A 56,103-nucleotide genomic window follows, 5' to 3' on the forward strand; every position below is an offset into this window, starting at 1 on the left:
GCGGGCTGCGTATATTACGCTTTTCACCCGGAGAGTCAAGCGTTTATTTCGCTTTCTTCTCGCTGACCCGGCGGCTTGTCAGTCGTTGTTCCCGGTCAGTGGAGGCGCATTATAGGGAGTTCTCGGCGGGCCGCAACCCCTATTTTCAATATTTTTTCTGACCGTTGAATGTTTAACCAAAACACCGTTAAAGCGGCAGTTTTTTCAACGATTTAAAGCCATAGCCCTGCAAAACGGGCAATAAAGCGTCAGTATCTTCATTTAACGCCATGCAATACGCCAGATTCTCTTCCTGGCTCGAGACCAGGTTTTCCTGCGTAGAGATGAGCCAGGCGGTGCGACGGGCAATCGCCGCGCCGGAATCCACCAATCGGGTGCCTTCCGGCAACACTTGCATCAGCTCTTCAGCTAATAGAGGGAAATGGGTGCAGCCCAGCACGACGGTATCCGGCGGCTCGCGCATGCTCAGCCACGGATGCAGGATCTTCTTCAGCACCGGTAGCGGCACGGCTTCGCCATGCAGCTTGGCTTCCGCCAGCTCCACCAGTTCTGAAGAGCCCAGCAGTTCAATCTTGCAGTCGGTGGCGAAACGGGAAATCAGTTCGTGGGTGTAGCTGCGCTGTACGGTACCGCGGGTCGCCAACAGGCCGACAATGCCGTTAACGGTAAGACGGGCCGCCGGTTTGATGGCGGGCACCACGCCCACGACAGGGAAACTGAAACGCTCGCGCAGGGCCGGCAAGGAGACCGTGCTGGCGGTGTTGCAGGCGATGACGACAATCGCCAGAGGATGACGCTGCTGCACCGCGCCGACAATCTCCAGCACGCGCTCAACGATAAACTCTTCTGACTTCTCGCCGTAGGGGAACGCCACGTTGTCGAACGCGTATATATAGTGGAGATCCGGCAGCAACTGCCGAATCTCCTGATACACCGACAGCCCGCCGACGCCGGAATCGAAAACCAGCACCGTCGGGCGAGGTGTGGCGGTGCTGTTAGAAGGTATAGCTTCCAGTGAGGTAGTATTCTCTTCCTGGAGTAGCGTAGCCATAGGCCGTCTCATAATCTTTATCAAACAGGTTGGCAATTCTACCACGAACTGTCAGATGAGATGTGACCGGATACGAAACTGCGAGATCCCACAGGCTCACGCCGCCGAGTTTAACGCTCTGTTCCGGATAGGTACTGTAATCCTTGTCATAACGTTGACCCAGATATTGATAAGTCACCGCCCAGTCAAAGTCATACAGCTGCCAGTCCAGCTCATATTTCACCTGCTGCTTGGCGCGCCGCAGCAGCACTTCATTGGTCTTGGCGTTGCGAGGATCGACATAGTCATAACCAATCTGATGCGTCAACGGGCCGGTATCAAATGAGGCCGTAGCTTCAATCCCTTTGATGGTCGCCTTACCCACGTTGTAATAGACGTAGTTGGTTTCCCCCGTGGAATCGATCAAATTGTCGATGTCGTTGCGATAACCGGAGATGCGCCAGGTCACCGGGCCGGTCAGCCCTTCAAAGCCACCTTCCCACTGCTTGCTTTCTTCCGGTTTCAGATCGGTGTTGTTACCGAAGTTGCCGTATAGCTGGCTCATATTCGGTGCTTTGAACGCCGTGCCATACGACGCGATAAAACGGTATCCCTCGACGAATTCCCAGGCCGCGCTGGTTTGCCAGGTGCCATGCCAGCCAAACTCGGAATGATCGTCACCTCGAATCGCGCCTTCCAGCGTTACCGGGCCAACCAGTTGCTGCGCAGTCAGATAGATGCCTGCATCACGTTGGCTTTTTTCACCCTTCACGGTGGTGGAATCCGGTTTGATTTTCTGTTGCTGCCAGTCGACGCCAGAGCTTACGGTACCCTGTCCAACCTGCAGCGTATTGCCCCACTGCAGGTTGTACTGTTCGGAATCCACCAGGCTGGCCGAGCTGTCATGCATGCCGAGGCGAGGATCGTAATCGTAATCCTTGCTATGGCTGTAGCTGCCAATCACTTGTGTTGCGTAAATGCCTTCTTTATAGCGCAATCCGGTATCCCAGGTTTGGCTATACAGTTTGCGCGTATCCAGCAGAGGGCTGGTCGGTGAGGAATAATAACTATCATACGCCGTGCGGTTGTCGTAACCATACCCGCGCACAAAACCGCTGACCGATTCGCTGAACTGGTGCTCAAGCGCACCATACAGCGACTTACTCATAAAGCCATCGCGATCCTGTTGGCTTTGCATGCCGGTGCTGCCGTAGGCCACCACGTCATACCCTTTGGTGTAGGTGTAGTCACCCGCCACCGTCGCCACGGTGCTGTCGCCCAACTGCTGTTGAGTCGACGCGTCATAGGATTGATAGCCGTTGGAGCCGACGCCGGCTGAGAGCGTAGTACCGTTCTTTTCACGCGTGGTAATGATGTTGACCACGCCGCCGATGGCGTCGGAGCCGTACACCGCCGAGCGCGGGCCGCGGATGTATTCGACTTTCTGCACCAACGAAATCGGGATTTGGCTAAGGTCAGAGGAGCCGCTGACGCCCGCCTGATTAAGGCGAATGCCGTCAATTAGCACCAGCACGTGGCTGGAGTTTGTGCCGCGAATAAACAGCGAGCTCTTTTGCCCCAACCCGCCGTTTTGGCCAACGTCCACGCCCGGCAAACGGCGCATCACGTCGGTCAGGCTCTTGGCCTGCCAGCGATCGATATCGTTGCGGGTGACGATGGTGGTCGGCGCCAGCACGGAAGAAACCGGCTGCGGGAAACGGTTGGCGGTAACCACCAGGTTATCGCCATTCGTGGCTGTAGTGTTGTCTTGCGCCCATCCAGAAAAAGCCGTGACGGAAGAGACCACCGCCAGCAGCGTATTTTTTGTAATTGTCATGAGAAAAGCATCCAAACTTAATTGGCGGATGCCGCAGGATCATGGCCGGTAGTTCGCGACGGCCACGGACATTGCGACGTAACACCGGCAGGTCTTCGGGCTTGGGATTTGCGGGCCGCAGGGCGCGACCGGCAACGGGCGATGACTTCCCATCCTGCAGTGGACAGTGTCTGCGTCGAAACGCTATCGCCGTGACTTCCCCTTACCGCTGCGCGTCAGCTCCGGATTCACACCGGATTCCCTTTTCACTCGCTGCTTGAGGCCGGACGGCAATGCTACGATCAATGCAAATAGATGTCTAGACTGCCATTAATGTTACAAATAATAAACGCGACAAAACTGGACTTCACGGGCTGATTCCCTACAATCCCCGCTGATCAAATTTGCCTGACGAGAAGAAACACATGACGCCCGAGAATTTGCCTATTGAACGTTACGATGACCAACTGGCGGAGAAAGTCGCCCGCCTGAAGACGTTGATGTCACCGTTCGCGGCGCCCGAGCCGGAAGTGTTCCGCTCGCCAGTCGACCACTACCGCATGCGCGCCGAATTCCGCATCTGGCACGACGCGGAAGACATGTATCACATCATGTTCGATCAGCAGACCAAGCAGCGTATTCGCGTCGATCAGTTCCCGGCGGCCAGCGAGCTGATCAACCGCCTGATGACCGCCCTGATCGCCGCGCTGAAACCGGAGCCGATCCTGCGCCACAAGCTGTTCCAGATAGATTATCTGTCGACGCGAAGCGGCAAAATCATCGCTTCGCTGCTGTATCACCGCAAGCTGGATGACGTTTGGCAACAGCGCGCCGAGCAGTTGCGCGACGAGCTGCGCGCGCAGGGTTTCGACCTGCAGCTGATCGGCCGAGCGTCGAAGACCAAGATCATGCTCGACCAGGATTATGTTGACGAAGTGCTGCCGGTCGCCGGCCGCGACATGATTTATCGCCAGGTGGAAAACAGTTTCACTCAGCCCAACGCGGCCATGAACGTGCAGATGCTGGAGTGGGCGTTGGCGGTCACCGCCGGTTCCAAAGGCGATTTGCTGGAGCTGTACTGCGGCAACGGCAACTTCTCGCTGGCGCTGGCGCGCAATTTCGAGCGCGTGCTGGCGACCGAGATCGCCAAACCGTCGGTGGCGGCGGCGCAGTACAACATCGCCGCCAACCATATCGACAACGTGCAGATCATCCGCATGGCGGCGGAAGACTTCACTCAGGCGATGAATGGAGTACGCGAATTCAACCGGTTGAAAGGCATCGATCTGAGCGGCTACAACTGCGAGACGATTTTCGTCGATCCGCCGCGCAGCGGGCTGGACGATGAAACGGTGAAGATGGTGCAGGCTTACCCGCGCATTCTGTATATTTCATGCAATCCGGAAACGCTGTGCGCCAACCTGGAAACGCTGCAGGCCACCCACCGGGTCAGCCGTCTGGCGCTGTTCGATCAGTTCCCGTATACCCATCACATGGAGTGCGGCGTGTTGCTGGAAAAGCACCGCTGATATGACAGGGGCGCCATGATGGCGCCCCGTTTCATTACGATTCTTGAGTCGGCGCATCCGGCGCCTTGCGCGCCTTCAGTTTCATGCCGATCCACAGCACCAGCGCCACGCAGATCACCGACGGCAGGAAGTTGGAGCCGATCTGCGGATACTCGGCGCGCACGATGGCGCTGTACAACAGCAGCCCCAGCAGGAAACAGGCCGCCGCCAGCTTCGGCATGCCATCCGGCATGGCGCGGTTCAGGTAACGCTGATGCAGGCAGTACACCGCCAGCACCAACGCGATCAGCGGGAAGATCGAAAACGGCACCACCGAGCTGAACAGCGCGGCAAAGGAACCGTTGATCGAAAGGCCGGCAATCAACGCCAGCAGTAAGGTGCCATTTTCACGGCCTGGTTTTTCCATCATTTTTTACCTTTTTTATACGTGGGACACAGAAGCTTTTTCTTGTTCGCGACGATACCAGTAATACGCCCCTTTGGAGATCATCCGCAGTTGCAGCACCAGCCGTTCTTCCAGCTGCTGCCGCTGCTCGACGTCGATATCCAGCGCTTCCGCGCCGGCGCTGAACACGATGGTGACCATCGCTTCCGCCTGCGCTTCGGTAAAGCTGCGCGGCATGTGATTTTCCAACTCGAGGTAGTCCGCCAGTTCGGCGATGAAATGCTGGATCTCGCGCGCCACCGCCGCACGGAATGCCGCCGACGTGCCGGAGCGCTCGCGCAGCAGCAGGCGGAAGGCGTTCGGGTTGTTGCCGATAAACTCCATAAAGGTGGACACCGAGGTGCGGATCACGCTGCCGCCCTTGGCGATGCGTTGGCGCGCCTGGCGCATCAACTGACGCAGCATCAGGCCGCTTTCATCCACCATGGTCAGCCCCAACTCGTCCACATCGCGGAAATGGCGATAAAACGACGTGGGCGCGATGCCCGCCTCGCGTGAAACTTCCCGCAGGCTCAGACTGGCGAAGCTGCGTTCGGCGCTCAGCTGGCTGAAAGCGGCTTCGATCAGGGAACGACGAGTCCGTTCTTTTTGTTGTGCTCTGACGCCCATATGCATATCCGGATAGGTTCCATTTTCTCAGTCTAACGCCCTAGACTCGGCAATATAGCAAATTTTATTGCAACAGCATTTATACTAACGCGCTCTATCACACTTCCGCCCTGAGCCGATTGTGCTTTGACTCAAAAAGCCTAATGGTGATTGGGTGAGCAGCGCTATGATGTTAAGATACCGTTGTAATCTTGTATAAAAAAACAGGTCTCTCCTACATGCAACAGCACTATCAATTTGATGCCATTGTGATTGGCTCGGGCCCTGGTGGTGAAGGTGCCGCCATGGGGCTGGTGAAACAAGGCGCCCGCGTGGCCGTTATCGAACGGTACAATAACGTAGGCGGCGGATGTACCCATTGGGGCACCATCCCCTCCAAAGCCCTCCGCCACGCCGTCAGCCGCATTATCGAATTCAACCAGAACCCGCTTTACAACAACTCGCGCACGCTCAGCGCGACCTTCCCTGACATTTTACGCCACGCCGATAACGTCATCAGCCAGCAAACCCGAATGCGCCAAGGGTTCTATGAGCGGAACCAGTGCAAACTGTTCGCCGGCGACGCGCGCTTCATCGACGCCAACACCGTCAGCGTCAGCTACATGGACGGCACCCAGGACACCATCCGCGCCGATCACATCGTGATCGCCTGCGGCTCGCGTCCTTACCATCCGGCCAGCGTCGACTTCAACCATCCGCGCATCTACGACAGCGATTCCATTCTCGAGCTGAGCCATGAGCCGCGCCACGTGATCATTTACGGCGCCGGGGTGATCGGCTGCGAGTATGCGTCCATCTTCCGCGGCCTAAACGTCAAGGTCGATCTGATCAACACCCGCGATCGTCTGCTGGCGTTCCTCGATCAGGAGATGTCGGATTCGCTCTCTTACCACTTCTGGAACAACGGCGTGGTGATCCGCCACAACGAAGAATTCGAGAAGATCGAAGGCACCGAAGACGGCGTGATCGTGCACCTGAAGTCCGGCAAGAAGGTGAAAGCGGACTGCCTGCTGTACGCCAACGGCCGTACCGGCAACACCGATTCGCTGGGGTTGGAGAACGTCGGCCTGGAGTCGGACAGCCGCGGGCTGCTGAAAGTGAACAGCATGTATCAAACCGCGCTGTCGCACATTTATGCGGTCGGTGACGTGATCGGCTATCCGAGCCTGGCTTCCGCCGCCTACGATCAGGGCCGCATCGCCGCGCAAGCGATCGCCTCCGGCGAAGCCAGCGGTCACTTAATCGAAGATATCCCGACCGGCATCTACACCATTCCGGAAATCAGCTCCGTCGGCAAAACCGAGCAGGAACTGACCGCGATGAAGGTGCCGTATGAAGTGGGCCGCGCCCAGTTCAAGCATCTGGCGCGCGCGCAGATAGCCGGGATGAACGTCGGCAGCCTGAAGATCCTGTTCCATCGCGACACCCTGCAGATCCTTGGGATCCACTGCTTCGGCGAGCGTGCGGCGGAGATCATCCACATCGGCCAGGCGATCATGGAACAGAAAGGTGAAGGCAATACTATCGAGTATTTCGTTAATACGACCTTCAACTATCCGACCATGGCCGAAGCCTACCGGGTGGCGGCGCTAAACGGCTTAAACCGCCTGTTTTAACGCGCTGTCGATGTAGCCCTGCATGTGTTCGCGGATCGCCTCGGCCAGTTGCTCATAACGGCTGCGCAAAGGGGAGCCGGGGCGGTACACCAGCGCGATGGTGCGCTTCGGCTCCGGCTTGTAGCAATCCAGATAGCAGACGCCGTCGCGTTCGCGCTGCGGCGGTACCGCCAGTGACGGCAGCAGGGTAATGCCGCTGCCGGCCGCGACCATATTGCGCAGCGTTTCCAGACTGGTGGCGCGGAAGTGGGTATCTTCGTCCGCGCCCGCCTGGAAGCAGAAGCCCATCGCCTGATCGCGCAGGCAGTGGCCATCCTCCAGCATCAGCAGTTTCTCACCCGCCAAATCCGGCATCGGCACGCGCTCGCGCTGCGCCCACGGGTGATCGGAGTACACCGCCAGCTTCATCGGTTCATCGAACAAAGGCACTTCGATAAATGCCTCGGTTTCCTTCACCAATGCCAGAATGGCGCAGTCCAGTTTGCCGCTGTCGAGTTGCGCCAGCAGCTGATGGGTTTGCGCTTCGTGCAGGTACATTTCCAGTTTCGGGAACGTTTTGTGCAGCGTCGGGATGATCTGCGGCAGCAGATAAGGCCCCACGGTCGGGATCAGGCCGATGTGCAACGGTCCGGACATGGCTTCGCCCTGCTGGCTGGCCATCTCCTTCAATACTTTCACTTCTCGCAGCACGGTACGCGCCTGCTCCACCAGCAACAGACCCGCCTGGGTGAACAGCACCTTGCGGCTGGTGCGTTCGAGCAGCATGACGCCCAACTCGTCTTCCAGCTTACGGATCTGCCCGCTCAGCGTGGGTTGGCTTACATGGCATGAATCGGCCGCGCGGCGGAAGTGCCGGTGCTCGGCCAAGGCGACCAGATACTCTAAATCACGAATATTCATTGTTTCCCTCCATTCCATGATAGCTCATGGCGATAGATAAGATAGCAATGAGCGATTAGATCTATCAAGCCCCAGCGACAATAATGTGTCCCAACGAAGCGATATCGCGCTAAATGCTAAAAATTACTTTTCCTAATTAAGGGGTTAATCAATGTTTACCAGTCAAGAAGGCAAGAAAGTTCCTCAGGTTACTTTCCACACCCGTCAGGGCGACCAATGGATTGATGTGACCACTGATGACCTGTTCAAAAACAAAACCGTCATTGTTTTCTCGCTGCCGGGCGCGTTCACGCCGACCTGTTCTTCGAGCCACCTGCCGCGCTACAACGAACTGTCCAGCGTATTCAAGCAGCACGGCGTCGACAGCATTCTTTGCGTCTCCGTGAACGACACCTTCGTCATGAACGCCTGGAAAGCCGACCAACATGCGGAAAACATCACCTTCGTACCGGACGGCAACGGTGAATTCACCAAAGGCATGAACATGCTGGTCGAGAAAGCGGATCTGGGCTTTGGCCCTCGCTCATGGCGCTACTCGATGCTGGTACGCAACGGCGTGGTCGAGAAAATGTTTGTCGAGCCGAATAAGCCGGGCGACCCGTTTGAAGTGTCCGACGCCGACACCATGCTGAAATACCTGGCGCCGGAATTCAAAGTGCAGGAATCGGTCTCCCTGTTCACCAAGCCGGGCTGCCCATTCTGCGCCAAAGCCAAGCAGATGCTGCAAGAGCGCGGCATTCAGTATGAAGAGATCGTGCTGGGCAAAGACGCCACCACCGTCAGCCTGCGCGCCGTCAGCGGCCGCGCCACGGTGCCGCAAGTATTCATCGGCGGTCGTCACATCGGCGGCAGCGACGATCTGGAAACCTTCCTGTCAGCTTAATAAGTAATAACAAAGCCAACGTGAACTTTGGCGGGCTACGGCCCGCCCTTTTTTTACCTTTCAGGAGCGGATATGAAACTGTTGAACGTTGATGTCGCGGTCATCGGCGGCGGCACCGCAGGGCTCGGCGCCTATCGTGCGGCCAAACTGTCTACCCCCAGCGTGGTGATGATTGAAGGCGGGTCGTACGGCACCACCTGTGCGCGCGTTGGCTGCATGCCATCCAAATTACTGATCGCCGCCGCCGAAGCGGTGCATCAAATCGAACGTGCGCCGGGCTTTGGCGTGCACCCAACCGGCAAAACGCGTATCGACGGACGCGAGGTGATGGCGCGTGTCAAACGCGAGCGCGACCGTTTCGTCGGCTTCGTGCTGGAAGGCGTGGACGAGATCCCGGCCGCCGACAAAATTCAGGGCTATGCCCGCTTTATCGACGACAACACGCTGCAGGTCGATGACCATACGCGCATCGTGGCGCAGCGCATCGTGATCGCCACCGGCTCTCGCCCCAGTTGGCCGGCGCCGTGGAATGAATTGGGCGATCGCCTGATCGTCAACGACGATCTGTTCAACTGGGATGACTTGCCGCAGTCCGTGGCGGTATTCGGCCCCGGCGTGATCGGGCTGGAGCTGGGGCAAGCGCTGCACCGCCTCGGCGTCGACACCAAGGTCTTCGGCATCGGCGGCGCCGTCGGGCCGCTGACCGACAGCGCCGTGCGCGATTACGCTGCGAAGGCGCTGGGGGAAGAATTCTACCTCGACGCCGACGTGAAAGTGGAGATGATGCAGCGCGAAGGCGACCGCGTATTTATCCGCTATCAGGATCTGCAGGGCCAGTCGCAGGAGATCCTGGTGGACTACGTGCTGGCCGCTACCGGCCGCCGCCCCAACGTCGATCGGCTGGGTCTTGAAAACACCGGCCTGCAGCTCGACGCTCGAGGCGTGCCGCTGGCCGACCGCCTGACGATGCAAACCAGCGTGCCGCATATCTTTATCGCCGGCGACGCCAGCAACCAGCTGCCGCTGTTGCATGAGGCCAGCGATCAGGCACGCATCGCCGGCGCCAATGCCGGCAGCTTCCCGGAGATCAATCCGGGTCTGCGCCGCAGCGCGATTTCGGTGGTGTTCTCCGATCCGCAGATCGCCATGGTCGGCTCGACCTTCCGCGAGCTGAGCGAGAAGTTCAGCGCCTGCGGATGTTTTGAAGTGGGCAAGGTCTCGTTTGAGAATCAGGGCCGCTCGCGAGTGATGCTGCGCAACAAGGGCGTTCTGCACGTTTACGGCGAGCAAGGCACCGGCCGTTTCCTCGGTGCGGAAATGATCGGCCCGGATGCCGAACACATTGCGCACCTGTTAGCCTGGGCGCACCAACAGCAGATGACCGTCGATCAAATGCTGGACATGCCGTTCTATCATCCGGTGATCGAAGAAGGCTTGCGCACTGCGCTGCGCGACCTGCAGGCGAAGCTCAAACTCGGCACGGCCGAAATCGAGCGCTGTCAGCGCTGTCCGGGCGAATAACGCCCCCTTCTCCGTTCACACCTACCGGGCCTTCAGGCCCGGTTTTTTTGCGCAGCGCTTTCCAGATTTTCCTCCCTCCTCTTGCCTCAAGGCTCTCCTGCGCTCATTTTTTATGCTTCGATATTGAAGTGATATCAATAATGATACTAAAATGGAGGCAACATGAACGAGATCAGGGATGACATCGCTGATTTGCAACAGCGGCAGAACAGCATCAAATTCGCCGAGTTAGCGAAAATCTGCGTGCGATGGTTTGGGCCGCCGCGCATAAACGGTAGCAGCCATCACGTTTATCGCATGCCCTGGCCAGGCGATCCGCGCATCAATATCCAACGCGGCAACAACGGCGCGGCCAAGGCATATCAGGTTAAGCAGGTCATCGCCGCACTGGCCAGAATGGAGGAAGAACATGGAAAAGCATGAACACTATACCTATCGCATCACCTGGTCAGCGCAAGACCGTGAATATGTCGGGCTGTGCGCCGAATTCCCCTCGTTGTCCTGGCTGGCCGCCACGCGTACCGGCGCATTGGAGGGTATCGAGAAAGTGGTGAGCGAAACGATCGCCGACATGCTGGCACAAGGCGAAACGCCGCCGCAGGCGTTGGCGGAGAAAAATTTCAGCGGCAAACTGGTGCTGCGCATGACGCCGGAACAGCATCGCCGGCTGGCGATCGGCGCGATGGAAGAAGGCGTGAGCCTGAACCGTTATCTCTGCGCACGCCTGGCGGGGTAAAGGTTCAAGGGCGGCGCCAGGCCGCCCTCGTCGTCAAGCCAAACGCTGTTTCACTGCGGCGATTGCCGCGGCCACCTGCTGCGGCGCGACGCCGCCTTTGGCCGCACGTTTGTCCAGGCAGGATTGCAACGCCAGGATCGGATAGACATCGTCGCCGATCGTCGCGCTGAACTGCTGCAAATCCGCCAGCGGCAGCGCTTCCAGCGGTTTGCCCTGGCGAATGGCTTCTACCACCGCCTCACCGACGATATGGTGCGCTTCGCGGAACGGCACGCCTTTGGCGACCAGGTAGTCCGCCAGCTCGGTGGCATTCGCATAACCCTGCTCCGCCGCTTCCCGGCAGCGCGGGCGCTTCACCTGAATGCCGTCCAGCACCAGCGCCGCCATCTGCAGGCAGTCCATCCAGGTGTCGAGCGCGTCGAACAGCCCTTCTTTGTCTTCCTGCATGTCTTTGTTGTACGCCAGCGGCAGGCCTTTCAGCGTCATCATCATGCCGGTCAGCGCGCCCTGTACGCGGCCACACTTGCCGCGGATCAGCTCCAGCGCGTCCGGGTTTTTCTTCTGCGGCATCAGCGAAGAGCCGGAGGTCACGCGGTCAGACAGCTCGACAAACGCCGCCTCGCCGCTGTTGAAGAAGATCAGATCTTCGGCGAAGCGCGACAGGTGCACCATGCTGATGGCGGCGTTGGACAGCAGCTCCAGCACGTGATCGCGATCGGATACGCTGTCCAGGCTGTTGCGGGTCGCCGAGGCGAAGCCCAGCCAGCCGGCCAGCTGCTCGCGATCGATAGGATACGCGGTGCCGGCCAGCGCGCCGCTGCCCAGCGGGCTGACGTCCAGCCGTTTCAGGGTATCCTGCAGGCGGCTTTCATCGCGCGCCAGCATCTCGACATAGGCCAGGCACCAGTGCGCGAAAGTCACCGGCTGCGCGCGTTGCAGGTGGGTATACCCCGGCATCACCGCATCCTGGTTGGCTTCGGCGGTCTCCATCAGCGCCTGCTGCAGCTGGACGATCGCCTGATGCAGATCGCCGATCTGCTTTTTGCACCACAGCTTCAGATCGGTCGCGACCTGATCGTTGCGGCTGCGGCCGGTGTGCAGCTTCTTGCCCAAATCGCCGACCTTCTCGATCAGCTTCTGCTCCACCCAGCTGTGGATGTCTTCGGCATCGCTTTGGACGATCGCCAAAGGATCGGCCTGGACTTCCGTCAGCAAGGCATTCAGCGCCTGCTCCAGCTGCTGTTGCTCCGTTGCCGTCAACACGTTAACGGTCACCAGCGCCTTCGACCAGGCCACCGAGCCCACGATATCTTGCTCCGCCAGGCGATAATCGAACCGCAGCGAATCGTTGAGTTGCTTGAACCGCTGATCCGCCGCCTGAGTGAACCGTCCGCCCCAAAGTGCCATACCTTTACTCCTGAATTTTTATGCGAAAGGGCGCAGCATGCTGCGCCCTTGCAGAGTCACGCCAATCGGTTATTTATTCTTTTTCTCGTTCAACGCGCGGATGCGTGAAGACAGAGAGAACAGGCGGATAAAGCCGCCCGCGTGGCTGTGATCGTAAACTTCGTCTTCGCCGAAGGTGGCGAACTCTTCGGAGTACAGGCTGTTGGCGGATTTTTTCTGGGTCGCCGTCACCTGGCCTTTGTACAGCTGCAGCACCACTTCACCATTCACCTCTTCAGCCAATGCTTCGGCAGAGGCCTGCAGCGAGCGGCGCAGCGGCGCGAACCAACGGCCGTCGTACACCACATAGGACATCTCCAGGCCCAGCTGCTCGCGCCATTTGAAGCTGTCGCGATCCAGCACCAGCTGCTCGATGGCGCGCAGCGCCGCCACCATGATGGTGCCCCCCGGGGTCTCATAGCAGCCGCGGGATTTGATGCCCACCAGACGGTTTTCCACGATGTCGATACGGCCGACGCCGTGCTTGGCGCCCAGCGCGTTCAGGGTTTCCAGGCACTGGTACGGCGATAGCGCTTTACCGTTAACCGCCACGACGCGGCCTTTCTCGACGGTAACGGTCACCTGCTCAGGCTGGTCCGGCGCTTCCTGCGGATCGACGGTCCATACCCAGCAATCCTTGTTTGGCGCGTTCCACGGGCTTTCCAGCACGCCGCCTTCGGTGGAGATGTGCCAGGCGTTCTCATCGCGGCTGTAGATTTTCTCCAGCGATGCGGTGGTCGGGATATTGCGCTCTTTCAGGTAATCCAGCAGCGCTTCACGGGAACGCAGGTTCCACTCGCGCCACGGCGCTACCACTTTCAGCTGCGGCGCCAGCGCGGTGTAGGTGGTTTCGAAACGCACCTGATCGTTGCCTTTGCCGGTCGCGCCGTGGCACAGCGCGTCTGCGCCCACTTTCAACGCCAGCTCGACCTGCGCCTTGGCGATGATCGGCCGCGCCATCGAGGTGCCCAGCAGATAGCTGCCCTCGTACAGGGCGCCGGTCTGCAGCACCGGATAAACGTAATCACGGATAAATTCTTCACGCAGATCGACCACGTGACATTCAGAGGCACCGGACTGCAGGGCTTTTTGCTCCACGCCTTCCAGATCGCTGCGCTCCTGGCCGATGTCCGCCACGAACGCCACCACTTCACAGCCGCCGTAGTTCTCTTTCAGCCATGGAATGATGGCCGAGGTATCCAGGCCGCCGGAGTACGCCAGAACGATTTTTTTGATGCCTTGGTTTTGCATGATCTATTCCTTTCTAATTCTAAAATTAAGCGAGGATCCGGGTGCCAATCGACACGCCGTTAAACAAAGCAGGAAGCTGATCGGCATGGCGCCAGCTGGCGATATCCACCGGGCGGCCGAGGGTGCGGGCAGCGTCGAGCGCCGCATTCACCTTCACCACCATACCATCGGTGATGATGCCTTGCGCGATCAGTTGTTCCGCTTTTTGCGCCGTCATTTCCGCAATGCGTTGGCCCTTGCCGTCGAGGATGCCGCTGACGTCCGACAGCAGGATAAGGTCCGCCCCCAGCGTCGCCGCCAGCGCCGTCGCCGCCTGATCGGCGTTCACATTCATTAACTGCCCTTCGGCGGTGATGCCGATGGAGCTGACAACCGGCAGGTAGCCAGCTCCCAGCAGGGTATTGAGCAGCGCGGGCGAACCGGGCTGCGCGTTGCCGACGTGGCCCAATGCCGGATCGAGCGGGGTCACTACCGCGCTGCCGCCGTCCGCCAGGCTCAGGCCGACGGCGTTGATTTGGTGTTTAATCGCCCACGCCAGCAGCGTTTTGTTGGCGGTGCCGGCCAGCGCCCCGGTGATGATGTCGATCTGATCGGCCGGCGTGACCCGCAGGCCGTTCTTTTTCACCACCGGCAAAGCGAGCTGCTTCATCAGTTCGTCCACCACGCAGCCGCCGCCGTGCACGATCACCAGCGGGCGCTGGTGCTGCTGCCGATAGCTGTCCAACGCGGTAAACAGACGCTCCAGCGCTTCTTCACTGTCTAATAACACGCCACCTAACTTGATAATTAACGGGTTCATTGCTGTTTACTCACGCTGGTTTAAAGGAGTGATTGGGTTTCCGGGAAGCCGAAACGGATATTCAGGCATTGCACCGCCTGCGCCGCCGCGCCTTTCAGCAGATTGTCTTCCACCGCCACGGCGATCAGATGCTCGCCCTGCACCGCAAAACCGATGTCGCAGAACGGCAGCCCCACCACCGATTTCAGCGCCGGCACGCCCTGGTCGTACAGCCGCACCAGCGGCTTGTCGTCATAGGCAGCATGATAGGCGGCCGCGACGTCCTGCGCGGTCACGCCGGCTTTCAGACGGCAGGTGATGGTTTCAAGGATGCCGCGCGGGAAATTGCCCAGGTGCGGCGTAAAGATGACCGGCACGCCCAGGTGTGCGGCGATCTCCGGCTGGTGCCGATGAGTGAAAATACCGTACGGCTGCAGGCTCACTTCGCAGAAGCTGGTGGTCATGCTGGCCTTGCGCCCGGCGCCGCTAACGCCGCTGGTGGCGTTGATCACCGGCCACTGATCCAGATTCAGCAGCTGTTTTTCGATCAACGGTTTCAGCGCCAGCTGCGCCGCCGTCGGGTAACAGCCCGGCACCGCGATCAGCTGCGCCTGTTTAATCTTGTCGCTCTGCCACTCCGCCAGGCCGTACACCGCCTGCTCCAGCAGAGCGCCATGCTGATGCTCGAAACCGTAGTACTGGCTATAGAAACCGGCGTCCTGCACGCGGAAGGCGCCGGACAGATCGAACACCACGCAGCCCGCCGCCAGGAAAGCCGGTGCGATATCGTGGCTGACTTCATGGGCGGTGGCGAGGAACACCACGTCGATGCCCTGCGCCGCCTTGGCGACGTCAGTCAACGGCTGCAGCGGCAGATCGACGATGCCTTTCAACTGGGGATGGAGATCGGAAAGCAACTTTCCTGCATCTGCACTTTGCGCTGAAACCGCTAAAGCGGTTATGTTCATGTGTGGGTGGCGATTCAGGTAAGCCGTGAGCTCCGCTCCGGCGTAACCGCTGGCACCAACGATCAGCGTATTCAACATGTGGCCTTTCACCTTCTAAACTGACGTGCGGTCGCTTGCGACCCAGGTAACAGGGCTAGCCAGCGTTGTTGCGCCGTTCACCCACGGAGCCAGGCGTTGATGCTTTTATAAACATCCGGGCATCGGGTTCCCTTACGCTTCGGCTTACTGTATTTTTATTCAAAATAAATGCATGAATATTGATACTATCCTAACCTAAGGCTGTCAACAGTGAAGATGAAATTACCTCCATTTATTGAGCTGTACCGGGCGTTGATCGCCACTCCGTCAATCAGCGCCACCGATGCCGGCCTCGATCAGAGCAATGAGGCGTTAATCAACTTGCTGGCCGGATGGTTTGCCGACCTGGGCTTTCGCGTCGACGTACAGCCGGTGCCGGAGTCGCGCCACAAATTCAACCTGCTGGCCAGCATCGGCGAAGGCAGCGGCGGCCTGCTGCTGGCCGGCCACACCGATACGGTGCCTTACGACGAAGGCCGCTGGACGCGCGATCCCTTCACCCTGACCGAGCACGACAACAAGCTCTACGGGCTGGGCACCGCCGACATGAAAGGCTTCTTCGCCTTTATTCTGGATGCGGTGCGCGATATCGACGCGAGCAAGCTGACCAAGCCGTTGTACATTTTAGCCACCGCAGATGAAGAAACGACGATGGCCGGCGCGCGTTACTTCGCCGCCTCTACCGCCATTCGTCCGGATTTCGCCATCATCGGCGAGCCGACCTCGCTGCAGCCGGTGCGCGCGCACAAGGGCCACATGGCCAACGCCATTCGCATCGTCGGCCAGTCCGGCCACTCCAGCGATCCGGCGCGCGGCGTCAACGCCATCGATCTGATGCACGAGTCCATCGGCCGCCTGATGGAGCTGCGCAAAACCCTGCAGGAGCGCTACAACAATCCGGCGTTCGCCGTGCCTTATCCCACCATGAACTTCGGCCATATCAGCGGCGGCGACGCGGCCAACCGCATCTGCGCCTGTTGCGAACTGCACCTGGATATCCGCCCGCTGCCCGGCATGACGCTCGACAACATCAACGAACTGATGCATCAGGCGCTGGAGCCGGTAAGCCAACGCTGGCCGGGCCGCCTGACCATCGAAGAGCTGCACGCGTCGGTGCCGGGCTACGAGTGCCCGACCGACCACCGCATGGTGGCGGTGATCGAGGAGCTGCTGGGCACCCGCACGCAGGTGGTCAACTACTGCACCGAAGCGCCGTTCGTGCAACAGGTCTGCCCGACCCTGGTGCTCGGCCCCGGTTCCATCGATCAGGCCCACCAACCGGACGAATACATCGACACCGCGTTTATCGAACCGACGCGCAAACTGTTGGGCCAGCTGGTCAATCACTTTTGCCGGCAATAAACCCGACATTTAGCAGGGGAAATGCTTTATGCTTCCCCTAACTCAAAATAAGTAGAAAGCAGCGAAATAAGCCACGCTGATAACCCACGCGGCGTAATTAAATTTCAGAAAATGCGCCGATTTTGATGTTTTTTTGCTAAAAATAGTGTCAATTGACGATTGGACAGGAACGCGATGGGATCAGGCAGGCGGTCTGCGCCTGACGCGTGAAATTTATTTACAAGATAAAAATCATACATACAGAACTGGGTCAGGGGTTATATGAACGAACAATATTCGGCAATGCGCAGTAATGTCAGTATGCTCGGCAAATTGCTCGGCGATACCATCAAAGAAGCGCTGGGCGAGCATATTCTCGATCGCGTTGAGACCATCCGTAAGCTTTCCAAATCCTCACGCGCCGGCAACGAAGCGCATCGCCAGGAGCTGCTCTCCACCCTGCAGAACCTGTCCAACGACGAGCTGCTGCCGGTGGCGCGCGCCTTCAGCCAGTTCCTCAACCTGACCAACGTCGCCGAGCAGTACCACAGCATTTCGCCCAACGGCGAAGCCGCCAGCAACCCGGAAGCGCTGGCCCAACTGTTCAGCCGTCTCAAAGACAAAAAGCTCAGCGACAAAGAGCTGCAGCACGCGGTGTCGCAACTCTCCATCGAGCTGGTGCTGACGGCGCACCCGACGGAGATCACCCGCCGCACCCTGATCCACAAGCTGGTGGAGGTCAACACCTGCCTCAGCCAGCTCGATCACAACGATCTGGCCGACTACGAGCGCAACAAGATCATGCGCCGCCTGCGTCAGCTGGTAGCCCAGTCGTGGCACACCGACGAAATTCGCAAACACCGCCCTTCTCCGATCGACGAAGCCAAATGGGGTTTTGCCGTCGTGGAAAACAGCCTGTGGGAAGGCGTGCCGGCGTTCCTGCGCGAATTCAACGAACAGCTGGAAAACTCCATCGATTACAGCCTGCCGGTGGAAGCGGTGCCGGTGCGCTTCACCTCCTGGATGGGCGGCGACCGCGACGGCAACCCGAACGTCACCGCCGAAATTACCCGCCATGTGCTGCTGCTCAGCCGCTGGAAAGCCTGCGACCTGTTTACCCGCGACATCCAGGTGCTGGTCTCCGAGCTGTCGATGACCGAGTGCACCCCGGAGCTGCGCGCCCGCGCCGGCGGCGATGAGGTGCAGGAGCCTTACCGCGAAATCATGAAGCAGCTGCGCAGCCAGCTGATGAGTTCCCAGGCTTATCTTGAAGGTCGCCTGAAGGGCGAGCGCGTGCTGAAACCACACGACCTGCTGGTGAACAACGAGCAGCTGTGGGAGCCGCTGTATGCCTGCTACCAGTCGCTGCAGGCCTGCGGCATGGGCATCATCGCCAATGGTCAACTGCTGGATACCCTGCGCCGCGTGCGCTGCTTCGGCGTGCCGCTGGTGCGCATCGACGTGCGTCAGGAGAGCACCCGCCATACCGAAGCCATCGCCGAGCTGACCCGCTATCTGGGGCTGGGCGACTATGAAAGCTGGTCGGAAGCCGATAAACAGGCGTTCCTGATCCGCGAACTGAACTCCAAACGCCCGCTGGTGCCGCTGAAATGGCAACCGAGTGCCGACACGCAGGAAGTGCTGGAAACCTGCCGGGTGATCGCCGAAGCGCCGCAGGGCTCGATCGCCGCCTATGTGATTTCGATGGCGCGTACGCCTTCCGACGTGCTGGCGGTGCACCTGCTGCTGAAAGAGGCCGGCTGCCCGTTCGCGCTGCCGGTCGCCCCGCTGTTCGAAACCCTCGACGACCTGAACAACGCCGACGACGTAATGACCCAGTTGCTGAACATCGACTGGTATCGCGGCTTCATCCAGGGCAAACAGATGGTGATGATCGGCTATTCCGACTCGGCGAAAGACGCCGGCGTGATGGCCGCTTCCTGGGCGCAGTACCGCGCGCAGGACGCGCTGATCAAAACCTGTGAAAAGGCCGGCGTGGCGCTGACGCTGTTCCACGGCCGCGGCGGTTCCATCGGCCGCGGCGGCGCTCCGGCGCATGCGGCGCTGCTGTCGCAGCCGCCGGGCAGCCTGAAGGGCGGCCTGCGCGTCACCGAACAGGGCGAGATGATCCGCTTCAAGTTCGGCCTGCCGGAAGTCACCATCAGCAGCCTGGCGCTGTATGCCGGCGCGATCCTCGAGGCCAACCTGCTGCCGCCGCCGGAACCGAAGAAAGAATGGCGGGCGCTGATGGACGACCTGTCCGAGACCTCCTGCCGAATGTATCGCGGCTACGTGCGTGAAAACCCGGACTTCGTGCCTTACTTCCGCGCGGCCACGCCGGAACTGGAGCTGGGCAAACTGCCGCTGGGCTCGCGCCCGGCCAAGCGCAAGCCGAACGGCGGCGTAGAGAGCCTGCGCGCCATTCCGTGGATCTTCGCCTGGACGCAGAACCGCCTGATGCTGCCGGCCTGGCTCGGCGCCGGCGCCGGATTGCAGGAAGCGGTGAAAGCCGGCAAACAGGCGGAGCTGGAGGCGATGTGTCGCGACTGGCCGTTCTTCTCCACCCGCATCGCCATGCTGGAAATGGTGTTCGCCAAAGCCGACCTGTGGCTGGCGGAATACTACGATCAGCGCCTGGTGGATAAATCGCTGTGGCCGCTGGGCCAACAGCTGCGCGATCAGTTGGAAAGCGACATCAAGGTGGTGCTGACCATCGCCAACGATGCGCACCTGATGGAAGACCTGCCGTGGATCGCCGAATCCATCGCGCTGCGCAACGTCTATACCGACCCGTTGAACGTCTTGCAGGCCGAATTGCTGCACCGTTCGCGCCAGCAGGAGCAGCCGGACGCCCGCGTGGAGCAGGCGCTGATGGTTACCATCGCCGGCGTCGCCGCCGGGATGCGCAACACCGGCTAGTGAGCCTCATCGCGGCCCCGTTTACCGGGGCCGTTTTTTTTATGTCTCCCCCACAAAAAAAGGGCGCCGCGGTAAAGCGGCGCCCTTGTCAATGGAGCAAGCCCGTCAGGCGGCGGCCACTGGTCGCACGCCCAGCGTGTGGCAGATGGCGTAGCTCATCTCGGCGCGGTTCAGCGTATAGAAGTGGAAATCTTTCACCCCTTCGCGGCTCAGGATCTTCACCATGTCCATGGCGATGTTGGCGCCGACCATTTTGCGGGTCTCCGCATCGTCGTCCAGCCCTTCGAACATGCTGGTCATCCAGCTTGGCACCCGCACGTTGGTCATGGTGGCGAAGCGCTGCAGCTGCTTGAAGTTGGACACCGGCAGAATGCCCGGCACGATTTCCACGTCGATACCGGCGGCGACGCAGCGGTCGCGAAAGCGCAGGTAGCTCTCAACGTCGAAGAAGAACTGGGTAATCGCGCGACTGGCGCCGGCATCGATCTTGCGTTTCAGGTTAATCAAATCGGCCTGGGCGCTCTTCGCCTCCGGGTGCACTTCCGGGTAAGCGGCGACGGAAATGTCGAAGTCACCCACGTCTTTCAGCAGCGCCACCAGATCGGTCGCGTACATTTCCGGCTTGCCGCCGCCCGGCGGCAGATCGCCGCGCAGCGCCACGATATGGCGGATGCCGCTGTTCCAGTAATCGGTCGCGATGTCGCGCAGCTGCGCCGGGCTGGCATCGATGCAGGTCAGGTGCGGCGCCGCCTCCAGGCCGGTGCGTTCCTTGATCCCTTTGATGATGCTGTGGGTGCGATCGCGCTCGCCGGAGTTGGCGCCGTAGGTGACGGAAACGAATTTAGGTTTGAGAATGCTCAGACGATCGATCGACTGCCACAGGGTCTCTTCCATCTCGCTGGTGCGTGGCGGGAAGAACTCGAATGATACGTTAATCTGGCCGTTCAACTCCGCCAGACTCTGATTCAGCGCTTCCCGCTGGTTTGCGTGGAAAAAACTCATACCCTGCTCACCTCTTATCGATCACTGTTTTTATTTCATCTTGATGAGCGTCTATACGTTTAGACGTCTAGATAGAAAATGCCGCATGTTGGCTAAAGAGTCAACAGGAAAATGAGGGGAATAAGATGATTAATCCTCACCCGCTCAACGAGGGAATTTCATGATCGCGACAAAGATAAGTATGGCAGGAAAAGCCAAGGGGCGCGGTGAGCCCGCGCCCGCAGAGGATTAAAGCAGCTGCGCCAATCGGTTAAGGTCTGACTGGATCGCGCCGGCGGTCACATCGCGGCCGGCGCCCGGCCCGCGGATCACCAGCGGATTATCGCGATACCAGCGGCTTTCGATGGCGAACACGTTGTCGCACGGCAGCAGCGAGGCCAGAGGATGCTCAGGGCGCACCGCCTCTACGCCGACCCGCGCCTTGCCGTTGGCGTCGAAACGCGCCACATGGCGCAGCACCAGGCCCATTTCGCTGGCGGCCTCAAAGCGCTGTTGCATCTGCTGATTCAGCGCCTCACCGTTCTCGAAGAACTGATCGACGGAGCCCAGCTCGCACCCCGCCGGCACCAGCGACTCGACCCGCACCTGGTTCGGTTCGATGTCGTAGCCCGCCTCGCGCGCCAGGATCACCAGCTTGCGCATCACGTCCTGGCCGGAGAGATCGACCCGCGGATCCGGTTCGGTCAGCCCCTGCTGCCAGGCCTGGTCCACCAGCTCGGTGAACGGCACCGTGCCGTCATACTGCAGGAACAGCCAGGAGAGCGTGCCGGAGAAGATGCCGCTGATCGCCAGAATGCTGTCGCCGCTGTCGCGCAGATCGCGCACCGTGTGGTTGACCGGCAGGCCGGCGCCGACGGTGGCGTTATACAGCCAGTGGCGGCCGGTTTTGGCGAAGGCGTCGCGTATTTGGCGATAGCTGTCGCTGCACGAGGCCCCCGCCAACTTGTTGGCGCTGATCACGTGGAAACCGTAGCTGGCGAAATCCAGATACTGCCCGGCCAGCTCTTCGCTGGCGGTCACGTCGAGCACCACCAGATCGTCGAACGGGTGCGCGCGCATCCACAGGAACAGCGATTCTTCATCCAGCTCCTGCGCTTCGTCCTCAAAGAATGCCAGTGCGCGGCTGGCGTCCAGCCCGTCATAGTTCAGCAGGCTGCGGCGGCTGTCCACCACCCCCGCCAGGATAAATTCGAAGCCGCTGCGCGCGGAGATATTGGTCTGCTCACGGGCGAACAGCTCCAGCCAGCGCGACCCGATATTGCCCTTGCCGAACAGCACCAGACCGATGCGCTTCTCGGCGCGGAACAGGCTTTGGTGCAGCCCCTGGATCAGCAGCGCGGTCGGCCCCTGGCGCAATACCGCCACCAGGCTGATGCCATCTTCCGCCTGCCAGATAAACTCGACCGGCTGATCTTTCAGCTGCTGATAGAAACGGTGGCTGTGCAGCGGGTTCTTGCACACCCCGGCGCCGACCATCGCCACCAGCGCCAACCCTTCGCGCAGGCGCAGCTCGCCTGGCAGCACCGCGGCCTGCAGCGTCGCCAGCGCGCTGTTGACCACCTCGGAGGTGTAGCACAGCTGCACCAGGTTGCGGTCTGGGTGGATGCCCACCGCCAGCGGTTTGATCTGCGCGCGCTTGAGCACCAGATCCAACTCTTTCTGCGCCAGTTTGAAGTCATGCTGAGCGGCAACGTGCAGTTCAATCAGGCACACATCGTCGTGGCTGGTGACAATCTTGGCGCCGGTGCCGGAAGCCAATACGCGCTCAATGCGCGTCGAGCCCTGCTCCGGCTGATAGCTGCAGCGCAGTTGAAGATCGATATCGCTACCGGAGACCGGCTGCAGGGTACGGGTGTGTAACACCGGCGCAGCCAGACGCGCCAGCTCGCTGGCTTCGTCCAGACGCAGCAGCGGCAGCAGGCAGGCGTCTTTCACCTTGCGCGGATCGGCGCTGTAAACCCCGGCCACGTCGCTCCAGATGGTGACGCGCGCAGCGCCGGCCAGCGCGCCGACCTGAGTGGCGGAGTAGTCGCTGCCGTTACGCCCCAACAGCACGGTTTCCCCGGCGTCGTTGCGCGAAATGAACCCGGTCACCACCAGGCGTTTACCTGGGTGTTGGGCCATCAATTGTTGCAACAGCGGGTAAGAACGGCCTTCATCCACCTGCGGCTGCGCGGCGCGCTCGGCGCGCAGGAAGTCACGCGCATCCAGCCAGGCCGCCTGCATGTCCAGGTGGTTGAGCACCGCCGCCATCAGGCGCGCCGACCAAATCTCGCCGTGCCCGACCACTTCGGCGTAGCACACCTCGTCGACATTGCCGTCCAGCAGCGCCGCCAGGCGTTCCAGATCCTGAATGAACTCGGCGATCAGCGGCTCGGCGCTTTCCGGCGGCAACAGGCCGCTGATAAGATCGCTGTGATAACGACGCAACGTCTGCTGCACCTGGTGCGCAGACAGGCGATCGCTCTGGCTGAGCTTCAGCCAGTTGATCAACTGGTTGGTGGTACTGCCGGCGGCCGATACCACCATCATGTCGCCCGGCTGGCTGTATTCCGCCATAATCCCGGCCACACGCAGATAACACTTCACATCCGCCAGACTGCTGCCGCCAAACTTGTGCAGTTGACGCCCGCTCACCGGCCCTGCTACAGCAATTGCATTCATGCTTACCTCGTTGCCGCCGCCTGGAAAGCGCGTTCCAGATCGGCAATCAAATCTTCACTGTCTTCAATACCCACGGAAATGCGCAGCAGGCTCTCGGAGATGCCGGCCGCTGCCCGCGCCTCCGCCGCCATGCCGGCGTGAGTCATGGTCGCTGCATGCGAGATCAGGCTTTCTACGCCGCCCAACGATTCTGCCAGAGTAAACAGCTCAAGGGCAGAGAGAAAACGGCGCAGCACCGCTTCATCGCCGTCCAGTTCAAAACTCAGCATCGCGCCGGAACCGCGCTGCTGACGACGGGCGATCTCATGCCCCGGATTCTCCGGCAGGGAGGGATGATACAGCTTTTTCACCAGCGGTTGCTGCTGTAAATAGTCAACAATCGCTTCAGCGTTTTGTTGCGCCGCCTTGATGCGTGGCGACAACGTGCGCATGCCGCGCAGCAACAGATAGCTGTCGAACGCGCCGCCGGTCACGCCGATGTTGTTCGCCCACCAGGCCAGCTCGACCGCCAGCTCAGGATCTTTGGCGATCACCGCGCCGGCCACCACGTCCGAATGCCCGTTCAGGTATTTGGTGCAAGAATGGACCACCAGATCGGCACCGAGTTCGATCGGCTGTTGCAGGGCCGGGCTGAGGAACGTGTTGTCCACCACCGTCAACGCGCCCGCCGCGTGCGCGGCAGCGCAGATCGCCGCGATGTCCACCACCCGCAGCAGCGGATTGCTGGGGCTTTCTATCAACACCAGCTTCGGCTTTTGCGCCAGCGCCTGTTGCAGGGCGGCCTCATTGCCTTGATCGACGAACAGCACGCGATAAGCGCCGCGCTTGCTCAGGCTGTCGAATAACCGATAGCTGCCGCCGTAACAGTCGTGCGGCGCCACCAGCAGATCGCCGGGCTTCAGCAGTACGGTGGTCACCAGATGGATCGCCGACATCCCGCTGCCGGTCATCACCGCGCCGGCGCCGCCTTCCAGCTCCGCCAACGCGCGCTGCACCACGTCGCGCGTCGGGTTGCCGCGGCGCGAGTAGTCATGAGCTCGGGGTTGATTGAAGTCGGTAAAGTTATAGGTGCTGGACAGATGAATCGGCGGGACAACGCAGCCGTACTGTTCGTCGTCGTTCAGGCCGCTGCGTACGGCAATCGTGGCTGGTTTACGCGTCATGGGCTCGCTCGGCTCTCGGTTCGGTGAATGAGGCCTAAAGAGTAATCGCAGGATTGATAGACGTCAATACATCTGGACATCTAAACTTCTTTGCGTATAGATTGAGCAATGACACAATACCCGCTAAAATTATGCCGATATGACATGACGATAAGATGTTAAGCGGCAATGCCTGGCCGAAGCGGGGCATTCAGTGACCCTGGTCGCGTAAAATTGACATTTATTTAGTGAGAACAGTGAAGATCGGGCATAATTGGCCGGTTTTTAGAATTTTGTAATTTTTCTGACAAAGTTAAGGTGTCCCATGGCTGAGTGGAACGGCGAGTATGTCAGCCCTTACGCTGAACACGGTAAAAAAAGCGAGCAAGTCAAAAAGATCACGGTATCCATTCCGCTGAAGGTCCTGAAAATCCTCACCGACGAACGGACCCGTCGCCAGGTGAACAACCTGCGCCACGCCACCAACAGCGAACTTCTGTGCGAAGCGTTTCTGCATGCCTTTACCGGCCAGCCGCTGCCGAACGATGAAGACCTGCGCAAAGAGCGCAGCGATGAAATCCCGGAAGCCGCAAAAGCGTTGATGCGCGAACTGGGTGTCGATCCCGATACCTGGGAATATTGAGAACCGCCCGGCGAACGCCGGCGGCAGAAAAGAAAAAAGGCGCCCAGGGCGCCTTTTTCATCGGTCGATAAGAAATCTTATTTCTTAGCGCCTGGTACGCTGAAACGCTTGTTGAAGCGGTCAACGCGGCCACCGGTAGCAACATCACGCTGCTTGCCAGTGTAGAACGGGTGGCATGCGCCACAAACGTCCAGGTTCAGATCGTGGCCCACGGTGGAGCGGATCTTCATCACGTTACCGCAAGAGCAGTTAGCAGTAACTTCTTCGTATTTTGGGTGGATACCTTGTTTCATGGGAAACCTCAGTTAAGGCCGTGTCGCTATCCAGCCCTGTTTCGCCAGACACCACACGTGGTTGATAATAGAATTTTGGTATCGAATTATACCAAAGGCGGCAAATTATACAGCATTAGTCGGGGCGCGCAATCGGAACCGTACATTTGCCGATGCGCCGTGTAAACTGATGCCCACTTTTTTTCAATTTGGATGAGATCATGCCCGTCGTACACGTTGCTTTGCCGGTCCCCCTCGCCCGCACCTTCGACTATCTGCTGCCGCCCGGCATGCAGCCGGTGGCCGGCGCGCGCGTGGGCGTGCCCTGGGGCAGGCAGCATGCAATCGGCATCGTCACCGGCTGCAGCGACACCAGCGAACTGCCGTTGGACAAGCTCAAACCGATCGACAGCGTGATCGACACGGAATCGCTGTTCTCCCCCAGCCTGTGGCGCATCCTGCGCTGGGCCAGCGATTACTACCACTATCCCATCGGCGAAGTGCTGTTCCACGCGCTGCCGATCCTGCTGCGCCAAGGCAAACCGGCCGAGGCCGCGCCGCTGTGGCAGTGGTTCGCCACCGAAGAGGGGCGCGCCACGCCGCCCGAAAGCCTGAAACGCGCGCCGAAACAGCAGCAGGCGCTGGCGGCGCTGTTGCAACGCCCGGTCTATCGCCATCAGGTCAGCCAGCTTGAGCTGACGGAAAGCGCCCTGCAGGCGCTGCGCGCCAAAGGGCTGATCGATCTGCGCGCTCAGGTCGCGGCCACGCAGGACTGGCGCCCCAACTTTGCGGTGCTCGGCGAGCGGCTGCGGCTGAATACCGAACAGGCCACCGCCGTCGGGGCGATCCGAAGCGAAGATGAGCAGTTTGCCGCCTGGCTGCTGGCCGGGGTCACCGGCTCCGGCAAGACCGAGGTGTATCTCAGCGTGCTGGAAAACGTGTTGGCCAAAGGCCGGCAGGCGCTGGTGCTGGTGCCGGAAATCGGCCTGACGCCGCAAACCATCGCCCGCTTTCGCGAGCGCTTCAACGCGCCGGTGGACGTGCTGCACTCCGGGCTGAACGACAGCGAACGGCTGGCGGTTTGGCTGCGCGCGCGCAGCGGCGAAGCCGCTATCGTCATCGGCACCCGCTCGGCGCTGTTCACGCCGTTCCGGCAACTGGGCGTTATCATCATCGACGAAGAGCACGACAGCTCTTATAAACAGCAGGAAGGCTGGCGCTACCACGCCCGCGATCTGGCGGTGTTCCGCGCCCGGGAAGAAGATATCCCGATGGTGATGGGCTCCGCCACGCCGGCACTGGAAACACTGCACAACGTGCAGCTGGGCAAATATCGCCAGTTGAAGCTCACCCAGCGCGCGGGCAACGCCAAACCGGCGGCGCAGCATCTGATCGATCTGAAAGGGTTGCCGCTGAAGGTCGGCCTGTCGCAGCCGCTTTTGAAAAGCATGCAGCACCATTTAAAAGCCGGCAATCAGGTGATGCTGTTCCTCAACCGCCGCGGTTACGCCCCGGCGCTGCTGTGCCACGAGTGCGGCTGGATCGCCGAATGCCAGCGCTGCGATCACTATTACACCTTCCACCAGCATCAGCGCCAGCTGCGCTGTCACCACTGCGACAGCCAGCGACCGGTGCCGCACCAATGCCCGCAGTGCGGCTCCACCCACCTGGTATCGGTCGGCGTCGGCACCGAACAGCTGGAACATGAGCTGGCGCCGCTGTTCCCCGACACGCCGATCACCCGCATCGATCGCGACACCACCAGCCGCAAAGGGTCGCTGGAGCAGCATCTGGCGGATATTCATCGCGGCGAAGCGCGCATTCTGATCGGCACGCAAATGCTGGCCAAGGGCCACCATTTTCCCGACGTCACGCTGGTGGCGTTGCTGGACGTGGACGGCGCGCTGTTCTCCGCCGACTTCCGCTCCGCCGAGCGTTTTGCTCAGCTCTATACCCAGGTCTCCGGGCGCGCGGGGCGAGCGGGCAAACAGGGTGAAGTGCTGCTGCAAACCCACCACCCGGAGCACCCGTTATTGCAGGTGCTGCTGCAACAAGGTTACGACGCCTTCGCCAAACAGACGCTGGCGGAGCGCAACAGCGTGTTTCTACCGCCCTACACCAGCCACATCATCGTGCGCGCCGAAGATCACGATAACCAACAGGCCCCGCTGTTCCTGCAGCAGCTGCGCAATCTGTTGGAAGCCAGTCCGCTTAAGGACGATTCGCTGTGGGTGATGGGCCCGGTGCCGGCGCTGCAGTCCAAACGCGGCGGCCGTTTCCGCTGGCAGCTGCTGCTGCAGCATCCGACACGGCGCGTCCTGCAACAGCTGATGAAAAGCTCGCTGCCGCTGATCGGCACCCTGCCGCAAACGCGCAAGGTGAAATGGACGCTGGATGTCGATCCGATCGACAGCTGATCCCGGAAAAGTCCGATTTAGCTGCCGTCATGCAAACGTTTACCCTTTAAATTGCGAGTGAACGCTAAAAAACCTTCTCAGGTCACATTTTTTATGCAAATTAGGTAACAAAGGCGGGGCGTATTCTGTTTAGAATGTCTGCGAGGGCAAATTTTGTCGCCACATCGCAGCGCGACGGAGTGCTCGAACGCGAGTGGCGCTCAATGACAACAATCCCGCCACCGCATGCCGGACATTGTGAGCAAACAGCAGTAGTGGCGTCGGCATGGGGCTGACGCAAGGAGAAAGGCGTTGGAACACAAGAAAGAGTTATCCATGGCGACCATGAAAGACGTCGCCGAAATGGCGGGCGTTTCAACGGCTACCGTATCGCGTGCGCTGATGAATCCGGAAAAGGTGTCAACGCCAACGCGTCAGAAAGTGGAACAGGCCGTGCTGGCCGTGGGTTATTCTCCTCATGCTCTGTCACGCAATATCAAACGCAACGAATCTCGCACCATCCTGGTGATCGTGCCCGACATCTGCGATCCGTTTTTCGCGGATGTGATCCAGGGGATCGAACAGACCGCCGCCCAACAAGGCTATCTGGTGCTGATCGGCGACTGCGCGCAGCAGAACCAGCAAGAACGCACCTTCGTCAATCTGATCATCACCAAACAGATCGACGGCATGCTGCTGCTGGGCTCTAATCTACCGTTCGACGCCAGCAAGGAAGAGCAGCGCAACCTGCCGCCGATGGTGATGGCCAATGAGTTCGCGCCCGAGCTGGAACTGCCGACGGTGCATATCGACAACCTGACCGCCGCCTTTGAAGCCGTGCATTATTTGCATCAATTGGGGCACCGGCAGATCGCCTGCGTCGCCGGGCCGGAACAGATGCCGCTGAGCCATTATCGGCTGCAAGGTTATGTTCAAGCGCTACGCCGTAATGGCATTACCGTCGAAAGCAGCTATATTACCCGGGGTGATTTTACCTACGAAGCCGGCGCGCAAGCGCTGACCCAGTTGATGGCTCAGCCGAAACCGCCGACGGCGGTGTTCTGCCACAGCGACGTCATGGCGATCGGCGTGCTGTCCCAGGCGAAGAAAATGGGGCTGCGGGTACCGCAGGATCTGTCGATCGTCGGCTTTGACGACCTCAAGCTGGCGCAGTATTGCGATCCGCCGCTGACCACGGTGGCGCAGCCGCGCTTCCAGATCGGCCAGCAGGCGATGTTGTTGCTGTTGGAGCAGTTGAACGGCCAGACGGTGGCCAGCGGCTCCCGACTCTTGGACAGTGAATTGATTATCAGAGGCAGCACCGCTGCTCCGAAACGCTAGTCAAATATTTTAGGGTTCAGTAACATGACGGACTTATCCTCTCATCAGGACACAGCGGAATAATAGTGGCACAAAAAGACTATGTAAGCCGTGGGCGCGCAGCAGGAGCTAAGCGCAAAACCCCCAGCCGTAAAAAACGCAGTTCTCCGAAGGTTTCCAAAACCGTGCTGGCGTTAGCCGTCGCGTTGCTGGTTGTCTTTGTCGGTGGCCTCTATTTCATTACGCACAACAAGCCGGAAGACGCGCCGTTGTTGCCTGCGCACACCACTCGCCCAGGCAACGGCCTGCCGCCGAAGCCGGAAGAGCGCTGGCGCTATATCAAAGAGCTGGAAAACCGACAGATCGGCGTGCAAACCCCGACCGAACCGACGGCCGGCGGCGAGCTCAATTCCAAAACTCAGCTGACCGCCGAACAACGGCAACTGCTGGAGCAGATGCAGGCCGACATGCAACAGCGCCCGACGCAGCTGAATGAAGTGCCGTATAACGATCCGGGCCAGGCCAACGCGCGCGGCAACCGCCAGCAGCAGATGCAACAACCGCAAATGCAGCAGCAGCCGGTACAGCAACAGCAGCAGGTCACTCAGGCGCCGCGCAACCCGTTCAACAACGGGGCCGCCACCGCGCCGGTGCAGCAGCACCAGCAGCCGAAGCAAGTCACCCCGCCGCCGGCGCAGGTGAAACAGCCTGAGCCGAAGCCGCAACCGAAGCCGGAGCCCAAACCGGAAGTGAAACAGGAAACGGCCAAGCAGGACACCAAACCGGAATCGAAACAGAAGTGGATGGTGCAATGCGGTTCGTTCCGCGCCACCGATCAGGCTGAATCCGTACGTGCGCGCCTGGCGTTCGAGGGCATCGAGAGCCGCATCACCGCCGGTGGCGGTTGGAATCGCGTGGTGCTCGGCCCCTACAGCAGCCGCGCCGCAGCGGACAAAACCCTTTCGCGCCTGAAGGGCGTCGGCATGTCGAGTTGCATTCCCCTCTCCGTTGGGGGTTGAAAAGCGTCAATCCCCCCCCATCTATACTCTCAATATGCCTCGTAGCGTCTGCGAAAGCAGGCGCTGCGGGGACTTCTTTCCGTCTTTAACGAGGGTCTGCTCGTGACAACAATTGTAAGCGTACGCCGCAAAGGCCAGGTCGTCATCGGTGGTGATGGCCAGGCAACCCTGGGTAATACGGTGATGAAGGGTAACGTCAAGAAAGTGCGTCGCCTGTATAACGACAAAGTGATCGCCGGTTTCGCCGGTGGCACCGCTGACGCCTTCACGCTGTTTGAACTGTTTGAACGCAAACTGGAAATGCATCAGGGCCACCTGGTGAAAGCCGCCGTCGAGCTGGCGAAAGACTGGCGCACCGACCGCATGCTGCGCAAGCTCGAAGCGCTGCTGGCGGTCGCCGATGAAACCGCCTCGCTGATCATCACCGGCAACGGCGATGTGGTGCAGCCGGAAAACGATCTGATCGCCATCGGCTCCGGCGGCCCGTACGCCCAGGCCGCCGCCCGCGCCATGTTGGAAAATACCGAGCTGAGCGCCCGCGACATCGTTGAGAAATCCCTCAACATCGCCGGCGACATCTGTATTTACACCAACCATTTCCACACCATTGAAGAATTGCCTTCCAAAGCGTAAGGATCGAATACCATGTCTGAAATGACCCCGCGCGAGATCGTCAGCGAACTGGACAGCTATATCATTGGCCAAAACAAGGCCAAACGCGCTGTCGCCATTGCCCTGCGCAACCGCTGGCGCCGGATGCAGCTCAACGAGATGCTGCGTCACGAAGTGACCCCGAAAAACATTCTGATGATCGGCCCGACCGGCGTCGGTAAAACCGAAATCGCCCGCCGTCTGGCGAAGCTGGCCAACGCGCCGTTCATCAAGGTTGAAGCCACCAAGTTCACCGAAGTGGGCTATGTGGGCAAAGAAGTGGACTCCATCATTCGCGATCTGACCGATGCCGCCATCAAAATGGTGCGCATGCAGTCGATCGAGAAAAACCGCACCCGTGCCGAAGAGTTGGCCGAAGAGCGCATTCTCGACGTGCTGATCCCGCCGGCCAAAAACAACTGGGGCCAGCCGGAAGAAGGCCAGGAACCGTCCGCCGCCCGCCAGGCATTCCGCAAGAAGCTGCGCGAAGGCCAGCTGGATGACAAAGAGATCGAAATCGATCTGGCCGCCGCGCCGATGGGCGTGGAAATCATGGCGCCTCCGGGCATGGAGGAGATGACCAACCAGCTGCAGTCGATGTTCCAGAACCTCGGCGGCCAAAAGCAAAAACCGCGCAAGCTGAAGATCAAAGAAGCCTTCAAGCTGCTGGTGGAAGAAGAAGCCGCCAAGCTGGTGAACCCGGAAGAGCTGAAAGAGCAGGCGATCGAAGCGGTTGAGCAGCACGGCATCGTGTTTATCGATGAGATCGACAAAATCTGTAAGCGCGGCGGCCAAAGCTCCGGCCCGGACGTTTCCCGCGAAGGCGTGCAGCGCGATCTGCTGCCGCTGGTGGAAGGGTGCACCGTGTCCACCAAGCACGGCATGGTGAAAACCGACCACATTCTGTTCATCGCTTCCGGCGCGTTCCAGACCGCCAATCCGTCGGATCTGATCCCGGAACTGCAGGGCCGTCTGCCGATCCGCGTTGAGCTGCAGGCGCTGACCACCGAAGACTTCGAGCGCATCCTGACCGAGCCGAGCGCGTCGCTGACCGAACAGTACAAAGCGCTGATGGGCACCGAAGGCGTCAATATCGAGTTCACCGCCGACGGCATCCGCCGCATCGCCGAAGCCGCGTGGCAGGTCAACGAAAGCACCGAGAACATCGGCGCGCGTCGTCTGCACACCGTGCTGGAGCGTCTGATGGAAGATATTTCCTACGATGCGAGTGAAATTAATGGCCAATCCATTACAATTGATGCGGATTACGTGCGCAGTCATCTGGATGAACTGGTGGCGGATGAAGATTTGAGTCGTTTTATCCTATAATCGCTCAATCATTGTCTTGTCAGTCATCTGTGTGGGAGGCATTGCCTCCCACAATTATTTCTAACGGACACCGCAACTTACTGACAGAAGCGAAACATGAGCTCATCAACCTCCACCACCCCGATTTCCGCCTGGCTCGAAAGTCTACGCCCCCGCACCCTGCCGTTGGCCTTTGCCTCCATCGTGGTCGGCTCGGCGATCGCCGCCTGGCACGGCAGCCTGAAACCTGAAGTGGCGCTGCTGGCGCTGGTGACCGCCGGTCTGCTGCAGATCCTCTCCAACCTGGCGAATGACTACGGCGATGCGGTCAAAGGCAGCGACAAAGAAGATCGCATCGGGCCGTTGCGCGGCATGCAAAAGGGCATGATCACCCAGGCGCAGATGAAACGGGCGCTGGTGGTGACGGTAGTGCTGATCGCCATCGCCGGCTGTTCGCTGATCGCCGTCGCCTGCGAGCAACCCAGCGACGTGGTGGGCTTCCTGGTGCTGGGCGGGCTGTCTATCGTGGCGGCCATCACCTACACCGTCGGCAACAAACCCTACGGGTATTTGGGGCTGGGCGACATCTCGGTGCTGGTGTTCTTCGGCTGGCTGAGCGTGGCCGGCACCTACTATTTGCAGACGCATACCTTCGACAGCGTCGTGATGCTGCCGGCCACCGCCTGCGGCCTGCTGGCGACGGCGGTGCTCAACATCAACAATCTGCGCGATATCGAAAGCGATCGCGAAAACGGCAAGAATACGCTGGCGGTGCGTCTCGGCCCGCACAAGGCGCGCATTTACCACGCCCTGCTGCTCGGCAGCGCGGTGCTGTGTTTCGCGCTGTTCACGCTGTTCAACCTCCACAGCCCGTGGGGTTGGCTGTTCGTGCTGGCGATCCCGCTGCTGGTGCGCCACGGCCTGCGCGTGCTGCGCGATCCGACGCCGGTCGGCATGCGGCCGATGCTGGAGCATATGGTCAAGGCGGCGTTGCTGGCCAACCTGCTGTTCGCCATCGGCGTGGCGCTCAGTTAAAAACTGATGATTTTGCCAACAGGGCGAATAAAGGGATATACTGAACATTCCTGCGGCAAACAGACGTAAAATCCTATGAAATACGATACTTCCGAACTTTGCGACATCTATCATGAAGAGGTGAACGTTGTTGAACCTCTGTTCTCCAATTTTGGCGGGCGTACTTCATTTGGCGGGCAGATCACCACGGTGAAATGCTTTGAGGATAACGGCCTGTTATTCGATCTGCTTGAAGAAAACGGTCGCGGCCGCGTGCTGTTGGTCGACGGTGGCGGTTCGGTACGCCGGGCGCTGATCAACGCCGAACTGGCGCGCCTGGCCGCCCAGAACGAATGGGAAGGCATCGTGGTGTACGGCGCGGTGCGCCAGGTGGACGATCTGGAAGAGCTCGACATCGGCATTCAGGCGATGGCGGCGATCCCGGCGGGTGCCGTAAGCGAAGGCGTGGGCGAAAGCGATATCCGCGTCAACTTCGGTGGCGTCACCTTCTTCTCCGGCGACCACCTGTATGCCGACAACACCGGCATCATCCTCTCCGAAGACCCGCTCGACATCGAGTGATTTTCGGACATGAAAAAGGGCGCCTCAGGCGCCCTTTTCGTTGCTGCATGGCGTAAGGAATCAAACCTCTTCCATTTTGCCCAGCAGCGCGCGCAGGCGATCTTGCCATACGTGCTGTTCTTCTTTCAGCTGTTGGTTTTCGCGCACCAGCGCTTCGTGGTTGCCGGAGGCAGCCTGCACTTCCTGCGACAGAGAGTTGTTTTTGTCTTTCAGCTCTTCAATTTCCATCTGCAACAAGGTGATGGTATCAATCGCCTGCTGTACTTTTGCTTCCAGTTTCTCAAATACTTCAAATGACATGCTTCAGTCCCCTCATGATAGCAAGGCGTACATCTATAAGTAGCGGCCGCAACGTCGGCTGCAGCTACTGCGAATATTGCATCGCGCTCAGTGACGCGCGCCGTTACGGAAGGCGCGCCAGTCTCGATTCGTTAAAAACGATTGTAAGTAGCCAGTCTCCGCCTGTCTAGCAACATACCGGATCATCGCGCAGTCTGTTGCAATTTTCCTGCCCTCGCCATCAGTAAAAACTGAAAATCCCCGCCGCCGCCGCCGCGAGTTGTTAACGCCCCTCGCCAAACCACTGGTCAGATCACACTTTTATGGCTCAGAAAGAACACTGAACGACGCGAAATCGCTCAATTTTATGACGCGCCACACACATTTTGATTTCGCTATTTCTCGTTTATGTTCGTTAACGATAAATTTACATCACGTCCTCATTCAATAATTGGACGAGATGAAAAAAACTGTGCCCATAGGTCAGATGTATACCTGGCTGAGCCTATAAACCAACAACCGCCGTTTTGCAGGACACCAACATTATGAGCCAAACCACCAGTCCGACATTAAAAGGCCAGTGCATCGCCGAGTTTCTCGGCACGGCGCTGCTGATCTTCTTTGGCGTAGGCTGCGTTGCCGCACTGAAACTGGCGGGCGCCAGCTTCGGCCAGTGGGAAATCAGCATCATTTGGGGCCTCGGCGTCGCCATGGCCATCTATCTGACCGCCGCCATTTCCGGCGCGCATCTCAACCCGGCGGTCACCCTCGCCCTGTGGCTGTTCGCCTGCTTCGACGGGCGCAAAGTGGTGCCTTACATCATTGCGCAGATCGCCGGTGCCTTCTGCGCCGCCGCCCTGGTCTACGGGCTGTACTACAACCTGTTCTTCGACTTCGAAGCGGCTCACCATATGGTGCGCGGCAGCAACGAAAGCCTTGAACTGGCCGGCATCTTCTCGACTTACCCTAACGCGCACATCTCCGTCGGCCAGGCCTTCCTGGTAGAAATGGTGATCGCTGCGATCCTGATGTGCCTGATCCTGGCGCTGACCGACGACGGCAACGGCATTCCGCGCGGCCCGCTGGCGCCGCTGCTGATCGGTATTCTGATTGCCGTGATCGGCGCCTCCATGGGACCATTGACCGGCTTTGCGTTGAACCCGGCGCGTGACTTCGGGCCGAAACTGTTCGCCTACCTGGCCGGCTGGGGCAAAGTCGCCTTCACCGGCGCGCGCGACATCCCGTACTTCCTGGTGCCGATCTTCGCCCCTATCGTCGGCTGTGGCCTGGGCGCTTTCGGTTACCGCGCGCTGATTGGCCGCCACCTGCCGTGCGACGTCTGCGTGACGGAAGAAGAGCCCGACGCCAAGACCCAGCAGCGTAAAGCGTGATGGGTGCAGTTTTAAACGGTTAACAACAGCAGGATAATTACCATGACTGTAGAAAAAAAATACATTGTCGCACTCGACCAAGGGACCACCAGCTCACGCGCCGTCGTGCTCGATCACGACGCCAACATCGTTGCGGTATCGCAACGCGAATTCCCGCAGATCTATCCAAAGGCCGGCTGGGTTGAGCACGACCCGATGGAGATCTGGGCGTCGCAAAGCTCGACGCTGGTAGAAGTGCTGGCGAAGGCCGACATCAATTCCGATCAGATCGCCGGTATCGGCATCACCAACCAGCGCGAAACCACCATCGTCTGGGAAAAAGAGACCGGCAAGCCGGTCTACAACGCCATCGTCTGGCAGTGCCGCCGCACCGCCGACATCTGCGAGAAGCTCAAGCGCGACGGCCTGGAAGAGTACATCCGTCACAACACCGGCCTGGTGGTTGACCCCTACTTCTCCGGCACCAAGGTGAAATGGATCCTGGACAACGTCGAAGGCGCCCGCGAGCGCGCCAAGCGCGGCGAACTGCTGTTCGGCACCGTCGATACCTGGCTGGTGTGGAAGATGACCCAGGGGCGCGTACACGTCACCGATTACACCAATGCCTCACGCACCATGATGTTCAACATCCACGAGCTGGACTGGGACGAACGCATGCTGGAAGTGCTGGACATTCCGCGCGCCATGCTGCCGAAAGTCCGTCCTTCCTCCGAGGTATACGGCCAGACCAACATCGGCGGCAAGGGCGGCACGCGTATTCCTATCGCCGGTATCGCCGGCGACCAGCAAGCGGCATTGTACGGCCAGCTGTGCGTTCAACCGGGCATGGCGAAGAACACCTACGGCACCGGCTGCTTCCTGCTGATGAACACCGGCAAAGAAGCGGTGCGCTCGAAAAACGGTTTGCTGACCACCATCGCCTGCGGCCCGCGCGGCGAAGTGAACTATGCGCTGGAAGGCGCGGTGTTCATCGGCGGTGCGTCTATCCAGTGGCTGCGCGACGAGCTGAAACTGATCAGCGACGCCGCCGACTCCGAATATTTCGCCACCAAGGTGAAAGACAGCAACGGCGTCTATGTGGTGCCGGCCTTCACCGGCCTGGGCGCGCCCTACTGGGATCCGTATGCCCGCGGCGCCATCTTCGGCCTGACCCGCGGTGCCAACAGTAACCACATCATCCGCGCCACGCTGGAATCCATCGCCTTCCAGACGCGCGACGTGCTGGACGCCATGCAGGCCGACGCCAACACCCGCCTGCAATCGCTGCGCGTGGACGGCGGCGCGGTCGCCAACAACTTCCTGATGCAGTTCCAGTCCGATATCCTCGGCACCCGCGTAGAGCGCCCTGAAGTGCGTGAATCGACGGCGTTGGGCGCCGCGTTCCTGGCGGGCCTGGCCATCGGCTACTGGAACGATCTGGATGAAGTGAAGAGCAAAGCGGTGATTGAGCGTGAATTCCGCCCAAGCATCGAAACCACCGAACGCAACTACCGCTACAGCGGCTGGAAAAAAGCGGTGGCTCGCGCGCAGGCATGGGAAGATCACGATTAAACCCAGCCTTGCCGTTACCCCCAAATTGCGCTGCCTGCGGGCGGCGCTTTTTTTTTGCCCCGCCCCGCCGCCGCCGCGCTGTGATAGACTTTGCCGATATTTTCTTCCCTTTCTCACAGACAGGTTTGCCATGAAACGTGAATTAGCCATCGAATTTTCCCGCGTTACCGAAGCCGCCGCGCTGGCGGGCTACAAATGGCTGGGACGCGGCGACAAGAACGCCGCCGACGGCGCGGCGGTCCACGCCATGCGCATCATGCTCAACAAGGTGGATATCGATGGCCGCATCGTGATTGGCGAAGGCGAGATCGACGAAGCGCCGATGCTGTATATCGGCGAGCAGGTCGGCAGCGGCCAAGGCGACGCGGTCGACATCGCGGTCGATCCGATCGAGGGCACCCGCATGACCGCCATGGGCCAGTCCAACGCGCTGGCGGTCTTGGCGGTGGGCGATCGCGGCACCTTCCTGCACGCGCCGGACATGTACATGGAGAAGCTGGTGGTCGGCCCGGCGGCGCGCGGCGCCATCGATCTCAATCTGCCGCTGGCGGAGAACCTGCGAAACGTCGCCGCGCGGCTGGACAAACCCTTGTCACAGCTGACGGTCATCGTGTTGGCCAAACCGCGCCACGACGGCGTTATCGCGCAGATGCAGCAGTTGGGCGTGCGGGTGTTCGCCATTCCTGACGGCGACGTGGCGGCCTCCATTCTCACCTGCATGCCGGAAAGCGAAGTCGATGTGATGTACGGCATCGGCGGCGCGCCGGAAGGGGTGATCTCCGCCGCGGTGATCCGCGCGCTGGACGGCGACATGCAGGCGCGTTTGCTGGCGCGCCATGAAGTGAAAGGCGACAGCCCCGAGAACCGCCGCCTCGGCGAGCAGGAGCTGGCGCGCTGCCGTGAGATGGGCATCGAGGCCGGTCAGGTCTTGCGCCTGGACCAGATGGCGCGCAACGACAACGTCATCTTCTCCGCTACCGGCATCACCAAGGGCGATTTGCTGGAGGGCATCAGCCGTAAGGGCAACATGGCCACGACCGAAACGTTACTGATCCGCGGCAAGTCGCGCACCCTTCGCCGTATCCGTTCAACCCACTATCTGGATCGCAAAGACCCGGCGCTGCACGAGTTTCTGCTGTAACGAAACAGGGCGCCGAATGGCGCCCTGTCGTTATGCGGTGTGTCCCTGATGCTGCATCCGGTTGGACAGCGGCCACCAGCACAGCAGGATCAGCACCGCCATCGCGAACATCAGCAAACCGAGGCTGAACTGCCCGGTTTGCGGCAGCATGGCGGAAAGCCAGGTCGCCAGACCGGAGCCCATGTTCTGCATGCCGCCCACCAACGCGCCCGCCGCGCCGGCCAGATAGGGAAACGGCTCCATCGCCCCGGTGGTCGCCAGCGGGAACAGCATGCCGGCGCCGAAGAAGAACAATGCAGCCGGCACGATCAGCGTCCAGATGTTCATCACGCCAAACCAGCCCGGGATCCACATCATCGCTCCCGCCAGCAGGCAGCTAATCACCGAATGCCACATCAGGGTGTGGAAGGTCTTGCCGTCGCGCCCGGCGTACCAGGCGCCGAAAAACGCCGCCGGGATCGGCAGAATGAACAGGATACTGACGGTCAGGCCGCTCAGCCCCAACACACCGCCCATCAACACGCCGCAGCTGGCTTCAAATACCGCAATCCCCGCCAGCGCGCCGATCAGCATCACCAGATAGCAACTGAAGGTGCTGTCGCTCAGCAGCTGGCGGAAACTGGCCAGCATGCGGCGTTTTTCTGTCTGGACCGGACGGGTCTCCGGCAGCCAGCGGAACATCGCGAAGGCGACGCAGGCGCACAGCGCCAGCAGGAAGGCGTAACAGGCTCGCCAGCCGAACACCATCGCCAGCGCGCCGCCGATCACCGGCGCCAACAGCGGGCTGACCAAAATCCCCATATTCAGCAGGCTGTTGGCATAGCGCAGCGCGGTGCCGGCATACAGATCGCGCGGCATGGTGCGCGCCATCACGCCCGCCACGCCGGTGCCCATGCCCTGGATGGCGCTGGCGGCGACCAGCATCGTCAGGTTGGTGGACAGCAGCGCGCCCAGCGCCCCCACCAGGAAGATCATCATGCCGGTCAGGATCACCGGACGACGCCCGATACGATCCGATATCGGCCCGTAAATCAGCTGGGAGAAACCGTAGGTCAGCAAATACGCCGCCATCACCCGCTGCACGGCGCCGGTGCGCACCGACAGATCGTGAGCGATGTCAGCAATAACGGGAACATAAATGGTTTGCGCCATCTGACCGACGGCGACCAACAGGATAAGCATCACCAGCAGGTGAAAGTTCTCTAGTTTTCTCATTATCTTCGTTAACGTTTCAACTCGTCACAGCGTCCCGGTATGGCCGTTGCAGCAGCCAGAACGGCGAGCAGCCCTCTATGGCGGCATAAGCTAATCAAATCTGATTTTTTTAGCGAGTTTCAGACAAATATTGATCCAGGTCACACTGGCAGCAAACCCGACCAGGCTCGTAAATTAAACTGTACGTCTAACGCTTTGGGGGTAAAAATTAGCGCGTTTGCAGTAGCTGCGCTTTAGCATTTAATCGATAATTATTTTCATCAACTTGAAATAAAATAACACCATAGGGATTTGGTTCATGAAAACACCTGAGCTGATTTTATTGCAGTTAAAGGCTCTCGGCCCGCACTCCGCCAAAATGCTGGCGGAGCGTCTGGACATCACGCCGATGGGCATCCGACAACATCTGCAATCCCTGGAAAAACGTGAGCTGGTTTGTTACGAAGAAGCGCGCAGCAAGGTCGGCCGCCCGACGCGCTACTGGTCGCTGACCGAGCGGGGGCACGCCTACACGGCCGACGATCAGGAGCGACTGCGGGAATCCGCGCTGCAGCTGTTTGGCGGCGCCGGCGTGGAACCGTTGCTCATCGCGCGCGAAGAGCAGCTTTATCTGCGCTATGCCGAAGAGCTGTCCGCCGAGCGCAGCCATCAGGATCGGCTAACCCGCCTGGTTCGCCTGCGGCAACACGACGGTTACATGGCCGAATTGCTCGATCATCCGCACGGTGCGCTGCTGGTGGAAAACCACTGTCCGATCGGCGTGGCCGGTTCCAACTGCAGCAGCCTGTGCAATTCCGAGCTGCAGCTGTTTCACCGCCTGTTCGGCAACGACTACCGGGTAGAGCGCACCGCGCACGCCATTTCCGGCTCACGACATTGTGCTTATTTGATTCGACCACGGGAGCTTTAGAGTATGGCTGAATGGGTAAACGGCAAGGTTACGCAGGTAAAACAATGGACCGACGGGCTGTTCAGCCTGGTGGTCAATGCCCCCATCGATCCTTTCACCGCCGGGCAATTCGCCAAGCTGGCGCTGGAGATCGACGGTGAACGGGTGCAGCGCGCCTACTCCTACGTCAATGCCCCCGATGACGCCAACCTGGAGTTCTATCTGGTCACGGTGCCGGAAGGCAAACTGAGCCCACGCCTCAATCAGCTGCGGCCGGGATCGGACCTGATGGTGACCAAAGAAGCCGCCGGCTTCTTCGTGCTGGACGAGGTGCCCGACTGCGACACGCTGTGGATGCTGGCGACCGGCACCGCCATTGGCCCCTATTTATCGATTCTGCAGCAAGGCACCGGCCTCGAGCGCTTTAACAACCTGGTGCTGGTGCACGCCGCGCGTTTTGCGCGCGACCTGAGCTACCTGCCGCTGATGCAGCAACTGCAGCAACGCTACAACGGCAAGCTGCGCATCCAGACCGTCGTCAGCCGTGAAGAGACGCCCGGCTCACTGACCGGCCGCGTGCCGGCGCTGATCGAGGACGGCCGACTGGAAGCGGCGATCGGCTTGACCATCGACGCCGAAACCAGCCACGTGATGCTGTGCGGCAACCCGCAAATGGTGCGAGATACGCAGCAAACGCTGAAAGACCAACGCCAGATGCGCAAGCACCTGCGCCGCAAGCCGGGCCATATCACCAGCGAACACTACTGGTAACCCGGCGGGGATCAGCGGAACTTCACCGGTTCGGCTTCCGGGCCGAACCGATTGTCTCCCGGCGTGCCGACGAAGGCGCCCAAATCGATCATCATCATCACGATAATCAGCGTCGGAATGAAACGCCCGACGCCCCATTGCCAGATCGGTGCCAGCATCTGCCAGTTCCCCGCCGCCAGCATCCACGCCAGGATCAGCAGCAGCGCCCACCAGCCGGCCTTGTTGCGATCGTGCAGGCGCTTGACCAGCACCGCCGCCGTCGGCCACAGCAGCGCCACGATAAAGAAAGCGATGGATTGGATGGCGATCAGCTGATAGTTGGCCAGCGTAAACGCCGCCGCCATCAGCACCAGCCACAGCCCCATCCAGATCCAGAAGTCGCGCCGCCCGATGCGGCCCTTAAAAGAAAAACACCACTGTTGTAACGTCATCGATTCCTGCGCTCTAAGCCTGCCCATATTCTGCGCCGCAGTGTAACATAGGCGCTGCCGGGCCGAGTTTTCCGCCTCGCATAACGCGGCGCGCCGCACAGCTTTCTCGTCAGCGAACCGATAATGGTGTGGGATCTTTGACAAGGCCTGCGGGTTATCGCTTTAATCGGAGCCATCTTTGTCCTTGATGCCATACGCCATGCTGAGAAAAACCCTCGCCATCGCCTGCCTGCTGCAGGCCGCCGCCAGCGCCTGGGCCGAACCGCCCGCCGCCGAAGCGAAACCGACCGCGCCTTACCTGCTGGCCGGCGCGCCGACGTTCGACCTGACGGTGATCAAATTCCGCGAAAAGTACAACCGCGACAACCCGAAGCTGCCGATTGGCGAATTCCGCGCCATTCCCGCCGCCGAAGACGATTCGCCGCTGCTGACACGCGCCGCCAGTAAACTCAACGAAAACCTGTACGCCTCCACCGCACTGGAGAAAGGTACCGGTAAAATCAAAACGTTGCAGATCACACATCTGCCGCTGCAGCAGGCCAATGAAGAAAAAGCCGCGCGCACCATCGCCATCAACTACATGGCGGCGCTGATGCGTCAGTTCGAACCGGCGCTGACGGTGGAACAGAGTCAGAACAAGGTGAACAGCCTGCTGGAAAAAGGCAAAGGATCGCGTTTTTACCAACAGCAAGTCGGCGCCATTCGCTATGTCGTCTCGGACAACGGCGATAAAGGGGTCACCTTCGCGGTTGAACCGATTAAGCTGGCGCTTTCCGAGCCGTAACGGCGCGGCATTTAATGACGAAAAGCAAAGCCTTCGCGCTTAATGATCTCTATACTGTTGGGCAGGTAAACTGCCGGTCCGGCAGTTGTCATTTCGACTCTCGCGTTCCCTAGTTGGAGGAAAAAACATGCGTCATCCATTAGTTATGGGTAACTGGAAGCTTAACGGCAGCACCCACATGGTCAACGAACTGATCGCCGGTCTGCGCAATGAGCTGAGCAGCGTTGACGGCTGTGGCGTCGCCATCGCCCCGCCGGTGATGTATCTGGATCAGGCCAAGCACGCGCTGGCCGGCAGCCGCATCGCGCTGGGCGCGCAGAACGTGGACGTTAACCTGTCCGGCGCCTTCACCGGTGAAGTTTCCGCCAACATGCTGAAAGACGTCGGCGCTCAGTACATCATCATCGGCCACTCCGAGCGTCGCACCTACCACAAAGAAAGCGACGAAGTGATCGCCGAGAAATTCGCCGTGCTGAAAGAAGCCGGTCTGATCCCGGTGCTGTGCATCGGTGAAACCGAAGCGGAAAACGCAGCGGGCAAAACCGAAGAAGTGTGTGCGCGCCAGATCGACGCCGTACTGAAAACGCTGGGCGCACCGGCGATGAAAGGCACCGTGATCGCCTATGAGCCGGTCTGGGCCATCGGTACCGGCAAATCCGCCACCCCTGCGCAAGCGCAGGCCGTGCACAAATTTATCCGCGATCACATCGCCAAACACGATGCCGCGGTCGCCGCTGAAATCATCATCCAGTACGGCGGTTCGGTGAACGACAAGAACGCCGCGGAGCTGTTCTCCCAGCCGGACATCGACGGCGCGCTGGTGGGCGGCGCCTCGCTGAAAGCCGACGCTTTCGCCGTGATCGTCAAGGCCGCTGCCGCAGCGAAAAAAGCCTGATTGTCTTAGGCTTGCCATAAAAAAACCCCGGCTTGCCGGGGTTTTTTATTGCCGCTCAAACGGGATCAGCGTTTGCTTATCTCGTCGAAGACGCCGCCGGTGGCGAAATGCACCTTCTGCGCTTCGGTCCAACCGCCGAAGGTGTCATCCACGGTGAACAGCTTCAGCTGCGGGAACTGGCCGGCGAACTTGGCCGCCACCGCCGCATCGCGCGGGCGATAATAGTGCTGCGCCGCGATAGTCTGCCCTTCCGGCGAATACAGATACTTCAGGTAGGCGGTCGCCACGTCGCGGGTGCCGCGTTTATCGACCACCTTATCCACCACCGACACCGTCGGTTCGGCCAGAATCGATTCGCTCGGGGTGATTATCTCGAACTTGTCTTTGCCCAGCTCTTTCTCCGCCAGCAGCGCTTCGTTTTCCCAGGCGATCAGCACGTCGCCGATGCCGCGCTCAACGAAGGTGTTGGTCGAGCCGCGCGCGCCGGAATCCAGCACTTCTACGTTCTTGTACAGGTCTTTGACGAACGCCTGCGCCTTGGCCTTATCGTTGTTGTTGTGATGCAACGCGTAGCCCCAGGCGGCGAGGTAGTTCCAGCGGGCGCCGCCGGAGGTTTTCGGATTCGGGGTGATCACCGACACGCCCGGCTTGATCAAGTCAGGCCAGTCATGAATTTGTTTCGGGTTGCCTTTGCGCACCAGGAAGACGATGGTCGACGTGTAAGGCGCCGAGTTGTCCGGCAGGCGTTTTATCCAGTCTTTCTCAATGCGCCCGCGTTCGGCGATAGCGTCGACGTCATAGGCCAACGCCAGCGTCACCACGTCGGCCTCGATGCCGTTGATCACCGAGGTCGCCTGTTTGCCGGAGCCGCCGTGCGACTGACGCACCGTCACCTTATCGCCGGTTTCCGCCTGGTAGTGCTTGCTGAATGCCGTGTTGTAAGCCTGATAGAACTCACGCGTCGGATCGTATGACACGTTCAGCAACTGAATATCCTTCGCCATGGCACCGGACGCCAACAGCACCAATGTCAGACCTACACCCCATTTACGCATCGACAGGCTCTCCCAGAAAATTAACGCAACCTCAATCGGTTGATTTAGCATCAGAGCCTGCCAGAAACTTTCCCGGCAATTAAAGAATAAAAAATTTTGGGCTAGATTATTCTGGAATATGTCGCCGGTGAGCATAAAAAAGCCCCCGCAAGCGGAGGCTTTCAGCGCGCGGTGAGCGGCGAATCAGTACAGCTTTTTCGCCGTTTCCAGCCAGTCGCCCTTGAACGGACGCTTCATGTTTTCGATCGCGTCGATGATGTCGTGATGCACCATTTTTTCGTTCTGGATACCGACGCAGCGGCCGCCGTAACCCTGCAGCAGCAGTTCGATGGCGTAGGCGCCCATGCGCGAGGCCAGGATGCGGTCATAGGCGACCGGTGAACCGCCGCGTTGAATGTGGCCCAGCACGGTAGCGCGGGTTTCACGCTTGGTTTCCTGCTCGATGTGGCGCGCCAGCTCATCGATATCGCAGATGTGCTCGGTGATCGCCACGATGGCGTGCTTTTTGCCCTTGGCGATACCGGCCTTGATTTCGCACACCAGATCTTCGCGATTAAATTCGATTTCAGGCAGCACGATGAATTCGCAGCCGCCGGCAATCGCCGCCGCCAGCGTCAGATCGCCGCAGTAACGGCCCATCACTTCCACGATGGAGATACGCTGGTGCGACGAGGAGGTATCGCGCAGGCGGTCGATCGCTTCCACCACGGTTTCCAGTGCGGTGAAGTAACCGATGGTGTAGTCGGTACCGGCGACATCGTTATCGATGGTGCCTGGCAGGCCGATGCACGGGAAGCCTTCTTCCGTCAGGCGTTTGGCGCCCATGTAGGAACCGTCGCCGCCGATCACCACCAGCGCGTCGATACCGCGATTCTTCAGGTTTTCAATCGCCTTGGCGCGCACGTTTTCATCCCTGAATTCCGGGAAGCGGGCAGAGCCGAGGAAGGTGCCGCCGCGATTGATCATGTCGGACACGCTATAGCGGTCCAACTGCTCCATGCGATCTTCGTACAAGCCAAGGTAGCCATCGTAAATACCAAAAACTTCCAGACCTTCTGAAAGTGCAGAACGCACAACGCCGCGGATTGCAGCGTTCATACCCGGCGAATCACCGCCGCTCGTCAGTACACCGATTTTCTTGATCATGACTACCTCTGAACTGTATAGATGCAATTTCTTAAGAATTCTGTCTCCGCCGATCGTCTTGAAACCTCTCCGGCTGCAGAAAACCAGCTTTACGGCTTATTGCTGGATATTATATCAAAAACACCCAGCTGAATTGATTCAAGTCACGCAATATAACGGTTAAAACACCGCATGGCACGCTGAGCTAACTCAGATATTCATGATAATACGTTGCGCTATGCCTCTATATGATTATAGCTCCCAATGCCCCTGCCTACCCGGCGGCACCACGGAGCACGGATCCAGGTGAATGATGACGTCCGCCCCCGCAAAACGTTGCCGCAGGGCTTGTTCCACCTGATCGGCCAACCGGTGCGCCTCGCGCAGCGGCAGCGTGTCCTCCATCTCCAGATGCAGCTGGATGAAACGCGTCGGCCCCGACTGACGCGTGCGCAGATCGTGTGCGCCTTTCACGCCGGGCCAGGAGGAAACCACAGCGATAATCGCCTGGCGCTCGTCATCCGGCAACGCCCGATCCAACAGCGACTGCACCGCTTCATAGCCCATGCGCAACGCGCTATAGAGGATGTAAACGCCGATGCCCAGCGCGAACAACGCATCCGCCCGTTGGAAGCCGTACCAGCTTAGCCCAAGAGCGATAAGAATAGCACCATTCATCATGACATCTGACTGATAATGCAGCATATCTGCGCGTACGGCCTGACTGCGCGTTTTTCTGACCACCCAGCGTTGATAGGTGACCAGAATCAGCGTGCTGACCAACGCGATCACCGTCACCACGACCCCGACGCCGGGATCGCGCAGCGTTTGCGGTGCATACAGGTGCTGGAAGCCGGTGAGGAACAAAAACAGGGCGGAGCCGGAAATAAACATGCTTTGCGCCAGCGCCGCCAGCGATTCCGCTTTGCCGTGGCCGAAGGTGTGCTCGGCATCGGCCGGCTGCAGCGAATAGCGCACCACCAGAAGGTTGGTCAGCGAGGCGGCGATATCGACCAACGAATCCACCAGCGCCGCCAACAGGCTGACCGAACCGGTGTGGTACCAGGCGACGATTTTAATCAACAGCAGCGACGACGCCAGCGCGGTTGCGGCCAACGCGGCGGACTTTACCAGGCGTGCATAGCGCTGTTCCATAAGGGGCCCCGGCCAAAAGGTGTGGCGCTCAATATAGCGAAATGTCGGATAAAAAAAACCCCGCCATCATGGCGGGGAAGACAGGGATGGTGTCTATGGCAAGGAAAAACAGGGGACTACTCAGTCGTACTTCACTTCTGGGCAGAAGCTTGCTGCAAACCAGAAATTTGTTGCTCCATCTGCTGCATGCGCTGCTGATGTTTCTGGTCTAAAACACTTTTTTGCTCTGGCGTCAGCAGGTTATACATTTGGTTGCGCACCCGGGCCATTTCGACCTGGCGCTTGACCTGCTGTTGGGCCATCTTTTCCGCCTGGGCGTACACGGCGGCTTCGTCAAATTTCTCTGCGGTCACCAGTTTATGCATGGCTTCCATTTCAGCTACATTGACACCAGGCAGATCGTGCCGGGCCTGGCGCATCAAATCGCGCATTTGCTGGCGCTGCTGTTCGCTGAGGCTGACACCGTCGAACATGTGGTGCTGGCCGGGTATTCGGGTCATCGCGTCGTTGCCGGGAGGTTGGGCTGTGTCCGGTATAGTGTCGGCAGCGAAGGCAGCGGTCGAACCAATTGCCAGCAGTGATGCCATAACTAATGCGGTCACCTTACGCATTTCAACTCCTCAAGCTTTCTCACTTTGCGAATCAACGAGGAGCAGTGTACCGCCACACCTGAAAACCTGCGTCAGTGCATGTAAAACTACGTAAAGTCATGGAATGGCAACAGTTGATGACGTATTTTGCGTCTGGAGGTAAATCATAATGAACAAGATTCTGTTAGTTGACGACGACCGCGAGTTGACCTCGCTGTTAAAAGAACTGCTTGAAATGGAAGGTTTTAATATCGTCGTCGCGCACGATGGCGAGCAGGCGTTGTCGCTGCTGGACAGCTCCGTCGATCTGCTGCTGCTCGACATCATGATGCCGAAGAAAAACGGCATCGATACGCTGAAAGAACTGCGCCAACATCACCAGACGCCGGTCATCATGCTGACCGCGCGCGGCAGCGAGCTGGACCGCGTGCTGGGCCTGGAGCTGGGCGCCGATGATTACCTGCCGAAACCCTTCAACGATCGCGAGCTGGTCGCGCGCATTCGCGCCATTCTGCGCCGTTCCAACTGGAGCGAACAGCAGCAACAGGTCGACAGCGGCGCCCCGACGCTGGATGTCGATGGCCTGCAGCTGAACCCCGGCCGCCAGGAGGCCAGCTTCGACGGCCAGGTGCTGGATCTGACCGGCACCGAGTTCACCCTGCTGTATCTGCTGGCGCAGCATCTCGGCCAGGTGGTATCGCGCGAACTGCTGAGCCAGGAAGTGCTGGGCAAACGCCTGACTCCGTTCGATCGCGCCATCGACATGCACATCTCCAACCTGCGGCGTAAGCTGCCGGATCGCAAAGACGGGCATCCGTGGTTCAAAACCCTGCGCGGGCGTGGTTATTTGATGGTATCTGCAACATGATCAACAGTTTGACGGCACGCATCTTCGCCATTTTCTGGTTCACGTTAGCCCTGGTGCTAATGCTGGTGCTGATGGTGCCCAAGCTCGACTCCCGCCAAATGACCTCGCTGCTCGACAGCGAGCAGCGGCAGGGGTTGATGCTGGAACAGCACGTTGAGGCCGAGCTGCAAAACGATCCGGCCAACGATCTGATGTGGTGGCGCCGCCTGTTCCGCGCCATCGATAAATGGGCGCCGCCGGGCCAACGCCTGCTGCTGGTCACCAGCGAAGGCCGGGTGATCGGCGCGCAGCGCAACGAAATGCAGATCGTCCGCAACTTCATCGGCCAATCCGATAACTCGGATCATCCGAAGAAGAAAAAATACGGCCGCGTCGAGCTGGTCGGGCCGTTCGCGGTACGCGACGGCGAAGACAACTACCAGCTGTACCTGATCCGTCCCGCCAACAGCCCGCAATCCGATTTCATCAACCTGATGTTCGACCGGCCGCTGCTGCTGCTGATCGTCACCATGCTGATCAGCGCCCCGCTGCTGCTGTGGCTGGCCTGGAGCCTGGCGAAGCCGGCGCGCAAGCTGAAGAACGCCGCCGATGACGTGGCGCGCGGCAACCTGAAGCAGCATCCGGAGCTGGAGGCCGGTCCGCAGGAGTTCCTGGCTACCGGCGCCAGCTTCAACCAAATGGTCAGCGCGCTGGAGCGCATGATGAACGCGCAGCAGCGGCTGATCTCGGACATCTCGCACGAGCTGCGCACGCCGCTGACTCGCCTACAGTTGGCCACCGCGCTGATGCGCCGCCGCCACGGCGAAGGCCACGAACTGGCGCGCATCGAAACCGAAGCGCAGCGGCTGGATTCGATGATCAACGATCTGCTGGCGCTGTCGCGCGGGCAGCAGAAGGGCGAGCTGGCGCGCGAGCAGCTGAAGGCCAGCGAACTGTGGGCCGACGTGCTGGACAACGCCCGTTTCGAAGCGGAACAGATGGGCAAGCAGCTGGAGATCGCTGCGCCGCCCGGTCCGTGGACGCTGTTCGGCAACGCGAGCGCGCTGGACAGCGCGTTGGAAAACATCGTGCGAAACGCCCTGCGTTATTCGCACACCCGCATCGCCGTGGCGTTCAGCGCCGACAATCAGGGCGTGACCATCCAGGTTGACGACGACGGCCCCGGCGTCAGCGCCGAAGATCGCGAGCAGATTTTCCGCCCGTTCTACCGCACCGATGAGGCGCGCGACCGTGAGTCCGGCGGCACCGGCCTTGGCCTGGCGATCGTCGAGGCGGCGGTCAATCAGCATCGCGGCTGGGTGAAGGCCGAAGACAGCCCGCTTGGCGGTCTGCGGCTGGTGCTGTGGCTGCCGCTGCATCATCAACGCCTATCGTCTAAGACAGAACAGTAAGAGTTTGCTATCCTGCGCCCCTCGTTCACGAGGGGCCTGCAACATGCTGAACATCGTTTTATTTGAACCCGAAATTCCACCCAATACCGGCAATATCATCCGCCTGTGCGCCAATACCGGCTTTAATCTGCATCTGATCGAACCGCTGGGTTTTCCGTGGGACGACAAGCGTCTGCGCCGCGCCGGGCTGGATTACCATGAGTTCACCCGCGTCCACCGTCATGCCGACTACGCCGCTTTTCTCGCCGCCGAGGATCCGCAACGGCTGTTTGCTCTCACGACCAAAGGCACGCCGGCGCACAGCGCCGTCAGCTATCAGGCCGGCGACTACCTGCTGTTCGGCCCGGAAACGCGCGGGTTGCCCGCCGACATCCTCGATGCGCTGCCCGCGCAGCAAAAAATCCGCATCCCGATGCAGGCGCAAAGCCGCAGCATGAACCTGTCGAATGCCGTCGCGGTGGTGGTTTATGAAGCCTGGCGGCAGCTGGACTATGCCGGCGCGCTGATCAAGGCGTAATCCGCAACGACGCGCCATACTGAAGGAGGCATCGTTGCGATGCTCTCTCCAGGAACGGCACATGGCTTTCGTCGAGGATATTGTCACCCCGCTTCGCCGGCTCGAGTCGGCGCTGAACGAGGCGCTACAGCGGCTGCAACAGGCGCCGGACAGCGAAGCGCTGCACGATTTGCGCGTCAGTCTGCGCCGTATCCGCAGCCTGCTGCGCCCGTTGCACGGTTGCCCCGGCGCAATGCGGCTCGATCGGGCCGCCGCCCAGTTGGGCAGGCTCACGACGCCGCTGCGCGATCTCGAGGTGCTGATCGCCGAACTGGCGCACCATCACCTGGATTGGCAGGCCAACGTGCGCCAGAACGATTTTCAGGCCCGCTGCCGCCAACTGCTCGCCAACCCGCAGCTCATCAGCTTCCCTTCGCTATTGAACGCCTGGCCGCACCGCTTTCGCCGCACCGCGCAACGCGCCGCCAAACACCGTGTAAACCGACGCCTGCAGCGCCAGCAGCGGCAATTGCGCAGGGCGTTGGCTGATACCGGCTACGATCGCCACCGTCTGCGGCTGCTGGTTAAACGCCTGCGTTACGCGGCCGAAGCCTACCCGCAACGCCTTCCCCTTTCTCCCGCCGCGATGGCGAGCCTGAAAGCGGCGCAAAATGCCCTCGGTGATTGGCACGACCGGGAGGTTTGGTGCCTGCAAGCCGAACATCAGGCGGATCTCTGGCCATTGTTGCCACAGTGGCAAGCTGAGCTACGCCTGACGCGGGCCAGAGCGGATGCCTCACTCGCCGCCTTATCACCGGCGCTGGCGACAAAAACCGGCGGCGCATCACGATCCTGAAAAAAGGCCGCGACAGGGCACGCCCGGCCCCGAAAATGCCCGCTACGCCGCAGATAATGCGCTATGTTTTGTAAGGGTAATCACCACTCATCATAGGAAACCACATGAAAAAACAACGCTTGAGCGTTGCCATGGCCGTTCTGGCAGCGGGCCTGTTGCTGGCGGGCTGTTCGTCCAAAGTCACCCAAACGTCGCAATATTCGGGCTTCTTGTCCGATTACAGCAAACTGCAGGAAACCACCTCGCCCAGCGGTCATAAAACGCTGCGCTGGGTAGATCCGAGCTACAAGGAATCCAACTATCGCGGCATCTATTTCCAACCGGTGGTCTATTTCCCGGCGGAGAAACCCACGGCGCGCGTCAGTCAGGACACGTTGAACAAGATTAAGGCCTACGCGACCCAGCGGATCAAAACCGCGCTGCAGAACCGCTTTACCATTCTGCCAAGCCCGGCGGGCTCGCGCGTGCTGGTGGCCAAACTCGCCATCACCGCCGTTTCGGCCGAAAACGAAGACATGAAGTTCTATGAGGTGGTGCCGGTCGCTGCGGTGGTTGCCAGCACCATGGCGGCTACCGGGCACCGGACGCAAAATACCGCGCTGTATATCGAAGGCGAGTTGATCGACCAGGATACCGGTAAAACGGTGATGGAAGTGGTGCGCAAGGCCTACGGTAAAACCGTCAACAACGACAGCACGCCGGTCACGGCGGATGACGTCAAGGCGGCGATCGACGATATCGTTACCGATATCACCCAGTTCCCGAAACAGGGCTGACCGCCGCTTGAAAAACACAGGGGGAGCCGAAGCTCCCCCTGAATGGACCCGCAGGCACGGCTTAGATGCCGTCGCCGTACTCGAATCCGTGGTTGGTGCCGTTGAAGTATTGATCCATATCCATCGACGGCGTATCGCTCTCCGGGCGCCCGACGATACGCGCCGGTACGCCGGCGGCAGTGGTATGCGGCGGCACCGCCTGCAAGACCACCGAGCCCGCGCCAATCTTGGCGCCCTTGCCCACTTCGATATTGCCGAGAATTTTGGCGCCGGCGCCAATCATCACCCCTTCGCGAATTTTCGGGTGACGGTCGCCGCTGGTTTTACCGGTACCGCCCAGGGTGACCGACTGCAGAATAGAGACGTTGTTTTCCACCACCGCCGTTTCACCAATCACGATGCCGGTGGCGTGGTCGAGCATGATGCCGCAGCCGATGGTCGCCGCCGGGTGGATGTCTACGCCGAAGGCGACGGAAATTTGATTTTGCAGGTAGATCGCCAGCGCTTGCCGCCCTTGCTGCCACAGCCAGTGGCCGATGCGGTAAGCCTGCAGCGCGTGGAACCCTTTCAGGTAAAGCAGCGGCGTGGAGTATTTATCGACCGCCGGGTCACGCAGCCGCACCGCGAGAATATCGCGCGCCGCCGAAACGATCATCTGATTGTCGGACTTGTAGGCCTCTTCCACCACCTCGCGCACCGCGATGGCGGGCATGATCGGCGTCGCCAGCTTGTTGGCCAACATATAGCTGAGCGCGCTGCCCAGGTTCTCATGCTTGAGCAACGTCGCATGGAAAAAGCTGGCCAGCATCGGTTCACAATCAGCCAGTGCTCGCGCTTCTGATTTAATGCTGTTCCAGACCTGTTCCAACTCTTCTGACGACATCACATACCCCTTTGCCTTGCCAAACGGGCCGCTTCACACGGTGGCGCGGAGCGGCCCAGGTCATTTGCGGGGTCAGCATTCCGCTGCCCCGACATATCGTTTTATGTCACGCGCTGGGTTTTTCGTCCTTTCGGGCTCGCCCCAGCAGGCTCAGCGCCGCTTCGCGGGCGTCCTTGTGGCAGTAAAGCACCTGATAGATCTGTTCGGTGATCGGCATTTCCACGCCGTGCCGCTGCGCCAACGCCAACACCTCTTTGGTATTGCGATAGCCCTCGACCACCTGACCGATGCTGTCCTGCGCTTCCTGCACGCCTTTGCCCTGCCCCAGCATAATGCCGAAGCGGCGGTTGCGCGACTGGTTGTCCGTGCAGGTTAGCACCAGATCCCCCAGCCCCGCCATGCCCATGAACGTCGAAGGATCGGCGCCCAGCGAAGAACCCAGACGGCTCATTTCCGCCAGCCCACGCGTAATCAACGCGGTGCGGGCGTTGGCGCCGAAACCGATGCCGTCGGACATGCCAGCGCCGATGGCGATCACGTTCTTCACCGCGCCGCCAAGCTGAACGCCGATGAAGTCGGGATTGCTGTAGACGCGGAAGCTCTTGCCGCAGTGCAGCAGCTGTTGCAGATCGTCGGCGAACTGCGCATCGGTCGCCGCCAGCGCAATCGCCGTCGGCAGGCCGGCGGCCAGCTCTTTGGCGAACGTCGGCCCGGAGAGCACCGCCAGCGGGATCGCCTCGCCCAATGCCTCACGCGCCACGTCCTGCAGCAACCGGCCGGTTTCGGCCTCCAGCCCCTTGGTGGCCCACACGATGCGGGCGTCAGGGCGCAGATGCGGCTTCAGCTGGCGCAACACGTCGCCGAACACATGGCTCGGCACCACCACCAGCACGTCGCGGCTGGCAGCCAGCGCACGCGCCAAATCGGCTTCAAGCAGCAGGGTATCGGGGAAAGGAACGTCGGGCAGAAACGCCTGATTGCAGCGATCGCGCTGCAACGTTTGAATTTGCGCGGGGTTATGCCCCCACAACACCACGGTGTGGCCGTTACGCGCCAGCGTGATGGCCAATGCGGTGCCGTACGAGCCGGCACCGATGACAGTCATTGAAGCATTGACGGTGTTCATCAGGCATCCTGATGTGGTGCGGCACCTTCGCCTTCCGCCTGCTGCTGCAGATAGTTCATGAACAGCGCGTCAAAGTTGACCGGTGCCAGGTTCAGCTGCGGGAATGTGCCGCGGGAAACCAGGCTGGTGATGCACTCGCGCGCATACGGGAACAAGATGTTCGGGCAGTATGCGCCCAGGCAATGCGCCAGCTGCGTGCCTTCGATGCCTGCTACCGAGAAGATGCCCGCCTGTTGCACTTCGCACAGGAACGCCGTCTCTTCGCCCAGGGTCGCCGTCACGGTTACGCGCAGTACCACTTCATACACTTCGTCAGCCAGTTGGCTGGACGCGGTATCCAGATCAAGTTTAACTTCCGGCTGCCATTCCTGCTGGAAAACCTGCGGCGCGTTCGGCGCTTCGAAGGAGATGTCCTTGGTATAAATACGTTGGATCTGGAAAGCCATTTCAGTGCTGTTTTGTTCTGACATGTGAGTAATACCCTTGGTTAAACGTCCTTATTGACACTCGGTGAACCGGCAAGCTGCTTAAAGCAGCGGATCCAGGCCGCCGCGAGCATCGAGTTCATATAAATCATCACAGCCGCCGATATGCCGGCCGTCGATGAAAATCTGCGGCACGGTGGTGCGCCCGCTGCGCTCGATCATCACTTCGCGCTTGGCGCTATCGCCGTCGATGGCGATCTCGTTAAACGCCGCGCCCTTGCTGTTCAACAGCGCCTTGGCGCGATGGCAGAACGGGCAAGTCGCTTTGGTGTAGATATCAATGTTAGCCATGGATTGCCACCTCAAATAGGTTTAACGGTTACTTGCCGCGCACCAGCGGCAGGTTTTCTCCGCTCCAGCCGGCGATGCCGTCTTTCAGCATCGTCACCTTTTCAAAACCGGCCTTGCTCAGGTTCTCCGCCGGTTCGCGGGAGGCGGTGCCGTTGGCGCACACGACGATGATCGGCTGCGCTTTGTGTTTTTCCAGCTCGCCCAGGCTGCCGCTTTTGATTTCGCTGGCGGTCAGGTTGATGGCGCTGGCCAGGTGACCACGGCGAAAATCGTCGCGGCTGCGGGTGTCGACCACCACGGCATCTTCTTTGTTGATCAGGCGGATAGCTTCACCGCGAGCGATCTCTTTGACCTTGGAGAAACGGCTTTTGAAGGTCATGACGATCACGGCGACCAGCAGAGCGATCCAAGCCAGGCTCAGAATAGGGTGTCTGCTTACGAATGGCATAATTTCTTGCAGCATGGGGTGTAACAACTCCCGTCAGTTAAGGGATAAATAAGTCAAGGTTCCAGAGTATACCTGCCGAGTGCGGCAAATACAGCCAATAAGCAAGCGCGATTGTAGAAACTGCGGGCTGCGCTGAGAAATTCCCGAGGTCAGAGCATAAAAGCCCGCGCGATTCGCCGCAACCTTGATCTCTTTGGGCTATTTATCGCCGGCGGCGGTGTAAAATCAGCCGGTTTTTCGAGGGCGAACAGCCATGCTTCCGGCGGGCGCATGGCTATTCGCAGCTTAAAAAGTTCATAAGAGGTCAATGCAATGTCGAGCAACAAAAAACCGATGGTACTGGTGATCCTGGACGGTTACGGCCACCGTGAAGAGCGGCAGGACAACGCGATCCTGAACGCCGGCACCCCGGTGATGGATCGCCTGTGGCGGGAACAGCCGCATACGCTGATCGCCGCTTCAGGGCTGGATGTCGGCCTGCCCGACGGCCAAATGGGCAACTCCGAAGTCGGCCACGTCAACCTGGGCGCCGGGCGCATCGTATACCAGGATCTGACCCGGCTGGACAAAGCGATCGCCGACGGCGACTTCTTCGCCAATCCGGTCCTGACCGCCGCCGTCGATAAGGCCGTGGCGGCCGGCAAAGCGGTGCATATCATGGGTCTGCTGTCGCCGGGCGGCGTGCACAGCCACGACGAGCACATCCTGGCCATGATTAAACTGGCCGCCCGGCGCGGCGCCAAAGCCGTCTATCTGCATGCCTTCCTCGACGGACGCGACACGCCGCCGCGCAGCGCCGAAGCCCCGCTGCAGCGCTGCCGCGAGGCCTTCGCCACGCTGGGCGTCGGGCGCATCGCTTCACTCATTGGGCGCTACTACGCCATGGATCGCGACAACCGTTGGGATCGCGTGCAGCTGGCCTATGACCTGTTGACCGCGGCTAAAGGCGACTACGTGGCCGACGATGCGGTAGCCGGTTTGCAGGCCGCCTACCAGCGCGGTGAAAACGACGAGTTCGTCAAACCGACCGTCATTCGCGCCGCCGGCGAGGCCGATGCCGCGATGCAGGACGGCGATGCGTTGATCTTCATGAACTTCCGCGCTGACCGCGCGCGCCAGATCACCCGCGCCTTCGTGAACGCGGATTTCGACGGTTTCCCACGCGCCAAACAGGTGCAGTTCGGCGATTTCGTGATGCTGACCGAGTACGCCGCCGACATCGACACCGCCTGCGCCTATCCGCCGGCGTCGCTGGCCAACACCTTCGGCGAATGGCTGATGAAGCACGATAAAACCCAGCTGCGCATCTCGGAAACCGAAAAATACGCCCAC

General features: G+C 60.1%; 54 protein-coding genes and 1 riboswitch (1 of these 55 only partly in view). Of the genes, 29 read left to right on the forward strand and 25 right to left on the reverse strand.

Annotated elements, in window-relative coordinates:
- Positions 1-187 precede the first annotated feature (187 nt).
- Positions 188-1,051: a glutamate racemase gene (murI, locus tag ACSBQS_RS23440; RefSeq protein WP_025921004.1), complete on the reverse strand. Its 864-nt coding sequence runs from the start codon at positions 1,049-1,051 to the stop codon at positions 188-190.
- The gene (gene btuB / locus ACSBQS_RS23445; RefSeq protein WP_196018861.1) at positions 996-2,867 is read right to left on the reverse strand and encodes a TonB-dependent vitamin B12 receptor BtuB; all 1,872 of its coding nucleotides are present in this window, start codon (positions 2,865-2,867) and stop codon (positions 996-998) included. Before btuB ends, murI begins: the two co-directional genes overlap by 56 nt.
- 69 nt (positions 2,868-2,936) lie before the next feature.
- Positions 2,937-3,149: riboswitch (cobalamin riboswitch) on the reverse strand.
- A 122-nt stretch (positions 3,150-3,271) separates the two neighbouring features.
- On the opposite strand from btuB, the gene trmA reads away from it, so the two are divergent.
- Positions 3,272-4,375 (forward strand): tRNA (uridine(54)-C5)-methyltransferase TrmA, encoded by a 1,104-nt coding sequence (trmA, locus tag ACSBQS_RS23450; RefSeq protein WP_047025843.1) that lies wholly within the window; start codon positions 3,272-3,274, stop codon positions 4,373-4,375.
- Positions 4,376-4,409: 34 nt separating this feature from the next.
- On the opposite strand, the gene ACSBQS_RS23455 is transcribed toward trmA, so the two are convergent.
- Together ACSBQS_RS23455 and fabR are read right to left on the reverse strand one after the other, a co-directional pair.
- Positions 4,410-4,781, reverse strand: coding sequence for a YijD family membrane protein (locus ACSBQS_RS23455; RefSeq protein ID WP_025304650.1), 372 nt, complete (start codon positions 4,779-4,781; stop codon positions 4,410-4,412).
- 15 nt (positions 4,782-4,796) lie between these two features.
- Positions 4,797-5,429 (reverse strand): HTH-type transcriptional repressor FabR, encoded by a 633-nt coding sequence (fabR, locus tag ACSBQS_RS23460; RefSeq protein WP_004931044.1) that lies wholly within the window; start codon positions 5,427-5,429, stop codon positions 4,797-4,799.
- A gap of 218 nt (positions 5,430-5,647) precedes the next feature.
- Here fabR and sthA point away from each other — a divergent pair, with 218 nt between their 5' ends.
- The gene (sthA, locus tag ACSBQS_RS23465; RefSeq protein WP_004931047.1) at positions 5,648-7,045 is read left to right on the forward strand and encodes a Si-specific NAD(P)(+) transhydrogenase; all 1,398 of its coding nucleotides are present in this window, start codon (positions 5,648-5,650) and stop codon (positions 7,043-7,045) included.
- Here the strand turns inward: sthA and oxyR are convergent.
- On the reverse strand, positions 7,028-7,945 hold the full coding sequence (gene oxyR / locus ACSBQS_RS23470; RefSeq protein WP_033652202.1) for a DNA-binding transcriptional regulator OxyR: 918 nt from the start codon (positions 7,943-7,945) through the stop codon (positions 7,028-7,030). The genes sthA and oxyR overlap by 18 nt on opposite strands.
- A 151-nt stretch (positions 7,946-8,096) precedes the next feature.
- Here oxyR and ACSBQS_RS23475 point away from each other — a divergent pair, with 151 nt between their 5' ends.
- The 4 genes from ACSBQS_RS23475 (at position 8,097) to ACSBQS_RS23490 (ending at position 11,085) form a co-directional block, all read left to right on the forward strand.
- The gene (locus ACSBQS_RS23475) at positions 8,097-8,828 is read left to right on the forward strand and encodes a glutathione peroxidase (protein WP_015379403.1); all 732 of its coding nucleotides are present in this window, start codon (positions 8,097-8,099) and stop codon (positions 8,826-8,828) included.
- A 72-nt stretch (positions 8,829-8,900) separates the two neighbouring features.
- Positions 8,901-10,349, forward strand: a complete 1,449-nt coding sequence (locus ACSBQS_RS23480) for a dihydrolipoyl dehydrogenase (protein ID WP_197666912.1) — start codon at positions 8,901-8,903, stop codon at positions 10,347-10,349.
- Between the two features lie 162 nt (positions 10,350-10,511).
- Positions 10,512-10,772 carry a toxin HicA gene (locus ACSBQS_RS23485; protein WP_033652203.1) on the forward strand — a complete coding sequence of 87 codons (261 nt, stop codon included), beginning with the start codon at positions 10,512-10,514 and terminating at the stop codon, positions 10,770-10,772.
- On the forward strand, positions 10,759-11,085 hold the full coding sequence (locus ACSBQS_RS23490) for a type II toxin-antitoxin system HicB family antitoxin (protein WP_033652204.1): 327 nt from the start codon (positions 10,759-10,761) through the stop codon (positions 11,083-11,085). The genes ACSBQS_RS23485 and ACSBQS_RS23490 overlap by 14 nt, the downstream gene beginning before the upstream one ends.
- A gap of 33 nt (positions 11,086-11,118) precedes the next feature.
- Here the strand turns inward: ACSBQS_RS23490 and argH are convergent, their stop codons facing one another.
- From argH to argC, 4 genes are all read right to left on the reverse strand, one after another.
- Positions 11,119-12,492, reverse strand: a complete 1,374-nt coding sequence (argH, locus tag ACSBQS_RS23495; protein ID WP_047025845.1) for an argininosuccinate lyase — start codon at positions 12,490-12,492, stop codon at positions 11,119-11,121.
- 69 nt (positions 12,493-12,561) lie between these two features.
- Positions 12,562-13,782, reverse strand: coding sequence for an argininosuccinate synthase (locus tag ACSBQS_RS23500; RefSeq protein ID WP_004931061.1), 1,221 nt, complete (start codon positions 13,780-13,782; stop codon positions 12,562-12,564).
- Positions 13,783-13,807: 25 nt separating this feature from the next.
- Positions 13,808-14,581 (reverse strand): acetylglutamate kinase, encoded by a 774-nt coding sequence (gene argB, locus ACSBQS_RS23505; RefSeq protein WP_033645219.1) that lies wholly within the window; start codon positions 14,579-14,581, stop codon positions 13,808-13,810.
- Positions 14,582-14,601: 20 nt separating this feature from the next.
- Positions 14,602-15,606 (reverse strand): N-acetyl-gamma-glutamyl-phosphate reductase, encoded by a 1,005-nt coding sequence (gene argC, locus ACSBQS_RS23510; protein WP_047025846.1) that lies wholly within the window; start codon positions 15,604-15,606, stop codon positions 14,602-14,604.
- A gap of 216 nt (positions 15,607-15,822) precedes the next feature.
- Here argC and argE point away from each other — a divergent pair, with 216 nt between their 5' ends.
- Both argE and ppc read left to right on the forward strand, forming a co-directional pair.
- The gene (gene argE / locus ACSBQS_RS23515; protein WP_015379410.1) at positions 15,823-16,968 is read left to right on the forward strand and encodes an acetylornithine deacetylase; all 1,146 of its coding nucleotides are present in this window, start codon (positions 15,823-15,825) and stop codon (positions 16,966-16,968) included.
- A 261-nt stretch (positions 16,969-17,229) separates the two neighbouring features.
- The gene (ppc, locus tag ACSBQS_RS23520; protein WP_004931070.1) at positions 17,230-19,866 is read left to right on the forward strand and encodes a phosphoenolpyruvate carboxylase; all 2,637 of its coding nucleotides are present in this window, start codon (positions 17,230-17,232) and stop codon (positions 19,864-19,866) included.
- 105 nt (positions 19,867-19,971) lie between these two features.
- On the opposite strand, the gene metF is transcribed toward ppc, so the two are convergent.
- The 3 genes from metF to metB form a co-directional block, all read right to left on the reverse strand.
- Positions 19,972-20,868: a methylenetetrahydrofolate reductase gene (gene metF, locus ACSBQS_RS23525; protein WP_033645217.1), complete on the reverse strand. Its 897-nt coding sequence runs from the start codon at positions 20,866-20,868 to the stop codon at positions 19,972-19,974.
- A 228-nt stretch (positions 20,869-21,096) separates the two neighbouring features.
- Positions 21,097-23,532, reverse strand: coding sequence for a bifunctional aspartate kinase/homoserine dehydrogenase II (locus tag ACSBQS_RS23530; RefSeq protein WP_033645216.1), 2,436 nt, complete (start codon positions 23,530-23,532; stop codon positions 21,097-21,099).
- Positions 23,533-23,534: 2 nt separating this feature from the next.
- Positions 23,535-24,695, reverse strand: a complete 1,161-nt coding sequence (metB, locus tag ACSBQS_RS23535) for a cystathionine gamma-synthase (RefSeq protein WP_434991366.1) — start codon at positions 24,693-24,695, stop codon at positions 23,535-23,537.
- Between the two features lie 304 nt (positions 24,696-24,999).
- Between metB and metJ the strand changes: the two genes are divergently transcribed.
- Positions 25,000-25,317, forward strand: a complete 318-nt coding sequence (metJ, locus tag ACSBQS_RS23540; RefSeq protein ID WP_004931076.1) for a met regulon transcriptional regulator MetJ — start codon at positions 25,000-25,002, stop codon at positions 25,315-25,317.
- Positions 25,318-25,394: 77 nt separating this feature from the next.
- Here metJ and rpmE read toward each other — a convergent pair whose 3' ends face one another.
- Positions 25,395-25,610 carry a 50S ribosomal protein L31 gene (gene rpmE, locus ACSBQS_RS23545; protein WP_004931078.1) on the reverse strand — a complete coding sequence of 72 codons (216 nt, stop codon included), beginning with the start codon at positions 25,608-25,610 and terminating at the stop codon, positions 25,395-25,397.
- A 200-nt stretch (positions 25,611-25,810) separates the two neighbouring features.
- On the opposite strand from rpmE, the gene priA reads away from it, so the two are divergent.
- From priA to rraA, 7 genes are all read left to right on the forward strand, one after another.
- Positions 25,811-28,006, forward strand: a complete 2,196-nt coding sequence (gene priA / locus ACSBQS_RS23550; RefSeq protein WP_046687963.1) for a primosomal protein N' — start codon at positions 25,811-25,813, stop codon at positions 28,004-28,006.
- A gap of 291 nt (positions 28,007-28,297) precedes the next feature.
- The gene (gene cytR / locus ACSBQS_RS23555; RefSeq protein ID WP_025304661.1) at positions 28,298-29,326 is read left to right on the forward strand and encodes a DNA-binding transcriptional regulator CytR; all 1,029 of its coding nucleotides are present in this window, start codon (positions 28,298-28,300) and stop codon (positions 29,324-29,326) included.
- Between the two features lie 65 nt (positions 29,327-29,391).
- Entirely contained in the window at positions 29,392-30,324 is a 933-nt protein-coding gene (gene ftsN / locus ACSBQS_RS23560) for a cell division protein FtsN (protein ID WP_047025847.1), read from the forward strand.
- Between the two features lie 102 nt (positions 30,325-30,426).
- On the forward strand, positions 30,427-30,957 hold the full coding sequence (gene hslV / locus ACSBQS_RS23565; RefSeq protein WP_434991367.1) for an ATP-dependent protease subunit HslV: 531 nt from the start codon (positions 30,427-30,429) through the stop codon (positions 30,955-30,957).
- 12 nt (positions 30,958-30,969) lie between these two features.
- Positions 30,970-32,304, forward strand: coding sequence for an HslU--HslV peptidase ATPase subunit (gene hslU / locus ACSBQS_RS23570; RefSeq protein ID WP_033645212.1), 1,335 nt, complete (start codon positions 30,970-30,972; stop codon positions 32,302-32,304).
- Positions 32,305-32,400: 96 nt separating this feature from the next.
- The gene (locus ACSBQS_RS23575; protein WP_047025848.1) at positions 32,401-33,318 is read left to right on the forward strand and encodes a 1,4-dihydroxy-2-naphthoate polyprenyltransferase; all 918 of its coding nucleotides are present in this window, start codon (positions 32,401-32,403) and stop codon (positions 33,316-33,318) included.
- Positions 33,319-33,393: 75 nt separating this feature from the next.
- Complete coding sequence (rraA, locus tag ACSBQS_RS23580; RefSeq protein WP_004931090.1) at positions 33,394-33,879, forward strand: ribonuclease E activity regulator RraA; 486 nt, start codon at positions 33,394-33,396, stop codon at positions 33,877-33,879.
- Between the two features lie 60 nt (positions 33,880-33,939).
- Here the strand turns inward: rraA and zapB are convergent, their stop codons facing one another.
- Positions 33,940-34,179, reverse strand: coding sequence for a septal ring assembly protein ZapB (gene zapB, locus ACSBQS_RS23585; protein ID WP_004931092.1), 240 nt, complete (start codon positions 34,177-34,179; stop codon positions 33,940-33,942).
- A gap of 524 nt (positions 34,180-34,703) precedes the next feature.
- Between zapB and ACSBQS_RS23590 the strand changes: the two genes are divergently transcribed.
- The 3 genes from ACSBQS_RS23590 (at position 34,704) to glpX (ending at position 38,241) form a co-directional block, all read left to right on the forward strand.
- Positions 34,704-35,549, forward strand: a complete 846-nt coding sequence (locus ACSBQS_RS23590; RefSeq protein WP_004931095.1) for an MIP/aquaporin family protein — start codon at positions 34,704-34,706, stop codon at positions 35,547-35,549.
- A gap of 42 nt (positions 35,550-35,591) precedes the next feature.
- Positions 35,592-37,100 carry a glycerol kinase GlpK gene (gene glpK, locus ACSBQS_RS23595; RefSeq protein ID WP_025304664.1) on the forward strand — a complete coding sequence of 503 codons (1,509 nt, stop codon included), beginning with the start codon at positions 35,592-35,594 and terminating at the stop codon, positions 37,098-37,100.
- A gap of 130 nt (positions 37,101-37,230) precedes the next feature.
- Positions 37,231-38,241, forward strand: coding sequence for a class II fructose-bisphosphatase (gene glpX, locus ACSBQS_RS23600; RefSeq protein WP_099784704.1), 1,011 nt, complete (start codon positions 37,231-37,233; stop codon positions 38,239-38,241).
- Positions 38,242-38,271: 30 nt separating this feature from the next.
- Here glpX and emrD read toward each other — a convergent pair whose 3' ends face one another.
- A complete protein-coding gene (gene emrD / locus ACSBQS_RS23605) occupies positions 38,272-39,456 on the reverse strand; it encodes a multidrug efflux MFS transporter EmrD (protein WP_033645209.1) in 1,185 nt (394 codons plus the stop codon).
- Between the two features lie 298 nt (positions 39,457-39,754).
- Between emrD and ACSBQS_RS23610 the strand changes: the two genes are divergently transcribed.
- Together ACSBQS_RS23610 and fpr are read left to right on the forward strand one after the other, a co-directional pair.
- A complete protein-coding gene (locus tag ACSBQS_RS23610; protein WP_033631328.1) occupies positions 39,755-40,366 on the forward strand; it encodes a helix-turn-helix transcriptional regulator in 612 nt (203 codons plus the stop codon).
- Between the two features lie 3 nt (positions 40,367-40,369).
- On the forward strand, positions 40,370-41,116 hold the full coding sequence (fpr, locus tag ACSBQS_RS23615) for a ferredoxin--NADP(+) reductase (RefSeq protein ID WP_089192410.1): 747 nt from the start codon (positions 40,370-40,372) through the stop codon (positions 41,114-41,116).
- Positions 41,117-41,127: 11 nt separating this feature from the next.
- Here fpr and ACSBQS_RS23620 read toward each other — a convergent pair whose 3' ends face one another.
- Positions 41,128-41,547 carry a DUF805 domain-containing protein gene (locus tag ACSBQS_RS23620; RefSeq protein ID WP_016929710.1) on the reverse strand — a complete coding sequence of 140 codons (420 nt, stop codon included), beginning with the start codon at positions 41,545-41,547 and terminating at the stop codon, positions 41,128-41,130.
- Between the two features lie 199 nt (positions 41,548-41,746).
- On the opposite strand from ACSBQS_RS23620, the gene ACSBQS_RS23625 reads away from it, so the two are divergent.
- Positions 41,747-42,331: a DUF1454 family protein gene (locus ACSBQS_RS23625; protein WP_033652211.1), complete on the forward strand. Its 585-nt coding sequence runs from the start codon at positions 41,747-41,749 to the stop codon at positions 42,329-42,331.
- Positions 42,332-42,458: 127 nt separating this feature from the next.
- Complete coding sequence (gene tpiA, locus ACSBQS_RS23630; RefSeq protein WP_004931113.1) at positions 42,459-43,226, forward strand: triose-phosphate isomerase; 768 nt, start codon at positions 42,459-42,461, stop codon at positions 43,224-43,226.
- A gap of 65 nt (positions 43,227-43,291) precedes the next feature.
- Here tpiA and ACSBQS_RS23635 read toward each other — a convergent pair whose 3' ends face one another.
- The 4 genes from ACSBQS_RS23635 to cpxP all read right to left on the reverse strand — a co-directional run bounded on the left by ACSBQS_RS23635 (position 43,292) and on the right by cpxP (position 47,172).
- A complete protein-coding gene (locus ACSBQS_RS23635) occupies positions 43,292-44,281 on the reverse strand; it encodes a sulfate ABC transporter substrate-binding protein (protein WP_033645235.1) in 990 nt (329 codons plus the stop codon).
- A 183-nt stretch (positions 44,282-44,464) separates the two neighbouring features.
- Positions 44,465-45,427 carry a 6-phosphofructokinase gene (gene pfkA / locus ACSBQS_RS23640; protein ID WP_004931116.1) on the reverse strand — a complete coding sequence of 321 codons (963 nt, stop codon included), beginning with the start codon at positions 45,425-45,427 and terminating at the stop codon, positions 44,465-44,467.
- Between the two features lie 231 nt (positions 45,428-45,658).
- On the reverse strand, positions 45,659-46,561 hold the full coding sequence (gene fieF, locus ACSBQS_RS23645; RefSeq protein ID WP_033631333.1) for a CDF family cation-efflux transporter FieF: 903 nt from the start codon (positions 46,559-46,561) through the stop codon (positions 45,659-45,661).
- A gap of 131 nt (positions 46,562-46,692) precedes the next feature.
- Positions 46,693-47,172, reverse strand: a complete 480-nt coding sequence (cpxP, locus tag ACSBQS_RS23650) for a cell-envelope stress modulator CpxP (RefSeq protein ID WP_004931122.1) — start codon at positions 47,170-47,172, stop codon at positions 46,693-46,695.
- Between the two features lie 148 nt (positions 47,173-47,320).
- Here cpxP and cpxR point away from each other — a divergent pair, with 148 nt between their 5' ends.
- The 5 genes from cpxR (at position 47,321) to ACSBQS_RS23675 (ending at position 51,538) form a co-directional block, all read left to right on the forward strand.
- Positions 47,321-48,019 carry an envelope stress response regulator transcription factor CpxR gene (gene cpxR / locus ACSBQS_RS23655; RefSeq protein ID WP_004931124.1) on the forward strand — a complete coding sequence of 233 codons (699 nt, stop codon included), beginning with the start codon at positions 47,321-47,323 and terminating at the stop codon, positions 48,017-48,019.
- A complete protein-coding gene (gene cpxA / locus ACSBQS_RS23660) occupies positions 48,016-49,410 on the forward strand; it encodes an envelope stress sensor histidine kinase CpxA (RefSeq protein WP_047025851.1) in 1,395 nt (464 codons plus the stop codon). Before cpxR ends, cpxA begins: the two co-directional genes overlap by 4 nt.
- A 43-nt stretch (positions 49,411-49,453) precedes the next feature.
- Positions 49,454-49,927 carry a tRNA (uridine(34)/cytosine(34)/5-carboxymethylaminomethyluridine(34)-2'-O)-methyltransferase TrmL gene (gene trmL, locus ACSBQS_RS23665; protein WP_033645205.1) on the forward strand — a complete coding sequence of 158 codons (474 nt, stop codon included), beginning with the start codon at positions 49,454-49,456 and terminating at the stop codon, positions 49,925-49,927.
- Between the two features lie 61 nt (positions 49,928-49,988).
- Complete coding sequence (locus ACSBQS_RS23670; RefSeq protein WP_434991368.1) at positions 49,989-50,762, forward strand: CHAD domain-containing protein; 774 nt, start codon at positions 49,989-49,991, stop codon at positions 50,760-50,762.
- Positions 50,763-50,866: 104 nt separating this feature from the next.
- Entirely contained in the window at positions 50,867-51,538 is a 672-nt protein-coding gene (locus ACSBQS_RS23675) for a DUF3313 domain-containing protein (RefSeq protein ID WP_033645203.1), read from the forward strand.
- A gap of 61 nt (positions 51,539-51,599) precedes the next feature.
- On the opposite strand, the gene cysE is transcribed toward ACSBQS_RS23675, so the two are convergent.
- From cysE to ACSBQS_RS23700, 5 genes are all read right to left on the reverse strand, one after another.
- The gene (gene cysE / locus ACSBQS_RS23680; RefSeq protein WP_025304676.1) at positions 51,600-52,421 is read right to left on the reverse strand and encodes a serine O-acetyltransferase; all 822 of its coding nucleotides are present in this window, start codon (positions 52,419-52,421) and stop codon (positions 51,600-51,602) included.
- Positions 52,422-52,527: 106 nt separating this feature from the next.
- Complete coding sequence (gene gpsA / locus ACSBQS_RS23685) at positions 52,528-53,547, reverse strand: NAD(P)H-dependent glycerol-3-phosphate dehydrogenase (protein ID WP_197750174.1); 1,020 nt, start codon at positions 53,545-53,547, stop codon at positions 52,528-52,530.
- The gene (secB, locus tag ACSBQS_RS23690) at positions 53,547-54,017 is read right to left on the reverse strand and encodes a protein-export chaperone SecB (RefSeq protein ID WP_004931139.1); all 471 of its coding nucleotides are present in this window, start codon (positions 54,015-54,017) and stop codon (positions 53,547-53,549) included. Before secB ends, gpsA begins: the two co-directional genes overlap by 1 nt.
- 57 nt (positions 54,018-54,074) lie before the next feature.
- A complete protein-coding gene (gene grxC / locus ACSBQS_RS23695) occupies positions 54,075-54,323 on the reverse strand; it encodes a glutaredoxin 3 (protein ID WP_019452217.1) in 249 nt (82 codons plus the stop codon).
- Positions 54,324-54,351: 28 nt separating this feature from the next.
- A complete protein-coding gene (locus ACSBQS_RS23700) occupies positions 54,352-54,786 on the reverse strand; it encodes a rhodanese-like domain-containing protein (protein ID WP_033645201.1) in 435 nt (144 codons plus the stop codon).
- A gap of 297 nt (positions 54,787-55,083) precedes the next feature.
- On the opposite strand from ACSBQS_RS23700, the gene gpmM reads away from it, so the two are divergent.
- Positions 55,084-56,103, forward strand: partial view of a 2,3-bisphosphoglycerate-independent phosphoglycerate mutase gene (gpmM, locus tag ACSBQS_RS23705; protein ID WP_033645200.1) — the 5' portion only. Its footprint extends 525 nt past the window's final position; 1,020 of the gene's 1,545 nt are visible here — the first part of the coding sequence; the start codon lies at positions 55,084-55,086; its stop codon lies beyond the right edge, outside the window.

It is taken from the genome of Serratia sp. H402Y, assembly GCF_051172415.1.
Taxonomy (GTDB): domain Bacteria; phylum Pseudomonadota; class Gammaproteobacteria; order Enterobacterales; family Enterobacteriaceae; genus Serratia; species Serratia ureilytica.

What these genes read in the sequence shown, in the direction of transcription:
- murI (WP_025921004.1), bottom strand. Translation starts at nt 1,051, where the DNA reads ATGGCTACGCTACTCCAGGAAGAGAATACTACCTCACTGGAAGCTATA.
- btuB (WP_196018861.1), bottom strand. Translation starts at nt 2,867, where the DNA reads ATGACAATTACAAAAAATACGCTGCTGGCGGTGGTCTCTTCCGTCACG.
- trmA (WP_047025843.1), top strand. Translation starts at nt 3,272, where the DNA reads ATGACGCCCGAGAATTTGCCTATTGAACGTTACGATGACCAACTGGCG.
- ACSBQS_RS23455 (WP_025304650.1), bottom strand. Translation starts at nt 4,781, where the DNA reads ATGGAAAAACCAGGCCGTGAAAATGGCACCTTACTGCTGGCGTTGATT.
- fabR (WP_004931044.1), bottom strand. Translation starts at nt 5,429, where the DNA reads ATGGGCGTCAGAGCACAACAAAAAGAACGGACTCGTCGTTCCCTGATC.
- sthA (WP_004931047.1), top strand. Translation starts at nt 5,648, where the DNA reads ATGCAACAGCACTATCAATTTGATGCCATTGTGATTGGCTCGGGCCCT.
- oxyR (WP_033652202.1), bottom strand. Translation starts at nt 7,945, where the DNA reads ATGAATATTCGTGATTTAGAGTATCTGGTCGCCTTGGCCGAGCACCGG.
- ACSBQS_RS23475 (WP_015379403.1), top strand. Translation starts at nt 8,097, where the DNA reads ATGTTTACCAGTCAAGAAGGCAAGAAAGTTCCTCAGGTTACTTTCCAC.
- ACSBQS_RS23480 (WP_197666912.1), top strand. Translation starts at nt 8,901, where the DNA reads ATGAAACTGTTGAACGTTGATGTCGCGGTCATCGGCGGCGGCACCGCA.
- ACSBQS_RS23485 (WP_033652203.1), top strand. Translation starts at nt 10,512, where the DNA reads ATGAACGAGATCAGGGATGACATCGCTGATTTGCAACAGCGGCAGAAC.
- ACSBQS_RS23490 (WP_033652204.1), top strand. Translation starts at nt 10,759, where the DNA reads ATGGAAAAGCATGAACACTATACCTATCGCATCACCTGGTCAGCGCAA.
- argH (WP_047025845.1), bottom strand. Translation starts at nt 12,492, where the DNA reads ATGGCACTTTGGGGCGGACGGTTCACTCAGGCGGCGGATCAGCGGTTC.
- ACSBQS_RS23500 (WP_004931061.1), bottom strand. Translation starts at nt 13,782, where the DNA reads ATGCAAAACCAAGGCATCAAAAAAATCGTTCTGGCGTACTCCGGCGGC.
- argB (WP_033645219.1), bottom strand. Translation starts at nt 14,581, where the DNA reads ATGAACCCGTTAATTATCAAGTTAGGTGGCGTGTTATTAGACAGTGAA.
- argC (WP_047025846.1), bottom strand. Translation starts at nt 15,606, where the DNA reads ATGTTGAATACGCTGATCGTTGGTGCCAGCGGTTACGCCGGAGCGGAG.
- argE (WP_015379410.1), top strand. Translation starts at nt 15,823, where the DNA reads ATGAAATTACCTCCATTTATTGAGCTGTACCGGGCGTTGATCGCCACT.
- ppc (WP_004931070.1), top strand. Translation starts at nt 17,230, where the DNA reads ATGAACGAACAATATTCGGCAATGCGCAGTAATGTCAGTATGCTCGGC.
- metF (WP_033645217.1), bottom strand. Translation starts at nt 20,868, where the DNA reads ATGAGTTTTTTCCACGCAAACCAGCGGGAAGCGCTGAATCAGAGTCTG.
- ACSBQS_RS23530 (WP_033645216.1), bottom strand. Translation starts at nt 23,532, where the DNA reads ATGAATGCAATTGCTGTAGCAGGGCCGGTGAGCGGGCGTCAACTGCAC.
- metB (WP_434991366.1), bottom strand. Translation starts at nt 24,695, where the DNA reads ATGACGCGTAAACCAGCCACGATTGCCGTACGCAGCGGCCTGAACGAC.
- metJ (WP_004931076.1), top strand. Translation starts at nt 25,000, where the DNA reads ATGGCTGAGTGGAACGGCGAGTATGTCAGCCCTTACGCTGAACACGGT.
- rpmE (WP_004931078.1), bottom strand. Translation starts at nt 25,610, where the DNA reads ATGAAACAAGGTATCCACCCAAAATACGAAGAAGTTACTGCTAACTGC.
- priA (WP_046687963.1), top strand. Translation starts at nt 25,811, where the DNA reads ATGCCCGTCGTACACGTTGCTTTGCCGGTCCCCCTCGCCCGCACCTTC.
- hslU (WP_033645212.1), top strand. Translation starts at nt 30,970, where the DNA reads ATGTCTGAAATGACCCCGCGCGAGATCGTCAGCGAACTGGACAGCTAT.
- ACSBQS_RS23575 (WP_047025848.1), top strand. Translation starts at nt 32,401, where the DNA reads ATGAGCTCATCAACCTCCACCACCCCGATTTCCGCCTGGCTCGAAAGT.
- rraA (WP_004931090.1), top strand. Translation starts at nt 33,394, where the DNA reads ATGAAATACGATACTTCCGAACTTTGCGACATCTATCATGAAGAGGTG.
- zapB (WP_004931092.1), bottom strand. Translation starts at nt 34,179, where the DNA reads ATGTCATTTGAAGTATTTGAGAAACTGGAAGCAAAAGTACAGCAGGCG.
- ACSBQS_RS23590 (WP_004931095.1), top strand. Translation starts at nt 34,704, where the DNA reads ATGAGCCAAACCACCAGTCCGACATTAAAAGGCCAGTGCATCGCCGAG.
- glpK (WP_025304664.1), top strand. Translation starts at nt 35,592, where the DNA reads ATGACTGTAGAAAAAAAATACATTGTCGCACTCGACCAAGGGACCACC.
- glpX (WP_099784704.1), top strand. Translation starts at nt 37,231, where the DNA reads ATGAAACGTGAATTAGCCATCGAATTTTCCCGCGTTACCGAAGCCGCC.
- emrD (WP_033645209.1), bottom strand. Translation starts at nt 39,456, where the DNA reads ATGAGAAAACTAGAGAACTTTCACCTGCTGGTGATGCTTATCCTGTTG.
- ACSBQS_RS23610 (WP_033631328.1), top strand. Translation starts at nt 39,755, where the DNA reads ATGAAAACACCTGAGCTGATTTTATTGCAGTTAAAGGCTCTCGGCCCG.
- fpr (WP_089192410.1), top strand. Translation starts at nt 40,370, where the DNA reads ATGGCTGAATGGGTAAACGGCAAGGTTACGCAGGTAAAACAATGGACC.
- ACSBQS_RS23620 (WP_016929710.1), bottom strand. Translation starts at nt 41,547, where the DNA reads ATGACGTTACAACAGTGGTGTTTTTCTTTTAAGGGCCGCATCGGGCGG.
- ACSBQS_RS23625 (WP_033652211.1), top strand. Translation starts at nt 41,747, where the DNA reads ATGCTGAGAAAAACCCTCGCCATCGCCTGCCTGCTGCAGGCCGCCGCC.
- tpiA (WP_004931113.1), top strand. Translation starts at nt 42,459, where the DNA reads ATGCGTCATCCATTAGTTATGGGTAACTGGAAGCTTAACGGCAGCACC.
- ACSBQS_RS23635 (WP_033645235.1), bottom strand. Translation starts at nt 44,281, where the DNA reads ATGCGTAAATGGGGTGTAGGTCTGACATTGGTGCTGTTGGCGTCCGGT.
- pfkA (WP_004931116.1), bottom strand. Translation starts at nt 45,427, where the DNA reads ATGATCAAGAAAATCGGTGTACTGACGAGCGGCGGTGATTCGCCGGGT.
- fieF (WP_033631333.1), bottom strand. Translation starts at nt 46,561, where the DNA reads ATGGAACAGCGCTATGCACGCCTGGTAAAGTCCGCCGCGTTGGCCGCA.
- cpxP (WP_004931122.1), bottom strand. Translation starts at nt 47,172, where the DNA reads ATGCGTAAGGTGACCGCATTAGTTATGGCATCACTGCTGGCAATTGGT.
- cpxR (WP_004931124.1), top strand. Translation starts at nt 47,321, where the DNA reads ATGAACAAGATTCTGTTAGTTGACGACGACCGCGAGTTGACCTCGCTG.
- cpxA (WP_047025851.1), top strand. Translation starts at nt 48,016, where the DNA reads ATGATCAACAGTTTGACGGCACGCATCTTCGCCATTTTCTGGTTCACG.
- trmL (WP_033645205.1), top strand. Translation starts at nt 49,454, where the DNA reads ATGCTGAACATCGTTTTATTTGAACCCGAAATTCCACCCAATACCGGC.
- ACSBQS_RS23670 (WP_434991368.1), top strand. Translation starts at nt 49,989, where the DNA reads ATGGCTTTCGTCGAGGATATTGTCACCCCGCTTCGCCGGCTCGAGTCG.
- ACSBQS_RS23675 (WP_033645203.1), top strand. Translation starts at nt 50,867, where the DNA reads ATGAAAAAACAACGCTTGAGCGTTGCCATGGCCGTTCTGGCAGCGGGC.
- cysE (WP_025304676.1), bottom strand. Translation starts at nt 52,421, where the DNA reads ATGTCGTCAGAAGAGTTGGAACAGGTCTGGAACAGCATTAAATCAGAA.
- gpsA (WP_197750174.1), bottom strand. Translation starts at nt 53,547, where the DNA reads ATGAACACCGTCAATGCTTCAATGACTGTCATCGGTGCCGGCTCGTAC.
- secB (WP_004931139.1), bottom strand. Translation starts at nt 54,017, where the DNA reads ATGTCAGAACAAAACAGCACTGAAATGGCTTTCCAGATCCAACGTATT.
- grxC (WP_019452217.1), bottom strand. Translation starts at nt 54,323, where the DNA reads ATGGCTAACATTGATATCTACACCAAAGCGACTTGCCCGTTCTGCCAT.
- ACSBQS_RS23700 (WP_033645201.1), bottom strand. Translation starts at nt 54,786, where the DNA reads ATGCTGCAAGAAATTATGCCATTCGTAAGCAGACACCCTATTCTGAGC.